Source organism: Micromonospora sp. NPDC007230 (genome assembly GCF_042869115.1).
GTDB lineage: Bacteria > Actinomycetota > Actinomycetes > Mycobacteriales > Micromonosporaceae > Micromonospora.
The window spans coordinates 1-57671 of the sequence record NZ_JBIAFE010000017.1 but is presented as its reverse complement, the minus strand read 5'-3'; the positions used below and the strand labels follow the sequence as shown (position 1 = coordinate 57671).

Genomic DNA, 57671 nt, shown 5'->3' with positions numbered 1-57671 from the left:
AGCTGGAGCGGGGGAACAAACGATGACGAAGATTGACGACGTCGCCCGCCTGGCCGGGGTCTCCACGGCCACCGTCTCCCGGGCGCTGCGCGGCCTTCCGACGGTCTCGGCCGCGACGCGGCGCCGGGTCCTCGCCGCCGCCGAGCAGCTCCAGTACGCGGTCTCGCCGAGCGCCTCCCGGCTGGCCGGCGGGAAGACCGGCACGGTCGGCGTCGTGGTTCCCCGGATCACCCGCTGGTTCTTCGGGACGGTCGTGGAGGCCGTCGAGGATTTCCTCCACCAGAACGGGTACGACCTGCTCCTCTACAACCTCGGTGGCCGCGAGCAGACCCGGCAGCGGGTGCTGCGGACCGCCAGCCTGGACAAGCGGATGGACGCGATCATCCTGGTCGCCACCCCGCTGCGGCCGGCGGACGTGACCGCGCTGACCAGGCTGGCCCTGCCGGGGGTGACCATCAGCTCCGGCAGCGGCGTGCCCGGCTGGCCCCGGGTACGCATCGACGACGTGGCCGCCGGACGGACCGCCACCCGGCACCTGCTCGACCTCGGCCACACCCGGATCGCGCACATCTCCGGCGATCCGGACGACGAGTTGGCCTTCACCACGCATCTGGACCGGCGCCGCGGCTACCAGGACGCGCTGCGCGCGGCCGGGATCCGGCCCGACCCGAGCCTGGACGTCGAGTCGCAGTTCACCATCGACGGCGGCATCCGGGCCACCGCCGAGCTGCTGGCCCGGGGCGAGCCGCCCACCGCGATCTTCGCCGCCTGCGACGAGATGGCCATGGGCGCGATGACGGCACTACGCGACGCCGGGCTGCGGGTGCCGCACGACGTCAGCGTGATCGGCATCGACGACCACGACCTGGCCGGCGTGCTCGGGTTGAGCACCGTCGCCCAACCCGCCGCGGAGCAGGGGCTGCTCGCCGCCCGGATGCTGCTCGACCCGCTGGGGGTGCGCGCCGCCGACCCGTACCTGGGGGTGGTGCCGCGACCACGCCTCGGGGACGCCGACGGCGAGCCACCGACGCGGTCGGTGATCCTGCCCACTCGACTGGTGGTGCGTGAATCGACCGCGCCACCACGGGCAAACTGAACGGATTCGGCCGTCCGGGTGACGGCCGCGGGAATGACCGACCGGCCGGCGGACGGCCACCGCTCGACACAGGGGAGAAGGCTCTGAACACCGACGCGACGCAGCAGGAACCGGCCGGCGGCCCGGCCACCGGCTGGTGGACCGAGGCCGTCATCTACCAGATCTACCCGCGCTCGTTCGCCGACGCGAACGGCGACGGGATCGGCGACCTCCCCGGCATCACCGCCCGCCTCGGTCACCTGACCGAGCTGGGGGTCGACGCGGTCTGGCTGTCCCCCTTCTACCCGTCACCGCAGGCCGACGCCGGGTACGACGTGGCCGACTACCGGGACGTCGACCCACTCTTCGGCACCCTCGCCGACGCCGACACGATGATCGCCGAGGCGAAGTCGCGCGGGCTACGGGTGATCGTCGATCTGGTGCCCAACCACACCTCGTCCGCGCACCGCTGGTTCCAGGAGGCGCTGGCCGCCGGTTCGGGCAGCTCGGAGCGGCGGCGCTACATCTTCCGGGACGGCCGCGGCCCGCAGGGCGCCGAGCCGCCGAACGACTGGCAGAGCGTCTTCGGCGGTCCGGCGTGGACCCGGGTGCCCGACGGGCAGTGGTACCTGCACCTCTTCGACCCCGGCCAGCCCGACCTGAACTGGGGCAACCCGGAGGTCCGCGCCGAGTTCCTGGACATCCTCCGGTTCTGGCTGGACCGGGGTGTCGACGGCTTCCGGGTGGACGTGGCGCACGGCCTGATCAAGCAGGCCGACCTGGCCGACTGGCAGGAGCCGCAGGAGATCCTCTCCGGCCCCGAGGTGGACAAGCCCCGCCCGCCGATGTGGGACCAGGACGGGGTGCACGAGATCTACCGGGACTGGCGGCGGCTGCTCGACTCGTGCGGCGGGGAGCGCATCCTGGTCGCCGAGGCCTGGGTGGAGCCGGCCGAGCGGCTGGCCCGCTACGTCCGGCCCGACGAGATGCACCAGGCGTTCAACTTCGAGTACCTGCTCGCCGCCTGGACCGCCCCGGCCCAGTACGCGGTCGTCACCCGCTCGCTGGAGGCCACCGACGCGGTCGGCGCGCCCACCACCTGGGTGCTGTCCAATCACGACGTGGTCCGGCACGCCTCCCGGCTGGGCCTGCCGATCGGCATTCCCCGGCCGAACGGGATCGGCATCGGCGATCCGCAGCCCGACGCCGCGCTCGGCCTGCGCCGGGCCCGGGCGGCCACCCTGCTGATGCTGGCCCTGCCCGGCTCCGCGTACCTCTACCAGGGCGAGGAGCTGGGGCTGCCGGAGCACACCACGCTGCCGGACGAGGTGCGGCAGGACCCGACCTGGGAGCGTAGCCAGCACACCGAGCGGGGCCGGGACGGCTGCCGGGTGCCGATCCCGTGGGAGGCCGACGCCCCGTCGTACGGCTTCGGGCCGACCGACGCGAGCTGGCTCCCCCAGCCCCCGATCTGGGCCGAGTACGCGCTCGACCGGCAGCGCGGGGTGCCCGGCTCGACGTACGAGCTGTACCGGACCGCGCTGCGGCTGCGCCGCGAGCACGGGCTGGGCGCCGGGGCGCTGCGCTGGCTCTCCTCCGGCGACGAGGTGCTCACCTTCACCAACGCCGGGCTCGCCGTGCTGACCAACTTCGGCCCGGCGCCGGTGCCCCTGCCGGCCGGTGCCGAGGTGCTGGTGGCCAGCGCACCGCTGGAGGACAACGCCGTCCCCACCGACGTCACGGTCTGGTACCGCGCCTGACGGTGATCCGCCCGCCCGCCGGTCCCACCGTCTGCCGGGGCCGGCGGTCGGCGCGCCCCACGAAGCGCAGGTGCGCGAGACGTCAGAGGCGGCCGGCGCGGGTGTGCAGGAGGTCGTGGACCTGCGCGATGTCGCGCGGCGAGGTACGGGCGGCGAGCCAGTACATCAGACCGGTCGGGATGAAGAAGAGCTGGAACACAGCCAGGCCGACCGCGTAGTTCAGCGGCGGCGGGAAGGCCGCCCGCAGCGCGTGGAAGGCCACCCCGACCAGCCCGTTGCCGGCCGCCCGGCCGACCCCGTTGACCAGGTTGCCCAGGCTGTAGACGGTGCCCCGGTGCTCGGGCGGGTTGACGTCGGCGATCAGCGCGAACCAGTTCGGCGAGTTGGCGGAGGTGAGCGCGAGCGCCAGCACCGCGGTCAGCAGGCTCAGCCCGACCGTGGGCTCGGTGACCACGCTGGCCAGCACCGCGGCGATCACCGCGCCGGAGCTGCCGCCGTTCGGCACGTCGATCCGGATCGGCACCAGGAAGAGCACCAGGTAGAACGGCACGGCCGCGAGGATGCCCACCGCCGCGACGAGGGCCCGGCCGCTGGGCGTACGCCGCTGCAGCGCGTCGCCGGCCAGGCCACCCACGATGGACAGCACCCCGCCCAGCTGGAACAGGGTGGCGAACACGCTGCCCACCACCACGGCGGTGGCGGGCGAATAACCCTGCGCCTCGGCACGCTGGGCGAACAGCACCGGCAGCCACACCAGGGACCCGAACGCCGCCTGCGCGGTCAGTCCCTGCAGGATCAGCCAGCGGTTGGTCCGCCGGCCCAGGATCCGGGGCAGGTCGGCCCGGCTGATCCGGTAGTCGTACTCGGCGCCGGCGTCGAGGACCGCGGCCAGCTCCGGCTCGCTCTGCCCGCGCCGGATGTCGTACGTGAACAGGTAGGCGACGGTGGCGGCCAGGCCGACCACGGTGAGCAGCAGGAACGGCCGTCGCCAGTCGGTGGCGCCGAGGATGCCGCCGACGAGCGTCCCGGCGAGGGTGCCGACGCCCTGCGACAGCCCCCAGAAGCTCATCACCAGGCCCCGGCGGCGGGGGGAGATCAGGTCGGTGACCACCGAGAAGCCGACCGAGCCGACGGCACCCAACCCGACCGCGGCGACGAGTTGGGCGACCAGGAACGTCGGGTAGTGCTGGGCGAGGGCGCTGCCGCCGGTGCCGGCCGCCCAGATCAGCGTGCCGACCATCAGCAGCGGCTTGCGGTTGGTCCGGTCGCCCACGTACGCCCAGCCGACCGCGGCGACCGCGCTGACCAGGAAGCTCACCGCGGTGACCAGACCGAGGAGCCGCTGCGGCACTCCCAGCGCGCCGGAGATCGGCCCGTACAGCGGCGGGACCAGGCCGATCGCCACGTTGTCCAGCGAGGCGAGCACCACGAACACGAGCACGCTGTAGAACCGGTGGGCCGCGCTGCCACGCCGGGGGATCCTGGTGCCGCTCATGCCCGGCAGCCAATCAGGTGGAGATCACGGGACGGTGTCGGGGCGGTCCACGACCAGGTCCCGGGCCCGGGTGTAGCGCGCCCGGACGGCGGGTACCGGCGCCGCCTCGTACTCCTCGGTGTCGCCGACCGTCCACGCCGGTGGCGCCGCGCCGCCCAGGGCGACCCAGGCGGCCTGGCGGGCGGCGCCGTCGGCGACGTACTCGCCGGGCGGCGGCACCACCACGGGCCGGCCGAAGACCTGCGGGGCGATCCGCCGCACGGCCGCCGACCGGGCCCCGCCGCCGACCAGGCTGACCCGGCGGGCGGTGGCACCCTGCGCGGTCAACGCGTCCAAGCCGTCGGCGAGGGCGCAGAGCATCCCCTCCACGGCGGCCCGGGCCAGATGGGCCGGGGTCGAGCTGCCCAGGGTCAGGCCGTGCAGCGACCCGGTGGCGGAGGGCCGGTCCGGGGTCCGCTCCCCCTCCAGGTAGGGCACCATGACCAGCCCGTCGGCGCCGGGCGGGGCGGCCAGGGCCAGCTCGCTCAGGTCGTCGAGGCCGACCCCGAGCAGGGTCGCGGCGGCGTCGAGCACCCGGGCCGCGTTGAGCGTGCAGACCAGCGGCAGGAAGCGGCCGGTGGCGTCGGCGAAGCCGGCCACCGCCCCGCTCGGATCGGCGGCGGCCGCGGCGGCCACCGCGAAGACCGTGCCGGAGGTGCCGATCGAGACGACCACGTCGCCCGGGCCGGCCCCGACCCCGAGCGCCGCGGCGGCGTTGTCGCCGGTGCCGGGGCCGAGCAGGACGCCACCGGTGCCGCCCCCGCCGGCGAGCGCCGCCGAATCCAGCGGCCCGGCCGGGTCCGCCGGACCGAGCACCGTGGGCACCCTGAGCTGCCGCCCGAAGGCGCGTTCCAGCAGGTCGAGACGGTAGGCGCCGGTCCGGGGCGACCAGTAGCCGGTGCCGCTGGCGTCGCCCCGGTCGGTGCGCAACGCGTCGAGCCCCGGCGCGCCGGCCAGCCGCCAGGTGAGCCAGTCGTGCGGCAGGCAGACCGCGGCCACCCGGTCGGCGTGCGCCGGCTCGTGCCGGGCCAGCCAGCGCAGCTTGGTGGCGGTGAAGCTGGCCACCGGCACGCTGCCGGTCGCCTCGGCCCAGAACCGCCGGCCGGCCTCGCCGCCGCCCGCCTCGGCGATCAGGTCCTGCGCGGCGCCGGCGGAGCGGGTGTCATTCCAGAGCAGGGCGGGGCGGACCACCTGGCCCGCCTCGTCCAGGCACACCATGCCGTGCTGCTGGCCGGCGACCGACACGGCCGCGACGTCGGCCAGCCCGCCGGCCGCGTCGACGGCCGCCAGCAGGGCCTCCCACCACGCCTGCGGGTCGACCTCGGTGCCGTCCGGGTGGGGAGCCCGGCCCTGCCGGATCAGCGTGCCGGTCTCCGCGTCGCGGACGACGACCTTGCAGGACTGGGTGGACGAGTCGACCCCGGCGACGAGCGGCATGGCGGCCCGCCTCAGCGCGCGCCGAGCAGGTGCTCGACGGCGAGCTGGTTGAGCCGGACGAAGCCGTAGCCCTGCGCCCCGGCCGCCTCCGGGTCGAACTCCTCGAACGCGGACCGGTCGGCGAGCAGGTCGGCGTAGCTCTCCCCCGGGGCCAACGTCGGCGTCGCCAGGTCGCCGACCTTGCTGGCGGCCAGCGCCTCGGCCACCTCCGGGGCGGCCCGGAACGCCGCCGCCCGCTCCTTGAGCAGGAGGTACGTGCGCATGTTCGCCTCCGCCGACGCCCACACCCCGGTCATGTCCTCGGTACGCGAGGGCTTGTAGTCGAAGTGCCGCGGCCCGTCGTACGCGGGACCGCCGTTCGGGCCGCCGTGCTCCAGCAGGTCCACCAGGGCGAACGCGTTGAGCAGGTCGCCGTGGCCGAAGACCAGGTCCTGGTCGTACTTGATGCCCCGCTGGCCGTTGAGGTCGAGGTGGAAAAGCTTGCCCTGCCAGAGCGCCTGGGCGATGCCGTGGGCGTAGTTGAGCCCGGCCATCTGCTCGTGGCCGACCTCGGGGTTGAGGCCGACCAACTCGGGGCGGGCCAGGGTGGAGATGAACGCGAGCGCGTGCCCGACGGTGGGGAGCAGGATGTCGCCGCGCGGCTCGTTCGGCTTGGGCTCGATCGCGAAACGCAGGTCGTAGCCCTGGTCGACGACGTACTGGCAGAGCAGGTCGACGGCCTCCCGGTAGCGGTCCAGCGCGGCGCGGACGTCCTTGGCCAGGTCGTACTCGGCGCCCTCGCGGCCGCCCCACATGACGAAGGTGCGGGCGCCCAGCTCGGCGGCGAGGTCGACGTTGCGCAGCACCTTGCGCAGCGCGTAGCGGCGGACGTCGCGGTCGTTGCTGGTGAAGCCGCCGTCCTTGAAGACCGGGTGGGTGAAGAGGTTGGTGGTGACCATCGGCACCACCAGGCCGGTCTCGTCGAGGGCCTTGCGGAACCGGGTCAGGTGGGCGTCCCGGGTGGCCGCGTCCGCCCCGAAGGGGACCAGGTCGTCGTCGTGGAAGGTGATCCCGTACGCCCCGAGCTCGGCGAGCTTGTGCACCGCCTCGACCGCGTCCAGGGCCGGCCGGGTGGCGTCGCCGAACGGGTCACGGGCCTGCCAGCCGACCGTCCAGAGACCGAAGGAGAACTTGTCGGCAGGGGTGGGACGGGGTGCCATGGCAGACCTCCGGTGGTGTCGTCCGCAATTTGTTCAGTGGTTGAATTAAATGGCCACTATGTGGCAGTGTCAAGGGGTGACCAGCGCCAGCACCGCCGGGGCGGTCCGGCAGGGCAGCCTCCGCGAGCTCAACCTGGCGGTGGTGCTCCGGCGGATCGCTGCCGCCGAGCGGCCCCCCTCCCGGGCCGAGATCGCCGCCGGGACCGGGCTGACCCGGGCCACCGTCTCCGCCGTCGTCGACGACCTGATCGCCGGTCGGCTGGTCGCCGAGGCGGAGCCCGCGCCACGTACCGGGGCCGGGCGGCCGGCCCGCGGCCTGGTGCTGGCCGCCGACGGCCCGGCCGGGCTCGGGCTGGAGGTCAACGTCGACTACCTGGCCGCCTGCGTGGTCGACCTGACCGGCGCGGTACGCCACCACGTGGTGCGCCGCGCCGACCTGCGACCGGTCTCCCCCGCCGACGCCCTGGACCGGCTCGCCGCGCTCGCCGCCGAGGCCCGCGCCACGGCCGTACGCGACGGGCTGACCCTGGCCGGCGCGACGCTCGCCGTGCCGGGCCTGGTCGGCGACGGTGGCCTGGTCCGGCTCGCGCCCAACCTCGGCTGGCGGGACGTGGACGTCCCCGGGCTGCTCGCCGGGCACCCGCTCGCCGAGCCGGTCGACGGGATCCCGCCGCTGGTCGTCGACAACGAGGCCAACCTCGCCGCCCTCGGCGAGTTGCACGCCGGCCCGCCCGGGTCGGCCAGCTTCCTGCACATCTCCGGTGAGATCGGCATCGGTGCCGGGATCGTGCTCGACGGGGTGCTGTACCGGGGCGCGCGCGGCTGGAGCGGCGAGCTGGGCCACATCCCGGTGCACCCGGAGGGGCGGCCCTGCCGCTGCGGCGGCCGCGGCTGCCTGGAGCGGTACGCGGGCCAGGAGGCCATCCTGGCCGCCGCCGGGCTGTCCGGCGGCGAGTTGCCCGCCGACACCGCCGCGACCCGGCTGGCGGACCTCGCGGCGGCCGGCGATCCGGCCACCCTGGCCGCCCTGGCCGACGCCGGGACAGCCCTCGGCGTGGCCGTGGCCGGCGTGGTGAACCTGCTGGACCTGGACACCGTGGTGCTCGGCGGCGGATACGCCCCGCTCGCCTCCTGGCTCGCGCCGCCGGTGGTCGCCGAGATCTCCCGGCGGGTGCTCACCGCGGCATGGTCACCGGTCACGGTGCGCCCGGCCGCGCTCGGCGCGCAGTCCGCGGCGGTCGGCGGGGCCGCCTCGGTGGCCCGCCGGATCATCGACCGCCCGGTCGGTTGGCTGGCCCGTTCCGGCTGACCCCGGCCTTCAGGCGGTACGCGCCACCGGCGGCTCGCCGGTGGACGGCTCCCCCGGCTCGGCCAGCGGGTCGCCGGTCCGCTCGCCGGAGGGCTGCAGCACCGGCCACCCCTCCGGGGCGCCGGCCTCAGCACGCCGGGCGACCGTGTCGAACTCCTGCATCCCGCGCAGCAACGCCGCGCGGCCCTCGGCGGTCATCCCGGCGAGGATCTGCTCCAGCCGGTGCCGCCGGTCGGCCCGCAGCTCGGCGAGAAGCCGGGTCGCCGCCGGGGTGAGGTGCAGGGCGATCTCCCGTCGGTCGAACCGGCCCGGCTCCCGCTCCAGCATCCCGGCCGCCACCAGCCGGTCGCAGAGCCGGCTCGCCGAGGAGAGCAGCATGTCGGTCAGCGTGGCGAGGCGGCGAAGGTTGATCCCGTCGTACTGCTCGACGACCATGACCGCGCGTAACTGGGCACCGGAGAGTCGACTCGTGGTGCGCTCCCGGGCCGCCTCCCAGACAGCCAGCAGGGTGCCCGCCGCCTCGTCCAGGGCGGCGGCCATACTCGCTTCAGGTCCGTAAGGACCGCGTTCTTCGGCCATGGTGCGCCCGAGACTACCCGCCGTACCAGGCGGCCGACCTGTGCAAAGGAGCAAAGATGAGCGGACCGGAGGATCGGGTGCGCCGGGCTCTCGGTGAGGCCCCGGCCGACCTGCTGATCGACCGGCTCGCCACCGAGCTCGCGCGGGCCTACGGGATCACCCGCACCGAGCTCTACCAGGTCGACTACCGGCTCGCGGTGCTGCTGCCGCTCGGCGACGGCGAGCCGATCACCAGCCCGGGCCATCCGGCCTGGCGCTGCTTCGACCACCAGGAGCCGGTGGTGTCGGAAGGCACCGGCTGGTTCCCGGTCGGCATGCGCGGCGAGCGGCGCGGCGTGCTCCGGCTGTCGCCGCTGCCGGCCGGCCCGGCCGCCCTCCGGGAGCTGGACGCGATGGCCACCGCGCTCGGGCACGAGCTGGCCGCCGTGACCGCCAGCACCGACGTCTACGTCACCGCCCGGCGGGACCGCAGGCTGACCCTGGCCGCCGAGATGCAGTGGGAACTGCTGCCCGGTCGCAGCCGGATCCGGCCGTCGTTCCGCCTGGCCGGACAGCTGGAGCCGGCGTACGCGGTGCGCGGCGACAGCTTCGACTGGTCGGACGACGGTCGACGGCTCTGGCTCTCGGTGATCAACGGCTCGGGTGAGGGGGTGGCCGCGTCCATGCTCACCTCGCTGGCCATTCACGCGCTGCGCAACGCCCGCCGCGCCGAGCTGACCCTGGCCGACCAGGCCGCCCTGGCCGACCAGGCGATCTACGCGCTGCACCGGGGCGAGCAGTACCTCTCCGCGCTCCTGCTGGAGCTGGACCTGGCGTCGGGAGCGATGACCGTGGTCGACGCCGGGTCGCCGCGCCTGCTGCTGCTGCGCGAGGGCGAGGTCAGCGAGCAGGTCCTGGAGAAGCAGTTCCCGCTCGGCATGTTCGAGGCCACGGACTACCGGGCGCAGCAGTTCCAGCTCCGGCGCGGGGACCGACTCTTCGTGGTCAGCGACGGGGTGGTCGACGCCACCGCCCGGCAGATCCGCTACGGCGAGACCGCGCTGGACCGCTTCCTTCGGCGTACCGGGCCGATGGAGCCGCTGGACGCGGTCCGGTCGCTGATCGGCGATCTGCGGGCCTTCGTCGCCGGCGACCTGATCGACGACGCGGTGGCGGTCTGTCTCGACTGGCTCGGCCCGCAGCCCTGACCCGGGATCCCGCCTCGGCGGGCTGCACCGGGGGCGGGGTCAGTACGCGCCGCGGCGGTGGATCACCGCGCCGAAGGTCTTCCAGAGGATGGTCAGGTCGGCGGCGAGCGACCAGTTCTCCACGTAGTAGAGATCGAGCCGGATGCCGTCCTCCCAGCTCAGGTCGGACCGGCCACTGACCTGCCAGAGGCCGGTCATGCCGGGCTTGACCAGCAGGCGGCGGGCCAGGTCACCGTCATACCGGGCCACCTCGGAGGGGAGTGGCGGGCGGGGCCCGACCAGGCTCATCTGGCCGAGCAGCACATTCGCCAGCTGGGGCAGCTCGTCCAGGGACCACTTGCGCAGCAGCCGGCCGGTCCGGGTCACCCGCGGGTCGTCGCGCATCTTGAACATCAGGCCGTCGGTCTCGTTGCGTGCGGCCAACTCGGCCAGCAGGGCGTCGGCGTTGACGACCATGGTGCGGAACTTGAAGACGCCGAACTCCTCGCCGCCCTGGCCGACCCGGACCTGGCGGAACAGCACCGGCCCCCGGCTGTCCAGCTTGATGGCGAGCGCGATCACCGCCAGCACCGGCAGCAGCAGGAGCAACGCCAGCAGTGACAGCGAGCGGTCGACCAGTCCCTTGACCAGCTTCCGGGCGCCCCGGAACTCGGGCGCCTCGACGTGGATCAGCGGCAGGCCGGCGACCGGACGGGTGTGGATGCGCGGGCCGGCGACGTCGGTCAGCGCGGGGGCGACGACCAGGTCGACCCCGGTCCCCTCGAGCTGCCAGCCGAGCCGGCGCAGCCGGGTGGCGGTGAGCGAACCGGAGGCGGTGACGGCCACGGTGTCCGCGCCGATGGCGGTGGCCGCCTCGGGGATGTCCCGGAACGAGCCGACCACCGGCACGTCGCCCAGCCGCTGCGGCACCGGGGCGAGCAGCGCGTCCGGGATGCAGGCGCCGACCACCTGGTAGCCGGCGTACGGCTCGCGGCGCAGGGTGTGCACGAGCTCCAGCACGTGCGCGGTGTCGCCCACCACGAGGACCTTGCGGGACCAGCCGGCGCCCCGGTCACGGGCCCGGTGCAACCGCTTGCGCGCACCGTACCTGGCCACCTCCAGGCCGATCGTGCCGACCGCGAAGGAGATGGCCAGAAAGCCCCGGGACACGCCGACGTCGGCGATGTACCCCGCGATCGCGATGCCGCCGGCCAACCGCAGGCTCGCCGAACTGACCCGTCGATACTCGTCGGCGCCGTAGCCGAGCACCCGGTCGTCGTAGCAGCGCATCGCCTTGAGCGAGATCAGCCAGACCAGCAGCAGGGCGGGCGCCACCACCACGTACGGAATCTCCGATCCGACCGGCTGCTCGTCGCCGAAGCGGGCCAGGTATCCGATCAGGGTGGCCGCCGCCAGCACGGTGGTGTCCAGCACCACCAGGACTCCGATGTAGGCCCGTTCCGCGGCCCGCGTCGGGCCGGGACGGTCGCCGCCCGGTCGCGACGATGTCCTGGCAGGGGTCAGCAGCGTCGCCGAGATCACCCGCCCTCCCCACTTCGCTCAGGACCATCCCGTACCGCGTGACGGCTCTGGCGGGCCGGCTCGGAGCACCAGGACATCCTGCCTCGACAACCATGGGCACCGATTGCTTCGGACGGATTACCGTCAGTTGCCTTGCGGTCGAGGAGCGCCGGGAAGTGGCTCGCCGTACCGGATTCCGGTACGGCGGCCCGCTGAGTGGCGGATCAGCGCGGCGCGGGCGGGCGCAGCGCGATCGCCTGCAGGAAGATCTCGCCGATCTTCGTCGGGTCGGCGGTGACGAAGGCACCACCACCGGTCACGTCGGTGATCGACTTGAGTTCGGCCTGGCTGACCTCGCTCCCGATGCCGATGATGATCACCTGCACCGGCTGCTCCGCGTCGCGGAGCTTGCGAAGCTGGGCCAGCAGCTCCTTCCGGGAGATGCCGTTGTCGTCCTCGTTCTTGCCGTCGGTGAACAGCACGATCGAGTTGACCTTCCCGGGCTCCCAGTCCTGCTGGACGGTCCTGTAGGCCGCCAGCAGGGTGTCGTAGAGGCCGGTGTCGCCGTTCGACGGCTTGACCGTGGCCAGGCCGCGCTGGATCGCGCCCCGATTGCTCGACAGCGGCCTGATCGGGACCACCTCCCGGTAGTCCTGCGACCCCCTCAGCTTGGTGGAGAAGGTCCACAGCCCGATCGACCAGGAGTCGTCGAAGAGGTTCAGGCCCTGGGTCGCCGCGGCAACGGTGACCTGCTCCCGGGTGGCGCCACCGGCGGTCTCCACCTTCTTCTTCATCGAGCCCGAAACGTCGATGACGCAGAGCATGCGGCCGGACAGCGTGACCGCCGACCAGGTGCTGGTGGCCTTCTGGATGGCCGTCGGGTCGAGCCCGCCCGCGGCGCCCTGACCGGCCGGCGCGGCGGTGTTCCCGCCCGCCGGGCTCGGGGCACCGGGCAGCGCCTTGAAGCCCTCGCTCCAGTTGCCGTCGGGCGCGCGCAGCGACTGGGCGGCCAGCCGGCTCTTGAAGCCGCGGGCGGTCAGCACCTCGAAGAGCACCTTCGCGGCGGACGCCTTCGCCGGCTCGATACCGGGCAGCACCGCGAACGGATAGTCCAGGGGAGCCGGCGGCGGGTCCAGGTAGAGGGCGGCCAGCGGGATGGGCGGCTTGGTGGCGTTGTACGCCATCACGTCCTCTTCGGACAGCGCGGCGGCTCCGAGGCCGTTGGCGACCGCCGTCGGTTCGGACGAGCGCGGAAAGCGCGCGAGGAGATCCTGCCGCAGCCGGGAACTGTTGGTGGCCAGTGCCCGCAACGCCCCGATCGTCGCCTCCCGCGCCTGCGGGGAGCCGGTGCCGCCGGCGGAGCTGGCGGCGGCGGTCAGCGAGAGCAGGCCGGACAGACCAGCCGCGTCCTGGGTCGGCTCGACGATGCCGGCGTGCAGCGGTTTGCTGCTGTTGACCTGCGCCAACAGGTCGGTCCAGGTGAACTTCTTGTCCGGCCAGCCGAGCCGGGTGGCCACCGGTTCGGGCATCGCGACCACCACCGGGCTGCGGGCGATCGAGGCGCCGTTCGCCGGGGCAAAGGCGGTGGCCCCGCCGGCCTTGAGCCGCAGCAGCCAGGTGGACGAGTCCGGCACCCAGACGTCGGGTGTCACCGCGGTGCCGCTCGCCTGCCCCACACCGGCCAAGGTGGCGCCGTGCTTGCTGGCCACCGTGGCGGCCACCTCGACCGACTCGGCGGGGGTCACGTTCACCGCGATGCAGGTGTCGCCGACCGCCGCGCCGTCCTTGACCCACTGGTCGGCCGCTCCCTTGACGGCGGGCGCGATCTCCGGGGTGGCCGCGACGGAGAGCTGGATCTGCCCCGAGCAGGACGGCCCCGCCAGCTGCTGGTAGCCGAACCAGGTCCCGGCTACGACGGCGACGAGGGCGGTGGCCGCAGCGGCGGCGCCTACCCCACGGAGGTTCGAACGCATGCGATGGCGGCCAGACACGGTGACCATCTTGCGTATCTCGTGGGGTTAGTGCCACAACCGTTCGGACGAAAGTTACGCAGCAGAAACCGTTGACCAGCAAAACCTCTACGTTGAGTGACTGATCAGTCATCAGAGGTGACGCCGGTCCATGATGGACGCTGCGCGCGGCAACGCTCCGTCACGGCCGGACGCAGGTCGGGCTGGCCACCGGCACCGGCTCCCCGACCGGCTCCGGCACCCCGGTGACCGGGTCCACCCGGAAGACCCTGATCATGTCGGCCCGCTCGTCGGCCACGTACAGGTGCTCGCCCGCCCGGGCGAAGTGCCGCGGCCACTCGCCGCCGGTGTCGACCTCGGCCACCAACTCCGGCGCCTCACCGGCCAGCGCGAAGACGGCCACCGTGCCGACTCCCCGGTTGGCCACGTAGAGGAACCGGCCGTCCGGTCCGACCGCGACCTCGGAGGGCTGCACGTGCCCGACCCGCCCGCTCGCGTCGACCCGGACCCGCTGGTGCAGCCCGTCGGCCGTCAGGTCATACGCGGTGACCGTCCCGTCCAGCTCGCCGACCAGCCAGCAGCGCCGCCCGTCCGGGTGCCGGGCCAGGTGCCGGGGGCCGCTGCCGGCCGGCGTACGCAGCCGCGGAGCGCGCGGCACCAGCCGACCGGAGGCGGCGTCGAGGTCGTACCGGTAGACCGAGTCGGTGCCCAGGTCGACGGCGAGCAGCGGCCCACCGCCCGGATCGGGCGAGACCATGTGGCAGTGCGCCGCCTCCTGCCGCTGCGGGTCGGCGCCGTGCCCCTCGTGCCGGACCAGATCGGAGCGCTCCCCCGGTACGCCGTCCAGGTCGAGCGGGAACGCCGCCACACTGCCGCCGCCGTAGTTGGCCACGAAGAGGTGCCGGCCGTCCGGGGCGACCGCCACGTGGCAGGGCTCGGCCCCGCCGGTCGGGCGGACGCCGAGCAGGGCGAGATCGCCGTCCGGGGCGACCCGGAACGCGCTGATCTGACCCTCGGACAGCTCGTTGACCGCGTACAGCACGGGCCGGGCCGGGTGCCGGACGAGGAACGACGGCGACGAGGTCACCGCCACCGTGCCGAGCGGGGTCAGCTCCCCCGACACGGGATCCCGCCGGACCGCGACGATGCCCTCGGCCCGGCCGCCCATCTCCGCCGTGTAACCACCGACGTGGACGATCGCGTGCTGCGCGGTCACCGATCCCACCTTCCGCCGATTCCTCCGTCGATCCAACCAGAGGCCCTCCGGGTCGGCCGGGCCGTTGGCCGTCTTCCCGGAACCAGTTTCGGCGCTCGGCCGCACGCCCGCGACCCGTCGCGACCCGGTCAGCCCACCGGCACCGGCTCGCCCCGCTGCCGGGCGACGTGCTCGACCAGCGAGATCAGCACCAGCTTCCCGGACTGCCGCTCCCGGACGTCGCAGAGCACCAGCGGCACGTCCGGGTCCAGGTCCAGCGCGTCGCGTACCGCCTCCAGGCTGAACCGCCGGGCCCCGTCGAAGCAGTTCACCCCCACCACGAACGGGATGCCGCGCTGCTCGAAGTAGTCGATCGAGGGGAAGCAGTCGGCCAGCCGGCGGGTGTCGGCGAGCACCACCGCGCCGAGGGCGCCGAAGGCCAACTCGTCCCAGAGGAACCAGAAGCGGTCCTGGCCCGGGGTGCCGAAGAGATAGACCTGGAGATCGTCGGTGATGGTGATCCGGCCGAAGTCCATGGCCACCGTGGTGGTGGACTTCTCCTCCACCCCGGAGACGTCGTCGGTGCCCACGCCGGCGCCGGTCAGGACCTCCTCGGTCTGCAGCGGCCGGACCTCGCTCAGCGCGCTCACCAGCGTGGTCTTGCCGGCGCCGAAGCCGCCGGCGATGAGGATCTTCAGGGCCAGCGGAACCCGCGGCGCGGCCGTCCCCGGTTCAGAGCGCACGAAGTCCACTGACCACCGCCTTGAGGATGTTGTCGTCGGGCAGGTGGGCGGCGGTCGGCGGCTGGTGCACCGCCACGAGCCCACGGTCGAGGAGATCGCCGAGCAGCACCCGGACCACGCCGACGGCGAGGTCCAGGTCCGCGGCGAGGTCGGCCACGGCCACCGGTCGCCGGGCCAGCTCGACCAGGCGCCGGTGCTCCGGCTGCAGGCCCGGCAGGCCGGCCGGGTCGGCCGCCGGCGGGGCCAGCACGAAGGCCACCAGGTCGAAGCCGGCTCCGGGCGGCCGCACCCGGCCGCCGGTCAGGGTGTACGGACGGACGACCGGACCCGCGGCGTCGTCCAGCCACTCGTGCTGCGGCCCCGGTGACTCAGTCCGCATCGACGGCACCCGCCGTACGGGCCGGGACGCTCAGGTTCTCGCCGACCCGGATGACCAGCATCGCCATCTCGTACGCCACCAGGCCGATGTCGGCGTCGGCGTCGCTCACCACCGCCAGGCAGCCGCCCGGCCCGGCCGCGGTGACGAACAGGTACGCGGACTCCATCTCCACCACGGTCTGCCGGACCGCGCCGCCGGCCAGGTGCCGGGTGGTCCCCTTGGCCAGGCTGGAGAAGCCGGAGGCGATGGCGGCGAGGTGCTCCGCGTCGGTACGGCTCAGCTCGGCCGAGGCGCCGAGCAGGAGCCCGTCCGCCGACAGCACCACCGCCTGGCGGGCGGCCGGCACCCGCTCCACCAGGTCGTCGAGCAGCCAGTCGAGATCGGCGTTCTGCCGCGTCGTGTACACCACTAGGCGTCCCTCTCAGTCGCGGTCGGAGGTTCCGGGGCCGGCGCCGGCTCCGGAGGGGAGGGCTCGGCGTCCCGGGCCGCGTCGGTGGACGGGCCACCCCGGAGCCGGGCAGCGGAGTCGACGGGTTGGCCGGCCGGACGGACGACACCCCGGGCGGCCGTACCGGTGGGGCCGGCGGCGGCGCGGGCCACCCCGTCCCGGCGGCCCCGGGCGGTGCCGGCCTGGAGGGCGGACATGGCGCGCCGGGCCTCCTCCGGCGGGCGGTACGCCGGGGTGTCCGCGGCGGCCGGCCGGGGTCCCGTCGCCGGCCCGCGCCGGCGGACCCGGCGGGGCAGGCCGTCGCCGTCCGCGGGTGCCTCGACCGAGGACGTACGGCCGACGGAGAGCGGCACCACGGCCGAGTCGGGGCGTTCCCGGCCGGGCCGGGCGGTACGCGGCCGGGGCAGCGTGGACAGCCGGGTCACCTTGGCCATCCGCCGGTCACCGGCGCCCGCTGTCCCGGCGTCCGGGCCGGGGCCCACCGACGGCTCGTCGGTGACCAGATCGGCCGGGACCAGCACCAGCGCCGTGCTGCCGGTCGGGGTGGCCGGCCGCAGCTCGACCCGGACGCCGTGCCGGGCGGCCAGCCGGGCGACCACGAAGTGACCCAGCCGGGCGCTGTCGGCCGGGTCGAACTCCGGGGAGCGGGACAGCTTGCGGTTGGCGTCCGCCAGGGCCTGCGGCGACATGCCGAGCCCGTGGTCGGTGATCTCGATGGCGTACCCGCCCGGTGACGTCCGCCCGGTGACGTCGACCCGGGTGCCCGGCGGAGAGAAGGCGAGGGCATTCTCGACCAACTCGGCGAGCAGGTGGATGACGTCGCCGACGGCCCGGCCGAGCACCCCGGCCGGCTGCACCTCGCCGATGTCGACCCGGTCGTACTGCTCCACCTCGGAAATGGCGCCGCGCACCACGTCGACCGCGGCGACCGGGTTCCGCCAGCCCCGGCCCGGGGCCGCGCCGGCGAGGATGACCAGGTCCTCGGCGTGCCGCCGGAGCCGGGCGGCGAGGTGATCGACCTGGAACAGCCCGGCCAGCTCGTCCGGGTCCTCGGTCTGCCGCTCCAGCCGGTCCAGCAGCGCCAACTGCCGGTGCACCAGCCCCTGGCTGCGCCGGGCGATGTTGAGGAACACCTCGTTGAGCCCCCGGCGCAGGGTGACCTCGTCGACGGCGGCCTGCACGGCGGTCCGGCGTACCTCGTTGAAGGCCCGCCCCACCTGGCCGATCTCGTCGCCGCCGTGGTCCAGCTCGGGCGCCTCCCGGGCGACGTCGACCTGCTCGCCGCGGCGCAGCCGGGCGACCACGTCCGGCAGCCGGTGCTCGGCCATCTCCAGCGCGGCGGTGCGCACCCCGGTCAGCCGTCCGGCCAGCGACCGGCCGACCCGCAGCGCCACCAGCACGCAGATCACCACGGCGAGCAGGCCGAGCACCCCGGCGGCGGCGAGCCGGCTCAGGATGCCCACCGCCATCGGCACGGACCGTTCGGCCAGCCCGTCGGCGCCGCGCAGCTCGAAGTCCCGCAGGCCCTGCCAGACCGCGGTCTGGCTGGACTCCCAGGCGCGTACGTCGAACTGGGCCGGCAGGTCGCGGGCGCGGATCAGGGTGTCCTGGAGGCCGTGCAGCCGGACGAACGCGTCCCCCTCGGTGAGCCGCTGGTACGCCGTGCGCTCCCCCGGCGGCAGGTCGGCCACCGCCGTCTCGGCCAGGAAGCGCTGGTTGTCGATGGTGCGGACGAGCTGTTCGTGCTCGCCGTCGGCGTACCCGCCGGCGGTGACCGCGCCGGCGAGCAGCGCGTCCGCCTGGCCGAGCAGCTCCCGGGACCGGCCCAGCGCGGTGAGCGCCAGCGCCTCCCGGTTGAGTTGGTTGTCGGGGAAGGCGGCCATCGCGGAGAACGCCTGGAAGGCGGAGCTGATCATCCCGCTGTAGAGGCCGATCGCCCCGGCCCGGTCCACCTTCCGGCCGTCGATGAAGCCCCGGCCGGCGGGCAGCGCATCGAGCGCGGAGACCAGCTGATCCAGCCGGGCGTCGAGCAGCTCGTCGGCGGCGTCGCGCAGCTCCTTCCCGTCGACCCGGCGGCGCAGCTCGGCGATCGCCCGGTCGGTGCGGGTCCGCTGCTCGGTCAGCGCCGGCAGGGTGCTGTCGCCGGCGAGCTGGACGACCGAGATCCGCCGTTCCTGTTGCAGTTCGGCGACCACGGCCTCACCCGGCCGGCCCAGGTCATAGAGGAAGGTACGCGCCGCGAGCAGGTCGAGGGCGGGTCCGAAGGTCAGCGTGGTGGCGAAGATCCAGAGCGCCAGCAGCGCGGTCACCGGACCGACGACCAGCGCGGTCAGCTTGGCGCGGATCGGCCAGTCACGGGTGTTCATCAGACCTCGCCCGGAAGGTGTCGCAGGGGTGGCGCCGGCACCGGCCGGAAGGTCTCCGACCGTGACGCCGAGCCCAGCCCGGGCGCCTTGGGCAGGATACGTAATCCCGGGCCGATGCACTACCGGCCGTCTCGCTCGTCGCTACCGTCCGGGATGTTCCGTTGTGGACACCAACGGAGTGGGCGCCCCGCCGGAAGGGACCGGCGGGGCACCGGTCGCAGCGGCGCTCCGCACCCACGCCACCTCGCAGCGCCTTCTGGAATGACTCAAGTTTCAGCGGTACGTACGACCTGTCGGTCGCACCCAGGTCCCGCGAGGTTTCGGTCGGGAAATCCCAGGAAAAGTGCCCCGGACCGGGATTGGCGATCAGTGCGCGGAGGGAATACCAGCGGGCGAAGGAGGAGCCATGTCGCCCACGCAGGTAGTCGTCACAGTCATCGTGCTGGTGGTGCTCGCGGCGCTGGCCGCGGTCGCCGTACGCGCCGGCCGCCGGCGCGCCCTCAGGCAGCGGTTCGGCCCGGAGTACGACCGGGTCGTCGCCGAGCAGGACAGCCGGGGCGCCGCCGAGCGGGAGCTGCGGGAGCGGGAACGCCGGCACGCCGAGCTGCAGCTCAGCCCGCTCGCCCCCGAGTCCCGGGCCCGGTACGCCGCCGCCTGGGAGGACCTCCAGGTCCGCTTCGTCGACTCCCCGGGCGAGACCGTCGGCGACGCCGACGAACTGGTCACCCGGCTCATCGCCGACCGTGGGTATCCGACCGGGGACTTCGACGACCAGATCGCCCAGCTCTCCGTCGAGCACGCCCGCACCCTGGCCCACTACCGGGACGCCCACGAGATCCGGCTGCGCCACGAGCGCGGCGAGGCGAGCACCGAGGAACTCCGGCAGGCGCTCGTGCACTACCGGGCGCTCTTCGCCGATCTGCTCGGCGCGGACCCGGTCGGGCACCAGCCGCCGGAGCAGCGCCAACCCGACCACGAGCACGACGTCTCGAGCCGCTGAGGAGGCCGCCGCGATGCGCCAGGAGAAGCAGCAGGTCACGCACGAGCACCCGGAGACCGTCCGGTCCACGCCGGTGCCGGTCCCGCCGGCCGGCGCGCCCGCCGATGGCGACGGACCCCGGCCCGACCGGTCCGCCCGGGTCGACGTACCCGAGGACGCGCTGGACGACCGGGGCACCTTCGACGAGCCGGGGATGGCCGGCGAGCGCGCCGACGACCGGCGGGACGCGGAGCCGGACCAGACCCGGGCGTACGACGCACGGGACATCCGGGACGCCGAGGCCGCCGACGTCGACGAACGGCCGGAGTACCACGATCCGGCGCCGCTGCCCTCGGTGTTCGGCGCGACCTCGGTGGGCGACGCGGTGGCCGCCTCGGCGATGGCCAGCGGGCGGCCCGAGGACGAGCGGGATCCGCGCGGCGAGGACACCGCCCAGCCGGGCGACGGGGCGCCGGGGCGGACCGACGCGTTCGACGACGAGCGGGCCGACCCGACGGCCGGCGACCGGCTGCACAGCCCCGAGCGCGCGGCCGGGCGCTCCGCCGGGCCGCGGGACGACGCGCCGGCGGCCGGTGCGACCGGCTACGGCAGCGCCGAGCCGGCCATGGTCGACCCGGACACCAGCACCGCCGCGGCCGGCGCGGCCCTGGCCGGGGCGGCCCGGCCGACCCCCGGCGCCGTGCCGTCGGACGCCGCCACGCTCTTCGCCCCGGACATCGCGCAGGGTTTCCGGGACCGCTGGCGGGACGTCCAGCTCCGCTTCGTGGACGACCCGCAGGCCGCGGTCGGCGCGGCGCAGTCGCTGGTCGAGGAGGCGATCGAGGCGCTGTCGGCCGCGCTGCGCGAGCAGAAGGCCCGGCTCGGCGGCTGGCAGGCGTCCGGCTCGACCGACACCGAGCAGCTCCGGGTGGCCGTCCGCGACTACCGGGACTTCCTGGACCGGGTCCTCGGGCGCTGAGGCGGCATGGCCCGGCCCCCGCGGGGTACGCCAGGGGGATCACGGAACGGGACAGGAGGGCAGCAGCATGACGGATCGTGACCGCGGCGAGCGGCCGCTGGAGGAGACCCCCGAGGTGGCCGCGGCGGTGGACGACGACAGCACGGTGCCGCAGCTGCGCAGCGGCGGCGGCGCCGACCGGGACAACCCGACCTTCACCGAGCCCGACGGCGCGGTGCCCGACACCGGGTCACCGGACATCCTCGGCGACCCGTACGCGGCCGGCACCGGGCCGACCGGCACCGGGACCGGGGCCACCGGCACCGGCACCGAGGGGGCCGGGCGCAACATCCGGACGGGCGCCGAGCAGCCGTGGGACCCGGAGGACCTGGTGCTGGCCCGGGGCCAGGATCTCACCCGGGAGAACATCGAACGGGCCCGCCGTGACCTGGCCGAGCTGGGCCGGGCGGCGATCGAGAAGACGGTTCCCTGACGGTCGTACGCCGAGAGGGCCCGGGCCCCTGGTCGACCGAGTGTCGACCAGGGGCCCGGGGGAACCCGCGCGGCGGCGCCTCACTCCGCTGCGGCGGGTCGGCCGGCCGCCGGTTCAGGAGAGCGGCGGGTAGGCGTTGCGCATGAGCTCCTGGAACTGGGCGGCGAACCAGTGGCCCGAGACTGGGGCGTTGGGCAGGGCGCCGCTCGGGTTGTTGCCGTTGCGGGCGTTACCGGTGTACGTCGGGTCGCACATCCGGTCGAAGCCCTTGCCCTCGTCGTTCGGGATGGCGCTGCTGGAACCGTCCGACTCGCCCGGGGGCTTGATCCAGACGTAGGCGTCGATGCCCGCCTCGGGCGCGGCCTTCGGCCGCTCGCCGAGGCCCGCGCCGGCCTGGTTGCACCAGTTGCCGGCGTGGATCCGGCGGTCGATGCGGCCACCGTTGACATAGGTGTCGACGTTCGTCGTCGCGCCCGGCCCGGTGGGCCGCGCCGAGCCGCCCCAGCCGTTGCGGGAGGTGTCGATCAGCATGCCGATGCCGCTGTCGAAGCCCACGGAGACCAGCTTCTGCCGAAACGCCTGGGCGAACGACAGCTCATCGACGTACTGGTTCCAGTCGATCCACTTGGACTGGCGGACGGACGTGCCGTTCACCGAGTCAGTGATCTTGACGTACGGCTCGCGCAGGGCCGAGTAGTTCGCCGTGTTGACGATGAAGCCGTGCACGTTGCGTACCGTGCTGCCGGAGGCGACGGCCGCGCTCTTCAGCATGTCCGCGGTCGGGCCGAAGTTGCTGTCCCAGCCGATCCAGCCGTGGTGCGCGGCGTCGATGTAGTTGTAGACGTTGCCGATCGCGCCCAGCTTGGCCAGGGCGTAGCCGACGCCGTTCACGTACGCGCCGTTGGCCTTGACGGTGTCGCACATCGCGGTGCCGCCCGCCTGCCCGGAGGTGTTGGTCACCAGGTTGGGCAGCGAGTCGATCTCGATGATGTTGATGATCCGCAGGTTGGCGTACTTCGGGTCGGCCTGGATCGCCGCGATCGGGTCGATGTACTCGGCCTTGTACCGGGGCAGATCGTTCGGGCCGAGCTCACCGTTGGAGGCCAGCGCGGCGCAGTCCCGGCCGGGCAGGTTGTAGATCACGAACTGGATGTAGCCGGCGCCCTGCCGCAGCGCCTCGTCGAGGTGGGCGCGCATGCCCCGGGCCCCCGGGGTGCCGTTGATGGCGGCGATCCGGTCCATCCACACGCCCGTCGGGTTGTTCGAGACCCGGCTGCCGCCCGGCTCGGCGTCCGCCTTGGCCTTCCAGTCCGGGTTCACGTAGCCCTTGGCCCCGACGTACGGGTTGTCCACCTTCTGCCCCGGCGGCGGGCTGGACGGCGGCGGGCTCGAGGGCGGCGGGCTGGACGGCGGCGGGGTGGTGGTGGGCGGCGTGCCGCCGGTGCAGACCGTGCCGTTCAGGGTGAACTGGGAGGGCTTCGGGTTGGCGCCGCTCCAGGCGCCGTTGAACCCGATGGTGGTACTGGCGCCGGTGGCCAGCGAGCCGTTGTACGATTCGTTCTGCGCGGTGACGTTCTGACCGCTTTGCGACCATCGCGCTGACCAGCCGTTGACGACCGACTGCGAACTGTTCGGGAAGGTGAAACCAAGCGTCCAGGCGCTGAGCGGGTCACCGAGGTTCTTGATGGTCACGGTGGCAGTGAAGCCACCCGGCCAGTCGTTGGTGGTGTAGTCCACACCGCACTGGGTCGCGGCCTGCGCCGCGGTGACCGGGAGGGTCACCAGCCCGCCGGCGACCAGGACGCCCGCACCGGTCAGTGCGAGTGCCCGACTCCGGCCGGACAGCCTTCTCCACAGATTCATGCCACTGATCTCCTTGGGCGAGGCCGGATCCGCGTACGGCCCGGCGAATGGCCCTCGGGACGTCCGGCTGGGACGGCCGTCGGCGCCACGGGTGTCTTCGGGGATGCCCGACCCGGACGGGCGATGGTGGTGATCGACCGGCCGGCACCCGCCGGCCGAGGAGTCGGACGCCGCCCGATCGACCCGGGTGCCCTCGACGTCTGGACTCGCGGTGTGGCTCCCCCAACCGCGTGCAGCGATTCTTGCATGGGAGCGCTTCCATGGCAATGCCTCGATATGAGTTCCCGGTCGGCAAAGGGGAGAACAGCCCAGGCGGTATCGGCACGGCCGGTTGCCGGCAGACGGGCCCGAGCCGGTGGAACACGGGAGGGCAGCGCCGCAGCGGGGCGTGCGGCACAGGTACGTCCAGGTGGGCTGCGGCACTGCGGAACCCGCCGAAGAGCCTCGGCAATGCCACATAAGGCTCCTAGCACCTCTATCCCCCTAAGAGCCAACAAACTCTTAAACACGAATCTTTCCCCGGATAGCTCGCGAAAAGGTCTAACGTCGGGCGTAGCTCGACCGCCGTCGGGCTCAGGACAAACAGGGATGGAGTGACGCAGGTCATGGGAAAGAAGATGCTCGGGAAGGTCGTTGCGGGTGCCGCTCTCGGCGGCGCGTCCCTGCTGCTGTTCTCGCCCGGGATGGCGAACGCGGCCGGCCCCGGCACGTACGCGGGCGACGTCGCCGCCAAGCCGCAGGTCAGCCTTCTTGAGACCTGCCCGGGGGGGCACGGGGACTGGGACCGCAAGGACTTCGACCGCAAGGACTTCGACCGCAAGGACGAGGACCGCAAGGACTTCGACTTCAAGGACCACGGCTTCAAGGACGAGGACCGCAAGGACCACGACCGCAAGGACCACGACTTCAAGGACGAGGACCACAAGAAGCCCGACTTCAAGGACGAGAACAACAAGAAGCCCGACTTCAAGGACGAGAACAACAAGAAGCCCGACTTCAAGGACGAGCAGGGCAAGGAAGAGAACAAGAAGCCCGACTTCAAGGACGAGCAGGGCAAGGAAGAGAACAAGAAGGACGAGCAGGGCAAGGACTGGCAGGGCAACGACAGCTGGCAGCCCGGAGCCGGCCAGGGCGGCGGCATGGTCGACGACCAGTCGGACAAGGACCGCAAGGACCAGGACCGCAAGGACCACGAAGCCAAGGACGAGGACCGGAACGACCAGGACAACAAGGACCACGACCGCAAGGACCGGGACATGAAGGACCGGGACATGAAGGACGAGGACCGCAAGGACCACGACTTCAAGGACCGGGACATGAAGAAGGACGAGGACCGGGACCACTGCTTCCCGAAGGGCCACGTTGACGGTGGTGACGGTGGCATGACCACCACCAGCATGGACCGCGGCATGGCCGCCAGCGGGGTGGGCGTGATCGGCGCCGCCGCACTGGGCGGGATGGTCCTGCTGCGCCGGCGTCGGGCCAATGACCTCGTCTGACCGGACGGCGACTCGGGCCGGCGGCCGTCACGGGAGACCGTGGCGCGCCGCCGGCGTGGTCGTCGTCGTCCTGATCGCCATGCTGGGCGCCGGCCTGATCGGGGCCTCCGTCCGGACCGTGCCGCCTCCCCGGCCACCCCAGCCGCTCGCCCAGGCCGGCGCCGCCGGGACGGCCTCGACCCCCACCTCGCCAACCCTCCCGGGCCCCTCCGACGACAGCGGCACGGTGACCGCCGACCAGGCGTCCGCCGACGACACGGCGACGCCGAACCCGGATCTCGCCCCCGCCGCGCTGCCCCGGTCGGCCCCGGCGACCATCTCGATCCCTCGGATCGGGGTGAAGGCCGAGATCATGCGCCTTGGTCTGAACGCGGACGGCACCGTCCAGGTGCCCCCGCTGGAGCAGGCCATGAAGGCGGGCTGGTACGCCCCCGGGGCCAGCCCCGGAGAGGTCGGCAACGCGGTGATCATCGGGCACGTCGACTCGGCCAAGCTCGGGCCGGCGGTCTTCTTCAACCTCGGCTCGCTCAAGGCGGGCGACACCATCAGCGTCGCCCGGGAGGACGGCTCGACCGCCACGTTCACGGTCAACGAGGTGAAGTCGTACCCGAAGACCGCTTTCCCCACCGAGCTGGTCTACGGCCCCAGCGACAAGCCCAGCCTCCGGGTGGTCACCTGCGGCGGGCAGTTCGACCAGGGGTCCGGCAGCTACCTCAACAACGTCATCGCCTTCGCCACCATGACCCGGTGAGGCGGTGCGGAACGGGCGCGGCCCGGTGGTCGGTCACCCGACCACCGGGCCGCGCCGGCGTCCGTGCGGGTCAGGCCGCCGCCGAGGTCCGCACCAGGGTACGGATCTGCCGCAGCAGCACCGACAGCGCGGAGAGGTCGGCGCGGGACTCGTCGAACTCCCCCATCGCCCGGTGCGCCCGGTGGATCGAGGTGGCGTTCGCCTGCTCCCACTCCTGCACCCGGTCGGCCGGCGACACGCTGTCCGGGGTGGAGCCGAGGACCTCCGCGGTGAGCGCGGCCAGCGCGGCGTACAGGTCGTAGCGCAGCGCCATCCGGGCCAGCGTCTGCCAGCGGTCCTCGCGCGGCAGCAGGGAGATCTTCGACAGCAGGGCGTCCACCCGGAACCGGTCGGAGAGGACGAAGTAGACCGAGGCCACCTCGCTCACGTCCCGGCCGGTCGACTGGGCCGTCTCCACCACGTCGAGCAGGCCGAAGCTGTACATCAGCCGGGTCGCCTGCGCGGCCAGCTCCCGGGGCAGCCCCTTCCCGGTCAGCGAGTCGATGTGGGCGGCGATCGCCTCCCGCTCGCTGCCGTAGAACAGGTTCTCCAGGTCGGGCAGGAGTCGGGCCACCCCGTCCCGCAGCCGAGCGATCTCCCCCGGCACGTCGATCGGCGAGCGCCGGTTGGTCACCAGCCAGCGCACCGCGCGGTCGAGCAGCCGGCGGGTGTCCAGGAAGACGGCGGTCTGCAACTCGGGCGAGACCTTGTTGTCCAGCGCCTCGATCGCGTTCCAGAGGTCGCGGAGCCCGAACACCTCGCGCACCACCACGTACGCCCGCAGCACGTCCGCGGCCGACGCGGCCGTCTCCTCGACCGTCCGGAAGACGAACGAGATGCCGCCCCGGTTGATCGCCTCGTTGACCAGCACGGTGGTGACGATGTCCCGGCGCAGCCGGTGCTGGCCCATCCGGCCGGCGAACCGCTCGCGCAGCGGAGTGGGGAAGTAGTTGACCAGAATGTCGGTCGTCCACTCCTCGTCGGCCAGTCCTTCGGCGACGATCTCCCGCTCCAGCACGATCTTGACGTACGCCAGCAGCACCGCGAACTCCGGCGCGGTCAGCCCGTTCTCGGTCCGGACCGCGAGTTCCTCGTCCGGCGGAAGTGCCTCCAGGGCCCGGTCCAGCGCCCCGGAACGCTCCAGCTCGTTGATCATCCGGCGGTGCACCGGGAGCAGCGAGGCGGCCTGTGCCTGGGCGTTGTTGATCGCGCGGGCCTGCTCGTAGTTGTCCCGCAGCACCAGCTCGGCGACCTCGTCGGTCATCTCGGCCAGCAGCTCGTCGCGCGCGGGCCGGTCCAGCTCGCCGTCGGCGACCGCCGTGTTGAGCAGGATCTTGATGTTCACCTCGTGGTCGGAGCAGTCCACTCCGGCCGCGTTGTCGATGAAGTCGGTGTAGATCCGCCCACCGTTCTGCGCGTACTCGATCCGGCCGAGCTGGGTCCAGCCCAGGTTGCCGCCCTCGCCGGCCACCCGGCAGCGCAGGGTCTTGCCGTCCACCCGGATGGCGTCGTTGGACTTGTCCCCGACCTCGGCGTTGGTCTGCGTCGACCCCTTCACGTAGGTGCCGATGCCGCCGTTCCAGAACAGGTCCACCGGCGCGGTCAGGATGGCCTTCATCAGCTCCTGCGGGCTGAGCTGCGTCGCGTCCTCGTCGAGGCCGAGCACCGCACGCACCTGCGGCGAGATCGGCACCGACTTGGCGGTACGCGGGTACACCCCGCCGCCCTCGGAGATCAGCTCCTGGTTGTAGTCCTCCCAGGACGACCGGGACAGCTCGAACAGCCGCTTCCGCTCGGCGTACGAGGTGGCCGCGTCCGGGTCCGGGTCCAGGAAGATGTGCCGGTGGTCGAAGGCGGCCACCAGCCGGATGTGCTCGGAGAGCAGCATCCCGTTGCCGAACACGTCGCCGGACATGTCGCCGACACCGACCACGGTGAAATCCTGGGTCTGAGTGTCGTGCCCCAACTCCCGGAAGTGCCGCTTCACCGACTCCCAGGCGCCCCGGGCGGTGATGCCCATCTTCTTGTGGTCGTAGCCCGCCGAACCGCCCGAGGCGAAGGCGTCGCCCAGCCAGAAGTTGTGCGCGGCCGAGATCTCGTTGGCGATGTCGGAGAACGTCGCGGTGCCCTTGTCCGCCGCCACCACCAGGTACGGGTCGTCGCCGTCGTGCCGGACCACGTCCTCCGGCGGCACGATCTCCCCGCTGGCGATGTTGTCGGTGACGTCCAGCATCGCCCCGACGAACTCCTTGTAGCAGGCCACCGCCTCGTCCCGGTCGCCCGGCTTCTGCTTCAGCACGAAGCCGCCCTTGGCGCCCACCGGCACGATCACGGCGTTTTTCACCATCTGCGCCTTGACCAGGCCGAGCACCTCGGTGCGGAAGTCCTCCCGCCGGTCGGACCAGCGCAGGCCGCCCCGGGCCACCGGCCCGTACCGCAGGTGCACCGCCTCGAACCGGGGCGAGTAGACGAAGATCTCGAACTTCGGCCGCGGCGCCGGCAGGTCCGGGATCGCCTGCGGGTCCAGTTTGAACGCGACGTACGACTTGGGCCGCCCGCCGACCGGCTTCTGGTAGAAGCTGGTCCGCAGGGTGGCCTGGATCAACGTCAGGTACGACCGCAGGATGCGGTCCTGGTCGAGGCTGACCACGTCGTCCAGCGCCGCGCCGATCGCGCCGACCAGCTCGCCGCTGCGCTGCCGCCGCTCGTCCATGCTGGTGGCGCCCGGGGCGAACCGGGTCTCGAAGAGCTCCACCAGCAGCGACGCGATCGCCGGGTACGCGATGAAGGTCTGCTCCATGTACTCCTGGGAGAAGACCGTGCCGGCCTGCCGCAGGTACTTCGCGTACGCCCGGAGCACCACCACCTGCCGCCAGGTGAGCCCGGCCCGGAGCACCAGCTCGTTGAAGCCGTCCACCTCGGCCTCGCCCCGCCAGGCGGCGGCGAAGGCGTTCTCCACGTGCGGGCGCACCTCGGCCAGGTCCTGGTGCACCTCGGGCAGTCGCAGGCCGAAGTCGTACAGCCAGATCCGGCCGTCGACCCGCTCCACCTCGTACGGGTGCTCGTCGACCACCCGGACGCCGAGCGAGTGCAGCACCGGCAGCACGGCGGAGAGCATCATCGGCTCGCCGTACCGGTAGACCTTGAACCGGACGTCCATCGTCTCGTCGACGTCCGCGCCCCGGCCGCCGCCGTTCACCCGCGGTGCGAGCTGCTTGCGGAACAGGTGCATCTCGAGCTGGCCGGACTCCTCCAGCAGCTCCAGCTTGGCCAGGTCCTTCATCGCCTCGTACGGCGTGTGCCCGTCCTTGTAGCCCTCCGGGAACGCGTCGGCGTACCTGCTGAACAGGTGCTTGGCCTGCTCGTCGCCGAGCTTGCGCTCGAGCACCAGCCGGTAGTCGTCGTCCCAGAGCCGGGTGGCGTCGGCCAGCTCCTCGGCGAGCAGGTCGGCGTCGATCTCCCCGGGCGGGTTGTTCGGGTCGGTCCGGACGATGAAGTGCACCCGGGCCAGCATCGACTCGGTGACCCGGGTGGTGTAGTCGACCCCGACGCCGTTCAGCTCGCGCAGCAGGATGTCCTGCATGCGCAGCCGGTTCTGGGTGGTGAACCGGTCCCGGGGCAGGTAGATCAGGCAGGAGATGAACCGCCCGTACCCGTCCCGGCGCAGGAACACCCGCAGCTGGCGGCGGCCCGCCATGCGCAGTACGCCGATCACCGCGTGGTAGAGGTCGTCGGTCTTGATCTGGAACAGCTCGTCGCGCGGGTAGGTCTCCAGGATCTGCAGCAGGTCCTTGCCGGAGTGGCTGCGCAGGCTCAGTCCGGAGCGGTCCAGCACCTCGGCGACCTTGCGGCGGACCACCGGGAGCTCCTGGACACTGGTCCGGTAGGCCGCGGTGGAGAACAGGCCCAGGAACCGGCGCTCGCCGACCACCTCGCCGGCGTCGTTGAAGATCTTGAAGCCGATGTAGTCGAGGTAGGCCGAGCGGTGCACGGTGGCCCGCGAGTTGGCCTTGGTGATGATCAGCAACCGCTTCTCGAGCACCTTCTCGTGCGCCTCGGGGGTCATCGAGGACAGCGCCCGGGCCTCCGGCGAGTCGGAGCGCAGGATGCCCAGCCCGGTGCCGAGGACGGCTTCGAGAGCCTGGCCGCCGTCCGCGCCGTCGGTGTCGACCAGCCGGTACTCGCGGTAGCCGAGGAAGGTGAAGTGGTCGTGCGCCAGCCAGCGCAACAACTCCACCGAGTCGGTGATGTCCTTCTCCGGCACCGGCGGCCGGCTGTCCGAGGTACGCGCGGCGGCCAGCTCGTCGGCCAGGGCCAGGGCGCGCTGGCGCATCTTGGGCCAGTCCTCGACGGCCTCCCGGACGTCGGTGAGCACCCGCTGCAGCTCCTTGCGCAGCTTCTCCCGCTCGGCCGGGTCCCGGACCGGGTCGATCTCGATGTGCATCCAACTCTCGACCAGGTCACCGGCGATCGCGTCGTCCGGCTCCACGTCGGCGGAGACCTCGGTGAGCCGGCCCAGCGGCTCGCGGCGGACCACGACCAGCGGGTGCACCAGCAGGTGCACGTCGATGTGATGCGAGTTGAGCAGCGCGGTCACCGAATCGACCAGGAAGGGCATGTCGTCGGTGACGATTTCGATGACGGTGTGGTGCTGGTCGGCGTCCGGCTCGTGGATACGCAGCTTCAGCTCGCCCGGCACCCGCTGCTGAGCCAGGTCCCGGTGCGCCCGGGCGGCGTCGAGCATCTCCTCGGCGGTGAAGCCGATCAGCTCCTCGTCCGGCGCGAACCGCCAGAAGCGGCTGACCAGGGTCGCCGCGTCGTGGTCGTCGCCGGCCAGCGCGACCGCCTGGGCCACCAGGCGCTCCGCGTTGGGTACCGGCTCGTCCAGTTCGGCGTCGTCCGACTCCTCGGCCAGCGCCTGCGTGGGCAGGCCCAGGTCGTAGAGCGTGTCGACGCTCGAACCGGTCATCCCGGTCGCTCCTGTGTCGAGACGGCCGAAACCGTCCCCGTCGGTCGCCGAATCGAAGCTGTCATCGTCCCGACTGGTATCAACCTGCCGGAGGTCGGGTCCCGGTTTGATCGCCGGACGCCGGTCCATCGGTGCCACTCCCCTCGACCCACCGCGTTGTGGGTCACTCTCCCGCCCAGCCTAGGCCCTACCGGTCTGCCCGTTTGTCGGCGGACCACTGGCCGGACGTCCGGATCGGGACTCTGTCCTTTCACCCGTTGCGGTTCCGTGGTCGGCCCGGTCGCGGAGTACCCGGACTGGCGATGTTCATCACACTGCCCCGCTGCGCTCTTTGCCTGCTCGCGGGGCGGTGGAGAAGGGCCCGGCGTACTAGCGTGCAGGGCAGTTTCCTACCGGAGGACTGCTGCATGCCCACGTCGTACCCCGTTCGCCACCGCCTCTCCCCTCGCCGGCCGGTCCGTGCGGCGCTGGCCGCCGCCGTGCTCGTCGGGGGCGGGTTGGTCGGCTGCTCCGGCGCGGACGGGCCGGAGCAGAGCGTCGCCGCGTTCCTGACGGGCTGGCGCTCCGGCGATCTGCAGGCGGTGGGCTTCATCGACCCCACCGGGGCGCGCGTCCCGGCCGCCGAGGTGGCCAAGGAGCTCAAGGCGCTCTCCGGCGACCTGGCCGGCACCCCGCCCGAGCTGACGGCCGCCGGCGAGCCGAAGATCACCGCCGACATCGCCACCGCGCGGGTCCAGGTCACCTGGACGCTGCCCGGCCAGACCCGCTGGAGCTACGAGACCCCGGTACGCCTCCGGCAGGGCGACGACCAGTGGCAGGTGATCTGGGAGCCCGCCGTGGTGCACGAGAAGCTGGAGCAGGGCGACCGGCTCGCGCTGCGCCGCGACCGCGCGCCCCGGGCCGGGGTGCTGGACGCCGCGGGCAACCCGATCGTCGCGCCCCGCCCGGTGGTCCGGGTCGGCGTGCACCCCGCCGAGGTCAAGGACGTCCCGGCGCTGGTCCGCCAGCTGGACACCGCGTTCAAGGCGATCCGGCCCCCGCTCACCCCGCCGGTCGACCTCTCCGACCTGCCGAAGCGCCTCAAGGAGGCCGACCAGGGGGCACTCGTCGAGGTGGTGACCCTGCGGGAGGAGGCGTACCGCCAGATCAAGCCCAGGATCTACGACCTGCCCGGCACGAGGTTCCCCACCGACCAGCTCGACCTGGCACCGACCCGGGAGTTCGCCCGCGCCGTGCTCGGCTCGGTCGACCCGGCGCAGGCCGACGACCTCAAGGCCCACCCCGACCGCTACGTCGCCGGTGACCTGGTCGGGCACGGCGGCCTCCAGGGCCGGTACGACGAGCGGCTGCGCGGCGTCCCCGGGCTGACCGTGGTCACCGAGCGTCCCGGGTCCGAGGGCACGACCACCCCCACCGGCATCGAGGTCTTCCGCAGCGAGCCGAAGCCGGGCCAGCCGCTGAAGACGACCCTCGACGTGGCCACCCAGAACGCCGCCGACGCGGCGCTGCGCGGGCAGGCCCGGCGCTCCGCCCTGGTGGCCGTACGGATCAGCGACGGCGCCGTGCTCGCCGCCGCCAACGGACCCGGCCCGGCCGGCGAGAACCTCGCCTTCACCGCCCAGGTGCCGCCCGGGTCGACGTTCAAGATGGTCAGCGCGCTCGCCCTGCTGAACAAGGGGGCGGTGACTCCGGACGCCCGGGTCGACTGCCCGAAGACCCTGGACGTGGACGGCCGCTCGTTCAAGAACTCCGACAACTTCGAGCTGGGGTCGGTCCCGTTCACCACCGACTTCGCGAAGTCCTGCAACACAGCCTTCGCCTCCCTGGCGCCGCAGCTCGGGCCGGACGGGCTCGCGGTCACCGGCCGCACCCTCGGCCTGGAGGCGAAGTGGGACCTCGGCGTGGACGCGTTCACCGGCAAGGTCTCGACGAACGGCGGCCCCACCGAGCAGGCCGCCGCGGCGATCGGCCAGGGCACCACGGTGGTCAGCCCGCTCGCCATGGCGGCCGCCACCGCCGCCGTCGCGCGGGGCCACTGGGAGCAGCCGAAGCTGCTGCTCGATCCCGCCCCGCAGCAGCCCGCCCCGGCCGGCCCGGACCTGAAGCCCGAGTCGGTGGCGGCGCTGAAGACGATGATGCGCGCGGTGGTCACCGGCGGCACCGGCAGTGCCCTCGCCGGCGTCCCCGGCGGGCCGGTGTACGGCAAGACCGGCACCGCCGAGTACGACAACAACCCGGCGCACACGCACGCCTGGTTCGTCGGCTGGCAGGGCGACATCGCCTTCGCGGTCTTCGTGGAGCAGGGCGGGTCGAGCACGGCCAGCGCGGTCCCGATCGCCGGGCGCTTCCTCCGCGCCCTCCCCACCCGCTGACCCGCCCGCGTCGCCTGCTTGCGGGTCCCGGGCCCCTCACGATCACGCCCGATCCTGGATGTAGTGGCCTCGCCGACGATCCGATGCCACTACATCCAGGCTTGAGCACGCTCATCGAGAGGTGCGCAGGGGCCGAACAGTGGCGAGACGTTACCCGTGAGACCACGCGCGACCACGCCCCCACATCACGGGCGGACGCCGGCGGAGGTCAGGCGATGTCGACGCCCGGTCGCGACGGGGCGGTGTCGCCGGCCGACGCGGTCGGGCCTTCCTCGGCGACGGGCACCCGCCGGAGCAGGCCCGGCCCCGCCGACGCGGGCGGCCCGACCGGCTCGGGCGTCTCGTCCCGCGCCGCCACCCGCCGCAGCAGGCCCGCCCCCGGACCGACCGGCTCGGGTCCGTCGCCCTCGTCCGCCCCCGCCCGTCGCAACAGGCCCGGCCCGGCAGTCCCGGCGGACGGCGCCTCGTCGCTGTCCACGTCGGTGGCCAGGGAGACAGCGGGGTCGCCGTCGGCGGGCTCGCTCGGCGTCGGTGCGGGGCCGATCGGCTCCACGGCGACCGCGGGGGCCGGGGTCGTCACCGGGGAGGGCAGGACGGGCCGGTTCGCGGGAGGGCCGTTGCCCGGCCGGGGGGCGGGCGCGACCGGGCCGGACGGCAGCAGCCGCGGCGGCGTCGCGCTGGGCGCGGAGACCGGCGCGAGCCCGGCCACCACGGTGTTGACGATCTCGGCGGCGTACGACCCGTCGGGGTCGTAGTCGGGGTCGAAGACGGTCAGCTCGACCCCGAGGCAGTGCGGGGTGTCCACCAGCCCGGTGAGCAGGATCTCCAGCTCGGCGAAGGCGATCCCGCCCGGGTCGGGGGCGTCGACGGCCGGCATCACCGCCGGGTCGAGCACGTCCACGTCGATGTGCACCCAGTAGCCGGCGCAGTCCGCCAGCTGCTCGTGCGTCCACTGGGCGGTACGGGCGGCGCCCTCGGCGCGCAGCGCCGGCACCGGCCGGGTGGTGATGCCGGCGGCCTGCAGGTCGAGCCGGTACTCGTCCTGCGCCCGGATGCCGAGGACCACCACGTCGATGTCGCGGAAGTAGGGGCGTCGCCCCTCGATGGCGGCCAGGTCGGCCTGCCCCCGGCCGGTGACCAGGGCCAGGTCCTCCCCCGCCGCCGCACCCACGTACGAGGCGTTGCCGGGGTGCCGAAAGTCGGAGTGGCCGTCGACGAAGACCAGCCCGATCCGGCCGCCGACCGCCTCGCCGAGCCGGTGCATGGCCAGCGCCGAGCCGAGCAGCACCGAGCAGTCCCCGCCGAGCACCAGCGGGAACTCCCCCCGGTCGATGATCGCGCCGATCCGGTCGGCCAGTGCCGCCGAGTACGCGGCGATCTCCGGGGCGTGGCAGACCCCGTCGCCGGGGCGCCAGTCGCCCGGGTCGTACCGCGGTGGGGTGAGGCAGCCCGCGTCGCGGGCCCGCAGCCGGGCGAGCAGGTCGTGGTCACGCAGCGCGCCCGGGGCCTTGGCGCAGCCCGGAACCGAACTGGCCGTGGGTGGGCGCAAGCCGAGGTTGGTCGGCGCGTCGAGGACGGCGATCCGGCGCATCATGGGCTCCCGTCCTCGATGATCGGGGCGGGCCGGCCGGTACGCCGGCCCGCGCTGGCGTGCTACGTGCTCAGAACAGGGCGCTCGCCAGGGCCCGGCGGGCCGAGGCGACCGCGGGATCCTCCGGACCGGCGATGGTGAACAGGCCGACCAGGTGCTGGCGTACCTTCTCGCGGTCGTCACCGGCGGTGCGGCGGACCAGACCGACCAGGCGCTGGTAGGCCTGCTCGGCCAGGCCGCTGAGCACCTCGATGTCCGCGGCCAGCAGTTGGGCGTCGACGTCGTCGGGGTTGGCCTGCGCGGCGACGAGCGCGGCCTGCGGGTCGGCGCCGGCCACCCGGCGGGCCAGTCCGACCTGGGCCAGCCCCGCCTCCGCCGCCGCGTCCGCCGGGGACTCCGCGAGGATCTTCCGGTACGCCCGCTCGGCCGCGTCGAGGTCGCCGGTCATCAGGGCGTCGTCGGCCTCGTCGAGGCGCGGGTCCTCGGGTGCGGCGACGCTGACCCCGCCGGCCTTCAGCACGGCCTGGATCCACTGGCGCAGCTGGGCCTCCGGCACCACCCCGGAGAAGGCGTCGATCGGCTGCCCGCCGACGATCGCGTAGACCATCGGGATGCCCTGCACCCGGAACATCTGGGCGATCCGCGGGTTGGCGTCCACGTCCACCTTGGCGAGCACCCACGCGCCGGCGCCCTCCACGGCCAGCCGTTCCAGCACCGGGGAGAGCTGCTTGCACGGCTCGCACCACTCGGCCCAGAAGTCCACAATCACCGGGGTGGTCAGCGAGCGTTCGAGGACCTCGGACTGGAAGGTCGCCTCGGTGACGTCGATGACGCTGACCCCACCGACCGCGCCGCCGGGCGCGCCGGCGGGGGGACCGGACTTGACTGGGGCGGGGTTGGGGGCGGTGCTGCGCAGGGCGCTGAGGTCGACCGCGCCGCGGGTGAAGATCGACGAGGTGATCCGTGGGTCGCTCATGGTTATCTAGTCTCGCACGTGTCCCGCTGAACTCAGATCAACCGCGACGGCGACAGTTGCAACTCTCACGCCAGGTGGGCGCCGGTACCGGGCGTCCCGGCACCGGCGCGGCCACTCAGAAGCGGGCGGGCTCGCGGTAGACGCCCCACTCGGCGCGCAGCGCGTCGCAGATCTCGCCGAGGGTGGCCTCGGCGCGGACCGCGTCCAGCATGGCGGGGATCATGTTCTCCCCGGTCCGGCTGACCTCGACCATGCGCTGCACGGCGGCCTTGACCGCGGCGTCGTCGCGGGCGGCCTTGCGCTCGGCGAGCACCCGGCGCTGCTCCAGCTCCACCTCGTGCGAGATGCGCAGGATCTCCAGCTCCTTGGCGACGGTGCCGGTGTGGCAGTTGACGCCGACGATCTTCTTGTCGCCCTTCTCCAGCGCCTGCTGGTAGACGAAGGCCGACTCGGCGATGTGCCCGGTGAACCAGCCGTCCTCGATGCCGCGCAGGATGCCCGAGGTCATCGGGCCGATCTTGTGCGGGCCGTCGCCGGCGAGCTGCTTGATCCGGGCGAAGATCTCCTCCGCCTCGGCCTCGATCCGGTCGGTGAGCGCCTCGACATACCAGGAGCCGCCGAGCGGGTCGGCCACGTTGGTCACCCCGGTCTCCTCCATCAGCACCTGCTGGGTACGCAGGGCGATCTCGGCCGACTCGTCGGTGGGCAGGGCCAGGGTCTCGTCGAGGGCGTTGGTGTGCAGCGAGTTGGTGCCGCCGAGCACCGCCGCGAGGGCCTCCACCGCGGTACGCACCACGTTGTTGACCGGCTGCTGGGCGGTCAGCGACACCCCGGCGGTCTGGGTGTGGAACTTCAGCCAGAGGGCCTTCTCGCTGGTGGCGCCATAGACGTCGCGCAGCCAGCGGGCCCAGATCCGGCGGGCGGCCCGGAACTTGGCGATCTCCTCGAAGAAGTCCACGTGGGAGTCGAAGAAGAAGCTCAGCCCCGGGGCGAAGACGTTGACGTCCAGCCCGCGCGAGAGCCCCAGCTCGACGTAGCCAAACCCGTCGGCCAGGGTGTACGCCAGCTCCTGCGCGGCGGTCGCGCCGGCCTCGCGGATGTGGTAGCCGGAGACCGACAGCGGCTTGTACTTCGGGATCTCCCGGGCGCAGTACTCCATCAGGTCGCCGATCAGGCGCAGGTGCGGCTCCGGGTCGAAGAGCCACTCCTTCTGCGCGATGTACTCCTTGAAGATGTCCGTCTGGAGCGTGCCGTCCAGCCGGGACAGGTCGGCGCCCTGCCGCTCGGCGGCGACCAGATACATGCAGAAGACCGGCACGGCCGGGCCGGAGATGGTCATCGAGGTGGTCACGCCGGCCAGGTCGATGCCGTTGAACAGCACCTCCATGTCGGCGGCCGAGTCGATGGCCACGCCGCAGTGGCCGACCTCACCGAGCGACTGCGGGTCGTCGGAGTCGCGGCCCATCAGCGTCGGCATGTCGAAGGCGACGGAGAGCCCACCGCCGCCGGCGCCGAGGATCATCTGGTAGCGCTCGTTGGTCTGCTGGGCGTTGCCGAAGCCGGCGAACTGCCGGATGGTCCAGGTCCGCCCGCGGTAGCCGGTCGGGTAGAGCCCCCGGGTGTACGGGAACTCGCCCGGCCAGCCGATCCGCTCGAATCCGGGGTAGGGCACGCCCTCCGGCGGGCCGTACACCGGGTCCACGGTCATGCCGGAGAGCGTGGTGAAGTCCGCGTCCCGCTTGCGGGCGGCGTCGTAGCGGGCCTGCCAGCGGGCCCGACCGGCGGCGATCTCGTCGGCGTCCATGCGCGGAGCTCCTCCTCGAGTCCTCGACTGAAGACCGAGTGTAGAACGGTCGCCTGAACGATCGCTAAGGATCTGGGTACCAGCCGGTAACCTGGCTCAGGCCGAGGGCGCCGCGGGGCCACCCAGGGCCACGTCGTCGACCCGGATGTTGATCTCGTCGACCCGCAGCCCGTACGCCTCCACCGCCGAGGTCACCGCCGAACGGACCGCGTCGGTCACCTCGGGGACCGGCCGGCCGCCGTCGATCACGATGACCAGGTTGACCAGCGCCGCGCCGTTGGTGACGTGCGCCGAGCAACCCCGCCGCGCGTCGCCGACCTGGTCCAGCCCGACCCGGTCCAGCACCGCGTTGAAGAACCGCGCCACGTCGCCACCGAGCTCGGCCACCCCGGGCACGGACTTCGCGGCGGCCACCGCGATCTTCTCCACCACCTCGTCGGAGACGTGCGTCGCGCCGCCCGCCACCGCGTCCGGCGTCACCGACAGCTCCTGGGTCGCCTCGTCAGCCATGCTCCACCCGCCCCCTCGTCCAACCCCACGACCGCCATGAGGCGGTGCGAGCGTACTAGTTGGGCCCGGTCCGCAGTGGACCGCTCAGGTCCCCAGCTGGGCCAGCAGGTCGGCGGCGGCGGCGTACGGGTCGATCGCGCCCTCGGCCACCTTGGCGGCGAGCGTCGGCAGTTGCGTACCGTCGCGCAGCGAACCCATCCGGGCCCGGAGGGTGCCGAGCGCGATCGCCTCGATCTCGGCGGCGGCCCGCGCCTCCCGGCGGCGGCGCAGCTCGCCGTGCCGCTCCAGCCAGTCCCGGTGCTTGTCGATCGCGGCGGCGATGTCGTCGATCCCCTCGCCGCGGGCGGCGATCGCCCGGACCACCTGCGGCCGCCACTCCCCCGGCCCGCGCTCGCCCAGCGCGATCATGCCCTGGATGTCGCGGACGGTGGCGTCGGCGCCGTCCCGGTCGGCCTTGTTGACCACGAAGACGTCGGCGATCTCCAGGATGCCGGCCTTGACCGCCTGGATGGCGTCGCCCATGCCCGGGGCGAGCAGCACCAGCGTGGTGTCGGCCAGCGAGGCCACCTCGACCTCGGCCTGCCCGACGCCCACGGTCTCCACCAGCACCACGTCGCAGCCGGCGCCCTCCAGCACCCGGACCGCCTGCGGCGTCGCCGCGGAGAGCCCGCCGAGGTGCCCCCGGCTGGACATCGAGCGGATGTAGACGCCGGGGTCGGTGGCGTGGTCCTGCATCCGGACCCGGTCGCCGAGGATCGCCCCGCCGGTGAACGGGCTGGACGGGTCGATGGCCAGCACCCCGACCCGGTGACCGCGCGCCCGCAGCGCCCGGACCAGCTCGTTGGTCGTGGTCGACTTGCCCACCCCGGGCGACCCGGTCAGCCCGACCACCTGGGCGTGCCCGGCGTACGGCGCGAGGGCCGCCGCGACCTGCGGCAGCACCTCGTCGCCGGACTCGACCAGGGTGATCAGCCGGGCCACCGCGCGGGGGTCACCCGCGCGGGCCCGCTCCACCAGCATCGGTACGTCCCGGCTGCGGCGCACCGACGGCTCACTCCGCACGCTCACTGGTCAGCGGCACCCGAGGGCACGTGGATGATCAGCGCGTCGCCCTGGCCGCCGCCGCCGCAGAGCGCGGCCGCGCCGGTGCCACCGCCCCGGCGCTTGAGCTCCAGCGCCAGGGTGAGCACCAGCCGGGCGCCGGACATGCCGATCGGGTGGCCGAGCGCGATGGCACCGCCGTTGACGTTGACCTTCTCCGGGCTGACGGCCAGGTCCCGGGTGGACTGGATGCCGACCGCGGCGAAGGCCTCGTTGATCTCGATGAGGTCGAGGTCGGAGACGGCCAGGCCGGCCTTCTTCAGGGCGTGGTTGATGGCGTTGGACGGCTGCGAGTGCAGGGAGTTGTCCGGGCCGGCCACGTTGCCGTGCGCGCCGATCTCGGCCAGCCAGGTCAGCCCCAGCTCCCTGGCCTTGGCCTTGCTCATCACCACCACGGCGGCGGCGCCGTCGGAGATCGGCGAGGAGCTGCCGGCGGTGATGGTGCCGTCGGAGGTGAACGCCGGGCGCAGCTTGGCCAGCGACTCGGCCGTGGTGTCCGGACGGATGCCCTCGTCCTCGCTGATCACCAGCGGGTCGCCCTTGCGCTGCGGGATGACCACCGGGGTGATCTCCTCGGCGAAGTGGCCGTTCTTCTGGGCGGCCGCGGCGCGCTGGTGGCTGGCCGCCGCGAAGGCGTCCTGCTCCGCGCGGGTGATGCCGTGCTTCGCCCCGAGCCGCTCGGTCGACTCGCCCATCGAGCAGCAGTCCCAGGCGTCGGTGAGGCCGTCCAGGGCCATGTGGTCCTTGATCGTGACGTCGCCGTACTTGTAGCCGCTGCGCTGGCCGAGCAGCAGGTGCGGGGCGTTGGTCATCGACTCCATGCCGCCGGCCACCACGATGTCGAACTCGCCGGCCCGGATGAGCTGGTCGGCCAGCGCGATGGCGTCCAGGCCGGAGAGGCAGACCTTGTTGATGGTCAGCGCCGGGGTGCTCATCGGGATGCCCGCCTCGACGGCCGCCTGGCGGGCCGGGATCTGGCCCGCGCCGGCCTGGAGCACCTGCCCCATGATCACGTACTGCACCTGGTCGGGGGTCACGCCGGCGCGCTCCAGCGCCGACTTGATCGCGATGCCACCGAGCTTTGTCGCCGGGAGGTCCTTGAGGTTGCCCAGCAGTCGCCCCATCGGGGTCCGCGCGCCGCTGACGATCACCGAAGCCATGCCTGCCTCCGAGGGGGTGCCGACCTGTACGCCTTAACGATTGTTCGGTCAGACTAGCGCCATGGCTGAGAACTCCCCCGTCGAGCCCGCTGCCGACTATGTCACAGACATCGGCCTGCGCCGCATCGACCACGTCGGGATCGCCGTGGCGGACCTGGACGCCGCGATTGACTTCTACCAGCGCACCTTCGGGATGCGCTGCGTGCACACCGAGACGAACGCCGAGCAGGGCGTACGCGAGGCGATGCTGGCCGTCGGGCCGACCACCGAGGGTGGCTGCTTGCAGCTGCTCGCCCCGCTGTCGCCGGAGTCGACGATCGCGAAGTTCCTGGACCGCAACGGGCCGGGCGTGCAGCAGGTCGCGTACACGGTGACCGACATCGACGCGGCCTGCGCGGCGCTGCGCGAGCGGGGCGTACGGCTGCTCTACGAGGCCCCGAAGCGGGGCACCGCCGACTCCCGGATCAACTTCGTGCATCCGAAGGATGCCGGCGGCGTCCTGGTCGAGCTGGTCGAGCCGGCCACCCGGTGAGCCGCGGGGGAGGGTCGAGCGGCCCTCCCCCACCCGCGGGAACGCGCGGCGGTGCGGGGTTCAGCGGTCCCACGGACGCCTCCACGCATCGGCGGATGCAGTTTTTCACAGGAGACTTCCGGCCCTAGCTACCGTTCAGTAACATCCGGCCCCACAGGAGTGCGACCGGTGCCGGATGTGTCGATTGCCGACATGGCGGACCCGTCGCACCGGCGCCGACGATGGCAGCACCCCTGCCCCGGTGTGGGCGCGGACGAACGGGAGGTCACCGTGCAGGACATCCTCGATGCGATCATGGCGGCGGAGAGCTCCGCGCAGCCGGAGCGGGAACTCGCCGGCCTCGCCGGCCTGCCGGTACCGGAGAGCTACCGGGGCGTGGTCGTCCGCGCCGAGGACACCCGGATGTTCGACGGCATGGCCACCCGGGACAAGGACCCGCGCAAGGCGCTGCACCTCCAGGAGGTGCCCACCCCGGAGCTCGGCCCGGGTGAGGCGCTGGTCGCGGTGATGGCCAGCGCGATCAACTACAACACGGTCTGGACCAGCATCTTCGAGCCGCTGCCCACCTTCAGGTTCCTCCAGCGCTACGGCCGGGTCTCGGACCTGGCCCGCCGGCACGACCTGCCCTACCACGTGGTGGGGTCGGACGCGGCCGGCGTGGTGCTGCGGACCGGACCCGGGGTGACCCGGTGGAAGGTCGGCGACGAGGTGGTCGCGCACTGCCTCTCGGTGGAACTGGAGGACGCGGCCGGCCACGACGACACCATGCTCGACCCGCAGCAGCGGATCTGGGGCTTCGAGACCAACTTCGGCGGCCTGGCCGAGCTGGCCGTGGTCAAGGCCAACCAGCTCATGCCGAAACCGCGCCACCTGAGCTGGGAGGAGGCGGCCAGTCCCGGCCTGGTCAACTCCACCGCGTACCGGCAGCTCGTCTCCCACCACGGGGCGAACATGAAGCAGGGGGACGTGGTGCTGATCTGGGGCGCCTCCGGCGGCCTGGGCAGTTACGCCACCCAGATGGCACTGGGTGGCGGGGCGATCCCGGTCTGCGTGGTCTCCTCGCCGGAGAAGGCCGAGCTGTGCCGGCGGATGGGCGCCGAGCTGGTCATCGACCGGGCCGCGGAGGGCTTCCGGTTCTGGCGGGACGAAGAGACCCAGGACCCGGACGAGTGGCGCCGCTTCGGCGAGCGGATCCGCGAACTGACCGGCGGCGAGGACCCGGACATCGTCTTCGAGCACCCCGGCCGGGAGACCTTCGGCGCCAGCGTCTACGTCGCCAAGCGCGGCGGCACCATCGTCACCTGCGCCTCCACCAGCGGCTTCCAGCACCAGTACGACAACCGCTACCTCTGGATGCACCTCAAGCGGATCGTCGGCAGCCACTTCGCCAACTACCACGAGGCCTGGCAGGCCAACCGGCTCGTCGCGCTCGGCAAGGTCCACCCGACGGTCTCGCGGACCTACCCGTTGGCGCAGACCGGCCAGGCCGCGTACGAGGTGCACCGCAACGCACACCAGGGCAAGGTGGGTGTGCGCTGCCTCGCCCCGACCGACGGCCTCGGTGTCCGGGACACCGAGCTGCGCGCCCGGCACGAAACGGCGATCAACCGGTTCCGCGGGCACTGACCCGTCCGGGTGGTCCGGGCACCATCCGCATGGTGGAGGCATTGCGCTTTCCATTGCGCCGTGCGCGATTCGGCGATGCTCGACAAAGGGCCGCGGGCCACCGACCCACGGCCCTTTCCGCGCGCGCCTCGCGTCCCGCCCGGCGCGCCTGGGACCTGCCAAGATCGCCGGTTCGGTCCGGTCCCAACCGGCTCCCGAAGTTGACCATGTAAACAGGACACGAAAGCTTCGGACCGCTCTTGCGAAGCACCCTGGGGCGTCTGCCAGTATGTCCCAATGCCCCAGCAGCAGTCCTCCCCTCTTGCGTTCTTCGATAACGCGAACACGCAGCCAGATTTCACCGTTGGCCTGCGCGGATACAACACCAACCAGGTCGACGACTTCATCGGCCGGTTGAGCGCCGCGCTGAGCCAGTCCGAGCAGGCCCGGGCCGAGGCCGAGCAGCGGATGAACGACGCCCAGCGTCGGCTCCGCCAGGCCGAGCAGCGCCAGGGCGCGTTGGAGCAGAAGCTCGCCGACACCAACAAGCAGCTCGAGGAGAACAACCGGCCGACCCTCTCCGGCCTGGGCACCCGCGTCGAGCAGATCCTCCGGCTGGCCGAGGAGCAGGCCAACGACCACCGCAACGAGGCGAAGCGCGAGTCGGAGGGCATCCTCTCCGCGGCCCGCCTCGAGGCACGCGAGATCACCGACAAGGCACGCGCCGAGGCGGCCGCCATGAAGGCCACCGCCGAGCGGGAGGCCGGCAGCGTCCGTACCGCCGCCGAGCGGGAGGCGGCAGAGGTCCGGGTGCAGGCCCGCCGCGAGGCGGACACCCTGCGCGCCGACGCCGAGCGGGAGACCAAGCAGCTGCGTACGGTCACCGCCCACGAGGTGGCCGAGCTGAAGTCCACCGTCGAGCGTGAGGTCGCCACCCTGCGCGCCACCGCCGAGCGGGAGATCACCCAGCAGCGGGCCAAGGCCGCTCGGGAGGCCGAGGAGAAGCGCGCCGAGGCGACCAAGCTGCTGACCGACGCGCGGGACAAGCGCGACAAGGACCTCCAGGCCCTGGAGCTCCAGCTCGCCGAGCGGCGGGAGAAGGCCGAGCGCGAGGAGTCCGAGCGGCACGCCGCCCAGGTCGCGCAGACCCAGAAGCTGGTCAGCGAGGCCGAGCAGCGGGCCCGGGCCGCCCAGGAGCGGGCCAAGGAGATCGAGCAGCGGGCCGAGGCCCGCCGGGTCGAGTCCGAGCGCACCGCCAACGAGACGGTGGACAAGGCCAAGGCGCTGGCCGACAAGACCCTGAACGAGGCGAAGGCCGAGGCGCAGCGCCTGCTCAGCGAGGCCCGCACCGAGGCTGAACTGACCACCCAGGCGGCCCGCCGCGAGGTCGAGGACCTCACCCGGCAGAAGGACGCCGTCACCTCGCAGCTCGGGCAGATGCTCTCCGGCCTCGCCGGAATCGTGCCTGGCGTGCCGGGCGGCGGCGCCAAGCCGGCGGCCAAGTCCGGTGACGCCGAGGAGAAGGTGACCGCCGAGTCGGCCAGCTGAGACACCCGCACCGGGGCATGAGCCACGGCGCGGGGTGACACCGGGTAACCGGTGCCACCCCGCGCCGTCATGCATTTCCCGCCCGTTTCGACCTGTCAGTGAAGTAGGTCCCAGCAGGGGCGTCCGTATCGCCCCAGCAGAGCCGGATGCGTGTGAGGATGGGAGCATGTCGCACGGCGAGGAACTGTTTGCTCTCGGCGGGGACGTGACCACGGAGCCCAGCTTCGAGTCCGCGCTGCGGGGGTACGACAAACGACAGGTCGACCGATACGTCGCTCGTGCGGAGCACGAGATCACGGCGCTGACGGCCGAGCGGGAGCAGGCGTACACCCAGATCCACAAGCTGGCCGGCCAGGTCGAGGTGCTGCAACGCGACCTCGCCCAGGTGCGCAAGCAGGTGGGCGTGGTGGACCGGGCCTCGTTCCGGCACCTCGGCCCCCGGGTCGAGCAGATCCTCCTGATGGCCGAGGAGCAGGCGGACGAGATCGTCGCCGCGGCCAACGAGGAGATCGAGGCCCGTCGTGCGGCCGCCGAGCACATCATCGAGGAGGCCCGGGAGCAGTCCGCCCAGGCCCTCAAGGACTTCGAGATCGCCCTCGCCGCCCGGCGGGCCGAGGAGGAGCGACTCACCGCCGCGCGCAAGGCCGAGGCGGAGGCCACCCTGACGGCGGCCAAGGAGGAGGCCACCAAGCTCCGCAAGGACGCCACCGAGGAGACCACCAAGCTTCGCAAGGACGCCGCCGAGGAGACCACCAAGCTCCGTCGGGACGCGAACGACGAGGCCACCAGGCTGCGCCGGACGGCCCAGACGGCGCTGGCCACGGCCCAGCAGGAGGCGACCCAGCTCCGGGACACCGCCAAGGAGATCCACAGCCGCGCCCAGCAGGAGGCGGCCCGACTGCGCGAGGCCGCCAAGGAGGCGCTGGCCAAGGCCCAGCAGGAGGCGACCCAGCTCCGCGAGGCGGCCAAGGAGGTGCACGGCAAGGCGCAGCAGGAGGCCAAGCGCCTCACCGAATCCGCGGCCGAGGCCGGCCGGGCCACCCATGCCAAGGCGCTCGCCGAGGCCAAGAAGATCGTCGAAGACGCGGAGGAGGCGGCGAAGGCCACCCGGGGCCAGGCCCGCACCGAGGCCAGCCGGCTCACCGCCGAGGCTGCCGACGCCGGCAAGCGCAACCGCGCCGAGATCGACGCGTACGTCCAGCGGATGCGCACCGAGACCGAGGCGTACGTCCAGCAGGCCCGCGCCCAGACGCAGCAGGAACTGGGCGCCTGGCGGGCCGGGGTGGAGAAGGAGGTCAACGCCCGGCGGGACGCGGCCGACAAGCAGTTCGCCCAGCGCCGCGCGACCGCCGAGCAGGAGTACGCCAAGCGCCGCGACGAGCTCGACAAGCAGCACAAGAAGCGGCAGGACGAGCTGGAGAAGGCGTACGCCACCCGCCGCCAGGAGGTCGAGCAGGGCGCCGTCAAGATCCGAAAGGCGGCCGAGCAGGACGCGCTCAACATGCGCCGGCAGGCCGAGGAGGAGGGTGCCGAGCTGCTGCGCCGGGCCGAGGTCGACGCCGCCGACAAGCGCCGCAAGGCCGACGAGCACGTCGCCGCTTCGCGCCGCCAGTTCGAGGAGTACGCGGCCACCACCCAGCAGCACCTGGCCACCACCCAGCAGCACCTCGCCGCCACCCAGCAGGAGGTGGCCGCCGGCCGGCAGCAGCTCGCCCAGGTGATGCTGGAGATCGCCCACGCCCAGCAGGAGCTGGCGGACCTGCGGACGGAGACGTGGAAGTCCCGCCAGGAGTCCGACGACCTCCAGCGCAAGCTCGCCGAGGTGCGGTTGTCGGCGAGCAGCGCCGGCCTGGCCACCACCCCGGTGGACCCGGACGAGCTGGCCGCAACGCCCGGGGGTGACTCCGGCGCGACCGCGCCGACGGCCGATCCGGACACCACGCCGGTCACCGGCAAGGGCACCACGCCGGCGGCCGGCAAGGCCACCACGCCGGGGGCCAGCAAGGCCACCACGCCGGCGGCCGGCAAGGGCACCACGCCGGCGGCCGGCAAGGAGACCGCGCCGGTGACCTCCGGGAAGGAGACGGCGCCGGTGACCGGCAAGGACACCGCGCCAGCGACGCCCGACACGGCCACGGCGCCAGCCACCGGCAGGGACACCGCGCCGGTCAGCGCGAAGAGCACGGCGACGGTCTCCCCCGAGGGCGCCGATTCCGCGCCGGCGGCGACCGGGGAGCCGGCGACGGCCCCGGAGCCGGCGGCGGACGGCAGCCCGGCCCGCCCGGTCGCCGAACCGGTGACCACCGTGGACGGAGGCGCCGCCACCGTTGGCGTGGACGGCGAGCCGACCGTGGCCGCCGTACCCGGCGAGGGCGGCCGGGGCGCCACTCCCACGAAGATCACCAGCACCGGCGAGAACGGCAAGCGCCCGACCAAGCCCACCACCGACGAGCGAAGCGCCAAGCCGAGCGCCGTGAAGGTCGAGTCCGACTGACGCAGGCGACATCCCGCCGAACGGCCCGCCCGCCAGGTCGGCGGCCTTGCCGCGGGTAGCCCACCGGGCTCCACAGTTCGGCGACCTCGCGGTATCCAACCCGCCCGAACCCCGCCGGATCGGCGACGTGGTCACGGCCCCACGCCCGGCATCCGCCCGATCAGCCGCACCGCCGCCGCCCCGCCCGGCACCGCCGACCCCGGCACCCCGCCGACCCCGGCGGCCGACTGGCCGCGGCGGTGGCCGGCGGTGGCCGGCGGTGGCCGGCGGTGGCCGGCGGTGGCCGGCGGTGGCCGGCGGTGGCCGGCGGTGGCCGGCGGTGGCCGGACCGTTGCCACTGGGACGCTATGGAACTGATGGCGTAAACGATTCAGGCGGGACGTGCCCCGGCCAACCAATAAAATGCTGCATCCGGCGGTGAATCGTCTGTGCCATCAGGTCGATAGGCGGGAGGAGGCGACGCGGCGGGCGGACGAGCCGCGCATCCTGGCAGGTACCTAGCGGCAACCCACCAGCGCCGCCGGCCAAGCAGCGGTAGGCCGCAGCCGCCGCCGGGAAAGCAGCGGTGGGCCGCCGGCGCCCGGGGGGATGGCCGACTGTGGACGGGGCAGGGCTGGCCGAGAAAAGCCGGGCCGGATAACCTGCCGAGCAGCGGGCTGCCGCATGGACGGCGACGCCCGGCTGGCCGATCCCGGTCACCCGGCCGGCCCGGCGAGCTGGACTCCGATCGCGTACGACGGAGCGGGATGCGGGGAGGTCAGGTGGCGCAGGACGGGCGGCCGGGCGACGCCCGACCGGAGGACGAGGACCCGCTGGGCGCGCTCCGCCCCGAGGACGGCGCGACCGACGAGTCCGGGCGGCGCACCGTAGAGCAGGCGACCGAACCGACCGAGTTTGAGCCGAGCGGGCGGTTCGGCGTGCCGGGCAAGCCGCTGCGCCGCAGCGCCTTCCTGGTCGGTTTCACCGGGGCGCTCGGCGTGCTGCTGGCGTACGCGGTCTTCCTGGGCATCCGCAACGCCGCCGGCATCCTGGTGCTGGTGGTCATCGCGCTGTTCCTCGCGGTGGGTCTGCACCCGGCGGTGGTCCGGTTGCGCCGCTGGGGGCTGCCGCACGGGCTGGCCGTCGCGGTGGTGACCCTGACCGTACTGCTGCTGATCATCGGTGGGCTGCTGGCGTTGGTGCCCCCGGTGGTGACCCAGTCCGGGCAGTTCATCACGCACCTGCCCGGCTACGTCGAGGAACTGCGCCGCAACCCCACCGTCAACGATCTCATCGAGCGGTACGACGTGATGGAACGGGTCCGCGCGGCGGCGAACGCGGACACCATCAGCCGGGCCCTCGGCGGCGTGCTGGGCGGCGCTCAGCTGATCTTCGGCACCATCCTCCGGGTGCTGACCGTGCTGGTGCTGACGATCTACTTCCTGGCGTACTTCGACCGGCTACGTGACCTCGGTTATGCGCTGGTGCCCCGCACCCGCCGGGAACGCGTCCGGCTGATCGGCGACGAGATCCTCACCCGGGTCGGCGCGTACATGGTGGGCGCGCTCGCCATCGCGGTGCTGGCCGGGGCGAGCAGCTTCGTCTTCGCGCTGGCGGTCGGGCTGCCGTACCCGTTCGCGCTGGCCGTGGTGGTCGCGGTGACCGACCTGATCCCGCAGATCGGGGCGACCCTGGGCGCGGTGGTGGTGTCCCTGGTGGGTTTCGCCACCGACCTGCCCGTCGGCGTCGCCTGCCTGGTCTTCTTCCTGGTCTACCAGCAGGTGGAGAACTACCTGATCTATCCGAAGATCATGCGCCGGGCGGTCTCGGTCAACGAGGTGGCGGCGCTGCTCGGCGCGTTGCTCGGGGTGTCGCTGCTGGGCGTGGTCGGCGCGCTGATCGCCATCCCGATGGTGGCCGCCCTCCAGCTCATCCTCCGGGAGGTGGTCCTGCCCCGGCAGGACTCCCGCTGACCGGCCCGGGGTCAGCCCGCCTGCCGCTGCTGCGGGCCGGGGACCGGGGTGTCGGCAAACGCGGCCACCGTCCGGTCGGCGTACGCGCTGACGTCGCCGGTCTCCATCGGCCCGTCCCAGGTGGTCGGCAGCGGCACCGCCACGGCCGGGTTGACCCGCCGGACGATCTCGTCGAGCACGGTCTCCGCGTCGCCGACCCACAGGTGCTTGGCGCCGGGCACCCCGACCACCTCGGCCTGCGGCACGGCCGCGAACCGCTGCCGGGCCTCCTCGGGGCGCAGGTAGTCGTCGAACTCGGGCACCAGGGCGGTGAGCGGGCGGCCCGACTCGGCCCAGACGGCGAGGTCCGCCGGCTCGGAGAAACGCAGCGGCGGGGAGAGCAGGATCGCCCCGGCCACCGCCGGGTCGCAGCCGTACTTGAGCGCCAGATCGGTGCCGAAGGACCAGCCGACCAGCCAGATGTTCGGCAGCTCGTGGAACTCGGCGTACTCGATGGCGGCGGCGACGTCGAAGCGCTCGCCGACGGCACCGTCGAAGGCTCCCTCGCTGGTCCCCCGGACGCTGCTGGTGCCCCGGGTGTTGAACCGCAGCACGGCCAGGTCGGCCAGCGCGGGCAGCCGCCACGCCGCCTTCCGGAAGACGTGGCTGTCCATCATCCCGCCGTGGGTGGGCAGCGGGTGCAGGCAGACCAGCGTGCCGGCCGGTGCCCGGTCCAGCGGTCGGGCCAGCTCACCGACCAGCGTCAGCCCGTCGGCGGTGTGCAGCTCGATGTCCTCCCGGTGACCGGGCAGGATCGACGACGCACGGATCGGGGTGCTCACCGTCCCAGTCTCGCGCGCCGCCGTCCCCGCCGCCTGCCCGGGCGGAAACAGGGTGACGCAGATCGCTCAGCCGTATCGGGGGGTGCCGCGTCCGCGCTGGAGGTTCGGCCCGCGCCGGTCCCGGGCCCGCCAGCAGCCGCTGTGCCAGTGCCGCCGATCGGTGAGGTCGCCCCGGTCGTCGGCCGGCCAGGCCACCACGTGCGCCACCCCCGGACGGATCTCCTGGTCGCAGCCGGGACAGCGGTACGTCTTGACGGACGCCCCGCCGGTGATCCCGCGTACCTGCCAGTCGCCGTCGCGCCACTGCTGGACGGTGGGCACGCCCTGGCGGGCCCGCTCGGCGTCCAGGTGGGTGGTCTCGTCCCGGCGGGGACGGTTGCGACGGGGGCTCACGGTCAACAAGCGTACGTTCCGCCGGCCGGACCGGCCCGGATCGGGCGGCCCGGCCGGCGCCGGTCACTTCCAGGTCTCCGGGTCGGTCAGATCCTTCGCCACCTGCGCCCCGGCCAGTACGGTCGTCGCGTCGGCCTCCGTGAATCCCCGGTGGCCCTTGGGGGGGGCGTCTGGCCACGGCCAACCGAACTCGGCGGTCAGGTGCGCTCTCGGAATGCCGAGCAGCTCCAGCTTCATACCGTCCGGGTAGAGGTAGGCGGGACGGCCACCCACCGCGCGGTTGCTCTCGGTGGTGTTTCCGGCAATCTGCGCCCCGTACAGCAGCTGCACCCCCATGGTCCCCGACGGCTCCCTGTTCAGGATGAGGTCGACCTTGAGACCCCCCGGGAAGGCGGTGACGTCGACGGAGCAGCCGCTCACCGTCGCGTCCTGCGGCAACGTGGTCAGCCGCAGCGGCGCCGCGCACCGTCGGGCCTCATCAAAGCGGATGGCATCCACGGCCTTGACCAGCGCGCTCCGGTCGCCGCCGAGCATGCTCGCCCGGGCGTAGAGGCCGGGGACGGGCTGCCAGGCCTTGACCAGGCCGCCCGCCGTGCCGCCCACCTGCCGGATCGCACCGTCGAAGGTCGGCTGCCCCGGAACCGCCTGGATCGGGAAACCTTCGATTCCAACGTCCGTGAATTGCTGCGCGGACCGGCCCACCTCGACCAGGACGGGCTGCCCGGCCCCAATGCTGAACCGGATCGACTCGACCTGCGCCGACCTGTAGACTGCCCAGCGCAGGTAGCGGGCCTGGCTGGTGTCGACGCCCAGGTGCAGCACCTGCGGGTCGCTGCCGACCAGGTCGGGCCGCTGGGCGGCACCCGGCACTCCGTCGGCGCGGGGCGGCACCGGCGCGGCGACGGTCGGCGTGGCCGCCGTCCACGGCAGCCGGCCGCGCAGCCCGCCGAGGTCGGTGCCGGTCACCCCGACGAAGCCGAGGACGCCGACCAGGGCGAGGGTGGTACCCGTCGCGGCGCGGCGGCGCAGTTGGCGGCGGCGGCCCCGGGCCCGCGAGGCCCGCAGCAGCCGGCCGGTGTCGATCTCTCCCTCGGCGCGCTCCCGCAGCGCCGAGGTGATCCGCTCGTCGAGGTCGGTCACGGCCGGCTCCCGTTGGTCGTCGGGACGCCGCAGCGCTCCCGGAGGTGGGCGAGCGCCCGCATCGCGTGGGTACGGACGGTGACCGGGGAGCAGTCGAGGATCTGGGCGATCGTGGCGTCGTCCAGGTCCTCGTAGTAGCGCAGCACCAGCACGGCGCGCTGGCGGTCGGGCAAGGCCCGGATCAGCCGCCACATCTCGTCCCGGTCAGCCGCCTCCCCACCGAGGTCGCCCCGGTGGGCCTGCTCGGCGAAGGTGTCCACGGCCAGCTCCCGGCTGGACCGCCGGCGCCACCACGAGTGATTGGCGTTGACCAGCATCCGCCGCACGTACACGTCGGGCCGGTCGGCGCCGGCGATCTTCCGCCAGTGCACGTACGCCCGGGCCAGGACGTCCTGGGTCAGGTCCTCGGCGCGATGCTCGTCGCCGGTCAGTAGCCGGGCCAGGCGCAACAGGGCCGGGCCCCGGCTGCCGACGTACTCCTCGAAGGTCACACCCTCAAGACGCCGTCACCGGCCTCCTTTGTTGACCAGGATCAGAGGTGCGTGTGGTCGCGGAAACCGCGCCCGCTCTTGCGACCGAGGTAGCCGGCGGTGACCAGGTGCTCCAGCAGCGGCGCGGGGGCGAAGCCCGGCTCGCGCAGCTCCAGGTAGAGCTCGCGCTGGATGGCCAGCGCGACGTCCAGGCCGACCACGTCGAGCAGTTCGAACGGGCCCATCGGGTAGCCGCAGCCCAGCTTCATGGCGTGGTCGATGTCGTCGGCGGTCGAGTAGCTGGCCTCCAGCATCTTCACCGCGTCGTTCAGATACGGGAAGAGCAGCGCGTTGACGATGAAGCCGGAGCGGTCACCGCAGACCACGCCGGTCTTGCCGAGCACCGCGCAGACGGCACGGGCGGTGGCGGCGGTCTCCGCCGAGGTGCGGATGGTCCGCACGATCTCCACCAGCGGCATGATCGGCGCCGGGTTGAAGAAGTGCAGGCCGATCACGTCCGCCGGGCGCTGGGTGGCCATCGCCACGTCGATCACCGGCAGGGAGGAGGTGGTGGTGGCGAGCACCACGCCCGGCTTGCAGATCTCGTCGAGGCTGGCGAAGAGGGCCTTCTTGACGCTCAGCTCCTCGACCACCGCCTCGACCACGAGGTCGACGTCGGCGAGGTGGTCGAGGGTGGCCGACCAGGTGACCCGGCCCAGCGCGGCGTCCCGGTCGGTCTCGCTGAGCTTGCCCCGGACCACGCCCTTGTTGAGCGAGGTCTTGACCGCCTCGCAGACCTTCGCGGACTTCTCCGCGCCCCGGGTCACCGAGATGACCTCGTACCCGGCCTTGGCGAAGACCTCGATGATGCCGGTGGCCATGGTGCCGGAGCCGACGATGCCGACCTTGGCGATGGCCCGCGCGCCGTCGGCAAGCGAGGACTTCGTCGCCACCGGCGTCTGCTCGTCCGGTACGACCTTCGGCGAGCCCGGCCGCTCGTAGGTGTAGAAGCCCCGGCCGGACTTCCGCCCGAGCAGCCCGGCGGTGACCATCTGCTTGATCAGCGGCACCGGGGCGTGCCGGCGGTCCCGGCCGCCGCGCCGGTACATGGTGTCCAGGATCTCGTACGCGGTGTCCAGGCCGATCAGGTCCATCAGCGCGAGCGGGCCCATCGGCAGGCCGCAGCCGAGCTTCATGGCGGCGTCGATGTCCTCGCGGCTCGCGTACCGCGCCTCGAACAGGCTCACGGCGTGGTTCAGGTAGCCGAAGAGCAGCGCGTTGGCGATGAAGCCGGCCCGGTCGTTGATGGTCACGTCGACCTTGCCGAGCCGCGTGCAGAGCGCCTCCACGTCGGCCACCACGTCGGCGGAGGTGACCACGGTGCGGACCACCTCGACCAGCTTCATGATCGGGGCCGGGTTGAAGAAGTGGATGCCGATGACCTGGTTGGGCCGGGTGGTGGCGACCGAGATCTCGGTGACGCTCAGCGAGGAGGTGTTGGTGGCCAGGATGGCCTCGGGCTTGCAGACCCGGTCCAGCTCGGCGAAGATCCGCTGCTTCAGGTCCAGGTGCTCGGGCACCGCCTCGATCACCAGGTCCACCGAGTGCAGCGCACCCAGCCCGACCTGGAAGTCGACCCGGCTCAGCAGGGCGTCCCGGTCGGCCTCGGCGAGCTTGCCCTTGGCCACGGCGCGGTCGGTCGACCCGGTGAGGGTGGCCCGGCCACGCTCCAGGGCGGCCGCCGAGATCTCCACGGCCACCACGTCGATGCCGTTGCGGGCGAACACCTCGACGATGCCGGCACCCATGGTGCCCAGACCCACCACACCCACCCTGGTGAACTCGCGCGCCACGACCGGCCTCCCCTTGGTTGACTCCGCGTTGCCGACATGAACGGCCGCTAAGGTTATGCGCCGGAGTCTGCCACGTGACTCTACGTTGTCGAGACGCCGTGGGGTATTTCACGACGTCCGTCACTCTCCGCCCGGGGCACGGCCGGCCCGGAGGTGCGCCGCCATCGCAGGCCGGGCACCGACGCCCGCCGGCGCCGCCGGGTCCGGCCTCCGCCGGCGCCGCCGGGTCCGGCCTCCGCCGGCGTTGCCGGGTCAGGCCTCTGCGGGCGCCCCGACCAGTGACAGCAGCTCCGCGACGAACTCGGCCGGCCGTTCCAGGTGCGGGCTGTGACCGCAACCGGGCAGCACCACCTCCCGGTACGTCCCGCCGGCGGCCGCGTACCGGTCCAGCACCGCCCGGGTCTGGCCCACCATCGGCTGGGGCGGGCAGTCCGCCGCTCCCGGCCAGCCCGGCACCACGCCCAGCGACCCCAGATAGGCCAGGTCGAACAGCGAGGTGTCCGAGACGATCACGTCGGCGTCGCCGCGTACCCAGGTCACCGGCGGCTTGGCCGAGACCCCGATCAGCTCGTCGGCGACCCGGAACCAGGCGGGGGCCAACGCGTTCAGCACCCCGCGCTCGCCGGCCGCCGTTCCCGGCCAGTGCGCGGAGGTGACCGCCGTGCCCGGGTAGTTGTCGTCCCCGGCCGCGGTGGTGAGCATGCTGTCCAGCAGCAGGTCCTCGTCCTCGCCCAGCGACGCCGGGTCAGCCACGTACGCCGCGCGCAGCACGTTCCGCGGGCTGGTCGGGCCCTCCTCGCCCCGGTCCTGCGCGGCGAGCCGGGCGACGAAGTCGGGGTTGGCGGTGCCGCCGCCGGTGCCCGCAAAGTCGGGCGTGGTCGGGGCGCCGTCGAGGTCCCGGGTCCCGCCGAACCCGTACGGGGAGACCGGCGCCTCCAGCAGCAGCCCGGCCACCCGCTCGGGGTGGTCGACCAGCAGCCGCATCGCCACCCCGCCGCCCAGCGAGTGCCCGACCACCACCGGCCGTGCGCCGGGGGCGAACAGCCCGGGGGCATCGAGCAGGGCGGCCACGTCGTCGGCGAAGTCGGCGAGGCCCCGGGTCGCGTCGACCGGGGCGGTGGCGGTGTCGCCGTACCCGCGCAGGTCGGGCGCGACCACGCGGAGCGTCTCCGGCAGCCGCCGCAGCAGCGGCTCCCAGAACGTCGACGACGAGACGTTGCCGTGGACCAGCAGCACCGGTACGCCGTCCGGCGGACCGGCCACCCGCACCGACTGGGTGATGCCGTTGGCCTGGACGGTGTGCCGTGTGCTCCGCATCCGCGCATGCTGGCACACCGGCCCGACCCGGTCCATGTGCCCGCTCCCCATCCCGGGCCGCTCCCCGATGTGGACGGGCCCGGTGGTCAGGAGTGCGCGTCGACCGGGAGCGACCGGGCCTCGCGCGGCACGGGCACCCGTGGGGCCGACGGCCGGGGCAGCGGCACGGTCGGCCGGTGGCTCGGGGCCGGGAGGCCGAAGCTCATCCCGACCGGGTCGGTCCGGGCCACGCCCGGGTCGAAGTAGCGCAGGTCGGTACGGCCGAGCCGGACCACGTCACCGTCGGAGAGCGGCACGCTACCGCTGATCCGCTGGTCGTTGAGCCAGGTGCCGTTGGTCGAGCCGAGGTCGGTCAGCCAGGCCCCCTCGGGGGTCAGCTGCACCGTGGCGTGCCGCCGGCTCAGATGCGGGTCGGCGAGCACGATATGTGCGCTCGGCGCCCGGCCGATCACCAGTGGGTCCCGACCGACGCGGAAGCTGAGTCCGCGCATCGCCCCACCCGACACCGTCAAAAGCGGCATCAGCTCCGGATGTTCCTCCATTGACAGTCGCCCCTCCGGTCGCCCTGCGGCGTCAGCCTGCCAGCTCACCGTAATCGCCGTCACCACCGGGTGGTCACCCCCACGACCCCGGCCGGTCAACTTCTGTTCGCCGTTTCGGGTTCATTCACCAGTCACGTCCGTCGATTCCTCGGACTTCCGGCGGCACCGCCAGGGCAGGTCACGCGGGACGCCGGACCTACCGGCGAGTAACGTTCGGGTCTAGACTTCGACCATGACGGCTGTGCATGTCCCGGGGACCCCGATCATCGAGGACGGTCGGCTGGTGTCCACCAGCCCGGCCACCGGCGCCGAGGCCGGACGGCTCCCGGTGGCGACCGCGGCGGACGTACGGGACGCGGTCGAACAGGCGCGCGCCGCCGGTCAGTGGTGGGCCGGGCTGGGCTTCACCGGCCGCCGGCAGCGGCTGCTGCGCTGGCGCGGCGTCCTCGCCGGACGGATCGAGGAACTGGCCGAGCTGGTGCACGCCGAGGGCGGCAAGCCGGTCGGCGACGCGGTCGTCGAAATCCTCACCGCGCTGGAGCACATCGACTGGGCCGCCCGCAACGCCCGCCGGGTGCTCGGGCCACGCCGGGTGCGCACCCGGCTGATCCTCGCCGAGTTCGCCGGACACCTCGAATACCAGCCGTACGGGGTGGTCGGGGTGATCGGCCCGTGGAACTACCCCGTCTTCACCCCGATCGGCTCCGCCGCGTACGCCCTCGCCGCCGGCAACGCGGTGGTGTTCAAGCCGAGCGAGTACACCCCGGCCGTCGGGCAGTGGCTGGTGGACCGCTTCGCCGAGGTGGTGCCGGAGCAGCCCGTCCTCACCGCCGTGCACGGGCTCGGCGACGTGGGCGCCGCGCTGTGCCGCTCCGGGGTCGGCAAGCTCGCCTTCACCGGCTCCACCGCCACCGCCAAGAAGGTGATGGCGGCCTGCGCCGAGACCCTCACCCCGGTGCTGCTCGAGGCGGGCGGCAAGGACGCGATGATCGTGGACGTCGACGCCGACCTGGACGCCGCCGCCGAGGCCTGCGTCTGGGGCGCGCTGACCAACGCCGGCCAGACCTGCATCGGCATCGAGCGGGTCTACGCCGTCGACCCGGTCTACGACGCCTTCCTCGACAAGGTGGTGGCGAAGGCCGGCCGGCTCACCGTCGGCCCGGAGGGTGCCGACATCGGCCCGATCACCATGCCCGCCCAGCTCGACATCATTCGCCGGCACATCGACGACGCGGTCGCCCGCGGCGGCCGGGCGGTGCTCGGCGGCCCCGAGGCGGTGCGACCGCCGTACGTGCACCCGACCGTGCTGGTGGACGTACCGGAGGACTCGGCCGCCGTCCGCGAGGAGACCTTCGGCCCGACCCTGACGGTCAACCGGGTCCGCGACGTCGACGAGGCCGTCGAGCGGGCCAACGCCCTCTCGTACGGTCTCGGGGGTTCGGTCTTCGGCCGGAAGCGGGCGGTGGCGGTCGCGCGGCGGCTGCGCTCCGGGATGGCCGCGATCAACTCGACGCTCACCTTCGCCGGCATGTCCACCCTGCCGTTCGGCGGGGTCGGCGACTCCGGCTTCGGCCGGATCCATGGTGAGGACGGGCTGCGCGAGTTCGGCCGGGCCAAGGCGATCACCCGCCGCCGCGGGCCCTCCCTGCTGCCGTCGATGACCTTCGAACGCACCCCGGCCGACGTCGCCCGCCTGGTCAAGGCCGCCAAATTGATGTACGGCCGGGGCCGCTGACAGTCGGCGGACCCGGAATCAGAACAGGGTCAGCTCGTCGCGCTCGATGCCGCGCAGCTTGTCGTAGTCGACCACCACGCAGCGGATCCCCCGGTCGGTGGCGAGCACCCGAGCCTGCGGCTTGATCTCCTGGGCGGCGAACACACCGGTGACCGGGGCCAGCAGCGGATCGCGGTTCATCAGCTCCAGGTAGCGGGTGAGCTGCTCCACGCCGTCGATCTCGCCGCGCCGCTTCACCTCGACCGCGACCGCACCCTGATTGGCGTCCCGGCAGAGCAGGTCGACCGGGCCGATCGCGGTCATGTACTCCCGCCGGACCAGCGTGAAGCCCTCGCCCAGGGTCTCCGGGTTGGCGGCCAGCAGCTCCTGCAGGTGGGCCTCCACACCGTCCTTACGCAGGCCCGGGTCGACACCCAGCTCGTACGAGGTGTCCTGGAAGATCTCCTCCAGGGTGATGCGCAGCTCCTCGCCGGCCTTGTTGACCACCCGCCAGACGCCGGGGGCCTCCTCCAACCGGCACGGCGGGCTCATCCAGTTCAACGGCTTGTACGCCCGGTCGTCCGCGTGGATCGACACCGAGCCGTCCGCCTTCACCATGAGCAGCCGGGTGGCCGGCGGCAGGTGTGCCGAGAGCCGTCCGACGTAGTCCACCGAGCACTTCGCAATCACCAACCGCACCCGACGAGGGTAGCCGAGCACCCGGCGCCCGCCGGCGAGCGCCACTGGCGTACCGGTGCGATATTGAGATCGTGCTCGAAGTCCTCACCGGTTCCGGCCTCGCCGCCTCGGCCGGCCTGAACGCCTACATCCCGCTCCTCCTCATGGGTCTGCTGGCGCGCTACACCGACCTGATCGACCTGCCCGGCGGGTGGCAGTGGCTGGGCAACGGCTGGGTCATCCTGATCCTCGCCGTGCTGCTCACCATCGAGGTGGTCGCCGACAAGGTGCCGGTGGTCGACCACGTCAACGACGTGGTGCAGACGGTGGTCCGGCCGACCGCCGGCGGCCTGGCCTTCGGCGCCGGCTCCAGCTCGGAGACCGTCACGGTCAGCGACCCGGACACCTTCTTCTCCTCGCACCAGTGGGTGCCGGTGGTGGTCGGCGTCCTCATCGCGCTCGGCGTGCACCTGCTCAAGTCGGCGGCCCGCCCGGTCATCAACGCGACCACCGCTGGCTTCGGCGCCCCGGTCGCCAGCACCGCCGAGGACGCCACGAGCGCGGTGATGTCGGTGGTGGCGATCCTGCTGCCGGTGCTGGTGCTGGCGTTCCTGCTCGGGTTCGTGCTGTTCTTCGGCTGGTTCCTGCGGCGGCGCAACGACCGGCGTCGGGAACGCGCGGCAGCCCGCGCGGCTGGGTTCCGGGTCTGATGTAAGTGGTTGCTCTTGGGGCTGCTTCTGGTTGTGGGCTGGGGCGAGGGTGAGCGGCTTCAGGGTTTGATCCCTGCTTTCCGGTTGGGGGCTGGGGGCGACCGTGCCCGGCTCCGGGCGGTCAGGCTTGATCCCTGCGCCGGGCACGGTCGCCCC

The 57671-nt window shown here is 73.2% G+C and carries 44 protein-coding genes and 1 pseudogene; 17 read left to right on the top strand and 28 right to left on the bottom strand.

Annotation, left to right across the window (positions count from 1 at the left end; translation table 11 throughout):
• Positions 1-22 precede the first annotated feature (22 nt).
• Together ACFYML_RS23055 and ACFYML_RS23050 are read left to right on the top strand one after the other, a co-directional pair.
• Entirely contained in the window at positions 23-1096 is a 1074-nt protein-coding gene (locus ACFYML_RS23055) for a LacI family DNA-binding transcriptional regulator (RefSeq protein ID WP_387422619.1), read from the top strand.
• Between the two features lie 83 nt (positions 1097-1179).
• A complete protein-coding gene (locus tag ACFYML_RS23050) occupies positions 1180-2835 on the top strand; it encodes a glycoside hydrolase family 13 protein (protein ID WP_387422698.1) in 1656 nt (551 codons plus the stop codon).
• An 82-nt stretch (positions 2836-2917) separates the two neighbouring features.
• Here ACFYML_RS23050 and ACFYML_RS23045 read toward each other — a convergent pair whose 3' ends face one another.
• The 3 genes from ACFYML_RS23045 to xylA are packed head-to-tail and all read right to left on the bottom strand — an operon-like array spanning position 2918 to position 7005.
• Positions 2918-4330 carry an MFS transporter gene (locus ACFYML_RS23045; RefSeq protein WP_387422618.1) on the bottom strand — a complete coding sequence of 471 codons (1413 nt, stop codon included), beginning with the start codon at positions 4328-4330 and terminating at the stop codon, positions 2918-2920.
• 24 nt (positions 4331-4354) lie between these two features.
• A complete protein-coding gene (xylB, locus tag ACFYML_RS23040) occupies positions 4355-5806 on the bottom strand; it encodes a xylulokinase (RefSeq protein ID WP_387422617.1) in 1452 nt (483 codons plus the stop codon).
• A gap of 11 nt (positions 5807-5817) precedes the next feature.
• Entirely contained in the window at positions 5818-7005 is a 1188-nt protein-coding gene (gene xylA, locus ACFYML_RS23035) for a xylose isomerase (protein ID WP_387422616.1), read from the bottom strand.
• A 49-nt stretch (positions 7006-7054) separates the two neighbouring features.
• Between xylA and ACFYML_RS23030 the strand changes: the two genes are divergently transcribed.
• Positions 7055-8314 carry an ROK family protein gene (locus ACFYML_RS23030; protein ID WP_387422615.1) on the top strand — a complete coding sequence of 420 codons (1260 nt, stop codon included), beginning with the start codon at positions 7055-7057 and terminating at the stop codon, positions 8312-8314.
• Positions 8315-8323: 9 nt separating this feature from the next.
• Here the strand turns inward: ACFYML_RS23030 and ACFYML_RS23025 are convergent, their stop codons facing one another.
• The gene (locus tag ACFYML_RS23025; RefSeq protein WP_387422614.1) at positions 8324-8854 is read right to left on the bottom strand and encodes a MarR family winged helix-turn-helix transcriptional regulator; all 531 of its coding nucleotides are present in this window, start codon (positions 8852-8854) and stop codon (positions 8324-8326) included.
• Between the two features lie 95 nt (positions 8855-8949).
• Here ACFYML_RS23025 and ACFYML_RS23020 point away from each other — a divergent pair, with 95 nt between their 5' ends.
• Positions 8950-10080, top strand: coding sequence for a PP2C family protein-serine/threonine phosphatase (locus ACFYML_RS23020; RefSeq protein WP_387422613.1), 1131 nt, complete (start codon positions 8950-8952; stop codon positions 10078-10080).
• A 39-nt stretch (positions 10081-10119) separates the two neighbouring features.
• On the opposite strand, the gene ACFYML_RS23015 is transcribed toward ACFYML_RS23020, so the two are convergent.
• The 7 genes from ACFYML_RS23015 to ACFYML_RS22985 form a co-directional block, all read right to left on the bottom strand.
• The gene (locus ACFYML_RS23015) at positions 10120-11601 is read right to left on the bottom strand and encodes a sugar transferase (protein ID WP_387422612.1); all 1482 of its coding nucleotides are present in this window, start codon (positions 11599-11601) and stop codon (positions 10120-10122) included.
• A 203-nt stretch (positions 11602-11804) separates the two neighbouring features.
• Positions 11805-13553, bottom strand: coding sequence for a VWA domain-containing protein (locus ACFYML_RS23010; RefSeq protein ID WP_387422611.1), 1749 nt, complete (start codon positions 13551-13553; stop codon positions 11805-11807).
• Between the two features lie 178 nt (positions 13554-13731).
• Positions 13732-14766: a lactonase family protein gene (locus ACFYML_RS23005; RefSeq protein WP_387422610.1), complete on the bottom strand. Its 1035-nt coding sequence runs from the start codon at positions 14764-14766 to the stop codon at positions 13732-13734.
• A 128-nt stretch (positions 14767-14894) separates the two neighbouring features.
• Entirely contained in the window at positions 14895-15497 is a 603-nt protein-coding gene (locus ACFYML_RS23000; protein ID WP_387422609.1) for an ATP/GTP-binding protein, read from the bottom strand.
• The gene (locus tag ACFYML_RS22995; protein ID WP_387422608.1) at positions 15478-15867 is read right to left on the bottom strand and encodes a DUF742 domain-containing protein; all 390 of its coding nucleotides are present in this window, start codon (positions 15865-15867) and stop codon (positions 15478-15480) included. Before ACFYML_RS22995 ends, ACFYML_RS23000 begins: the two co-directional genes overlap by 20 nt.
• Complete coding sequence (locus ACFYML_RS22990) at positions 15857-16276, bottom strand: roadblock/LC7 domain-containing protein (RefSeq protein WP_073835966.1); 420 nt, start codon at positions 16274-16276, stop codon at positions 15857-15859. The genes ACFYML_RS22995 and ACFYML_RS22990 overlap by 11 nt, the downstream gene beginning before the upstream one ends.
• Positions 16276-18681: a nitrate- and nitrite sensing domain-containing protein gene (locus ACFYML_RS22985; RefSeq protein ID WP_387422607.1), complete on the bottom strand. Its 2406-nt coding sequence runs from the start codon at positions 18679-18681 to the stop codon at positions 16276-16278. Before ACFYML_RS22985 ends, ACFYML_RS22990 begins: the two co-directional genes overlap by 1 nt.
• 406 nt (positions 18682-19087) lie before the next feature.
• On the opposite strand from ACFYML_RS22985, the gene ACFYML_RS22980 reads away from it, so the two are divergent.
• From ACFYML_RS22980 to ACFYML_RS22970, 3 genes are all read left to right on the top strand, one after another.
• On the top strand, positions 19088-19681 hold the full coding sequence (locus ACFYML_RS22980; protein ID WP_387422606.1) for a hypothetical protein: 594 nt from the start codon (positions 19088-19090) through the stop codon (positions 19679-19681).
• Positions 19682-19694: 13 nt separating this feature from the next.
• Positions 19695-20639, top strand: a complete 945-nt coding sequence (locus tag ACFYML_RS22975; RefSeq protein ID WP_387422605.1) for a hypothetical protein — start codon at positions 19695-19697, stop codon at positions 20637-20639.
• 67 nt (positions 20640-20706) lie between these two features.
• Positions 20707-21111 (top strand): hypothetical protein, encoded by a 405-nt coding sequence (locus ACFYML_RS22970; protein WP_073835962.1) that lies wholly within the window; start codon positions 20707-20709, stop codon positions 21109-21111.
• Between the two features lie 114 nt (positions 21112-21225).
• Here ACFYML_RS22970 and ACFYML_RS22965 read toward each other — a convergent pair whose 3' ends face one another.
• A complete protein-coding gene (locus tag ACFYML_RS22965; RefSeq protein WP_387422604.1) occupies positions 21226-22974 on the bottom strand; it encodes a glycoside hydrolase family 6 protein in 1749 nt (582 codons plus the stop codon).
• A 605-nt stretch (positions 22975-23579) separates the two neighbouring features.
• Here ACFYML_RS22965 and ACFYML_RS22960 point away from each other — a divergent pair.
• Entirely contained in the window at positions 23580-24473 is an 894-nt protein-coding gene (locus ACFYML_RS22960) for a hypothetical protein (protein ID WP_387422603.1), read from the top strand.
• Positions 24460-25224, top strand: a complete 765-nt coding sequence (locus ACFYML_RS22955) for a class F sortase (RefSeq protein WP_387422602.1) — start codon at positions 24460-24462, stop codon at positions 25222-25224. Before ACFYML_RS22960 ends, ACFYML_RS22955 begins: the two co-directional genes overlap by 14 nt.
• 70 nt (positions 25225-25294) lie before the next feature.
• On the opposite strand, the gene ACFYML_RS22950 is transcribed toward ACFYML_RS22955, so the two are convergent.
• On the bottom strand, positions 25295-30361 hold the full coding sequence (locus ACFYML_RS22950) for an NAD-glutamate dehydrogenase (protein ID WP_387422601.1): 5067 nt from the start codon (positions 30359-30361) through the stop codon (positions 25295-25297).
• Positions 30362-30639: 278 nt separating this feature from the next.
• On the opposite strand from ACFYML_RS22950, the gene ACFYML_RS22945 reads away from it, so the two are divergent.
• Complete coding sequence (locus ACFYML_RS22945) at positions 30640-32604, top strand: penicillin-binding transpeptidase domain-containing protein (protein ID WP_387422600.1); 1965 nt, start codon at positions 30640-30642, stop codon at positions 32602-32604.
• Between the two features lie 436 nt (positions 32605-33040).
• On the opposite strand, the pseudogene ACFYML_RS22940 reads toward ACFYML_RS22945, so the two are convergent.
• The 6 genes and pseudogenes from ACFYML_RS22940 to ACFYML_RS22915 form a co-directional block, all read right to left on the bottom strand.
• A pseudogene (locus ACFYML_RS22940) lies at positions 33041-34198 on the bottom strand (arginase family protein); the annotation flags it as partial.
• 67 nt (positions 34199-34265) lie between these two features.
• Positions 34266-35171, bottom strand: coding sequence for a tetratricopeptide repeat protein (locus tag ACFYML_RS22935; RefSeq protein ID WP_387422599.1), 906 nt, complete (start codon positions 35169-35171; stop codon positions 34266-34268).
• Positions 35172-35286: 115 nt separating this feature from the next.
• The gene (locus tag ACFYML_RS22930) at positions 35287-36975 is read right to left on the bottom strand and encodes a methylmalonyl-CoA mutase (protein ID WP_387422598.1); all 1689 of its coding nucleotides are present in this window, start codon (positions 36973-36975) and stop codon (positions 35287-35289) included.
• A gap of 96 nt (positions 36976-37071) precedes the next feature.
• Entirely contained in the window at positions 37072-37485 is a 414-nt protein-coding gene (locus tag ACFYML_RS22925; protein ID WP_357440780.1) for an Asp23/Gls24 family envelope stress response protein, read from the bottom strand.
• Between the two features lie 84 nt (positions 37486-37569).
• Complete coding sequence (gene meaB / locus ACFYML_RS22920; protein ID WP_387422697.1) at positions 37570-38505, bottom strand: methylmalonyl Co-A mutase-associated GTPase MeaB; 936 nt, start codon at positions 38503-38505, stop codon at positions 37570-37572.
• A gap of 44 nt (positions 38506-38549) precedes the next feature.
• A complete protein-coding gene (locus tag ACFYML_RS22915; RefSeq protein ID WP_387422597.1) occupies positions 38550-39746 on the bottom strand; it encodes an acetyl-CoA C-acetyltransferase in 1197 nt (398 codons plus the stop codon).
• Positions 39747-39807: 61 nt separating this feature from the next.
• Here ACFYML_RS22915 and mce point away from each other — a divergent pair, with 61 nt between their 5' ends.
• The 4 genes from mce to ACFYML_RS22895 all read left to right on the top strand — a co-directional run bounded on the left by mce (position 39808) and on the right by ACFYML_RS22895 (position 45925).
• Positions 39808-40278, top strand: coding sequence for a methylmalonyl-CoA epimerase (mce, locus tag ACFYML_RS22910; protein WP_387422595.1), 471 nt, complete (start codon positions 39808-39810; stop codon positions 40276-40278).
• A gap of 270 nt (positions 40279-40548) precedes the next feature.
• Positions 40549-41904 (top strand): crotonyl-CoA carboxylase/reductase, encoded by a 1356-nt coding sequence (gene ccrA, locus ACFYML_RS22905; protein WP_387422696.1) that lies wholly within the window; start codon positions 40549-40551, stop codon positions 41902-41904.
• A gap of 276 nt (positions 41905-42180) precedes the next feature.
• Positions 42181-43431, top strand: a complete 1251-nt coding sequence (locus ACFYML_RS22900; protein WP_387422594.1) for a DivIVA domain-containing protein — start codon at positions 42181-42183, stop codon at positions 43429-43431.
• Positions 43432-43597: 166 nt separating this feature from the next.
• Positions 43598-45925 carry a hypothetical protein gene (locus tag ACFYML_RS22895; RefSeq protein ID WP_387422593.1) on the top strand — a complete coding sequence of 776 codons (2328 nt, stop codon included), beginning with the start codon at positions 43598-43600 and terminating at the stop codon, positions 45923-45925.
• 131 nt (positions 45926-46056) lie between these two features.
• Here the strand turns inward: ACFYML_RS22895 and ACFYML_RS22890 are convergent, their stop codons facing one another.
• Positions 46057-46263, bottom strand: a complete 207-nt coding sequence (locus ACFYML_RS22890; protein WP_387422592.1) for a hypothetical protein — start codon at positions 46261-46263, stop codon at positions 46057-46059.
• 408 nt (positions 46264-46671) lie between these two features.
• Here ACFYML_RS22890 and ACFYML_RS22885 point away from each other — a divergent pair, with 408 nt between their 5' ends.
• Complete coding sequence (locus ACFYML_RS22885; protein WP_387422591.1) at positions 46672-47877, top strand: AI-2E family transporter; 1206 nt, start codon at positions 46672-46674, stop codon at positions 47875-47877.
• An 11-nt stretch (positions 47878-47888) separates the two neighbouring features.
• Here ACFYML_RS22885 and ACFYML_RS22880 read toward each other — a convergent pair whose 3' ends face one another.
• The 7 genes from ACFYML_RS22880 to ACFYML_RS22850 form a co-directional block, all read right to left on the bottom strand.
• Positions 47889-48698, bottom strand: a complete 810-nt coding sequence (locus ACFYML_RS22880; protein WP_387422590.1) for an alpha/beta hydrolase — start codon at positions 48696-48698, stop codon at positions 47889-47891.
• 66 nt (positions 48699-48764) lie between these two features.
• Positions 48765-49097, bottom strand: a complete 333-nt coding sequence (locus ACFYML_RS22875) for a hypothetical protein (protein ID WP_387422588.1) — start codon at positions 49095-49097, stop codon at positions 48765-48767.
• A 57-nt stretch (positions 49098-49154) separates the two neighbouring features.
• The gene (locus ACFYML_RS22870; protein ID WP_387422587.1) at positions 49155-50231 is read right to left on the bottom strand and encodes a hypothetical protein; all 1077 of its coding nucleotides are present in this window, start codon (positions 50229-50231) and stop codon (positions 49155-49157) included.
• Positions 50228-50722, bottom strand: coding sequence for a SigE family RNA polymerase sigma factor (locus ACFYML_RS22865; RefSeq protein ID WP_387422586.1), 495 nt, complete (start codon positions 50720-50722; stop codon positions 50228-50230). Before ACFYML_RS22865 ends, ACFYML_RS22870 begins: the two co-directional genes overlap by 4 nt.
• A 41-nt stretch (positions 50723-50763) precedes the next feature.
• A complete protein-coding gene (locus ACFYML_RS22860) occupies positions 50764-52554 on the bottom strand; it encodes a 3-hydroxyacyl-CoA dehydrogenase family protein (RefSeq protein WP_387422585.1) in 1791 nt (596 codons plus the stop codon).
• A gap of 252 nt (positions 52555-52806) precedes the next feature.
• Complete coding sequence (locus ACFYML_RS22855) at positions 52807-53871, bottom strand: alpha/beta hydrolase (protein WP_387422584.1); 1065 nt, start codon at positions 53869-53871, stop codon at positions 52807-52809.
• A gap of 86 nt (positions 53872-53957) precedes the next feature.
• Positions 53958-54362, bottom strand: a complete 405-nt coding sequence (locus ACFYML_RS22850; protein WP_387422583.1) for an FHA domain-containing protein — start codon at positions 54360-54362, stop codon at positions 53958-53960.
• 283 nt (positions 54363-54645) lie between these two features.
• Here ACFYML_RS22850 and ACFYML_RS22845 point away from each other — a divergent pair, with 283 nt between their 5' ends.
• Positions 54646-56148, top strand: a complete 1503-nt coding sequence (locus tag ACFYML_RS22845; protein WP_387422582.1) for an aldehyde dehydrogenase family protein — start codon at positions 54646-54648, stop codon at positions 56146-56148.
• Between the two features lie 18 nt (positions 56149-56166).
• Here the strand turns inward: ACFYML_RS22845 and nucS are convergent, their stop codons facing one another.
• Positions 56167-56826 carry an endonuclease NucS gene (gene nucS / locus ACFYML_RS22840; protein WP_073836014.1) on the bottom strand — a complete coding sequence of 220 codons (660 nt, stop codon included), beginning with the start codon at positions 56824-56826 and terminating at the stop codon, positions 56167-56169.
• 71 nt (positions 56827-56897) lie between these two features.
• Between nucS and ACFYML_RS22835 the strand changes: the two genes are divergently transcribed.
• Positions 56898-57515: a DUF4126 domain-containing protein gene (locus ACFYML_RS22835; protein WP_387422581.1), complete on the top strand. Its 618-nt coding sequence runs from the start codon at positions 56898-56900 to the stop codon at positions 57513-57515.
• Positions 57516-57671 lie beyond the last annotated feature (156 nt).

Excerpts from the sequence above, each read along its gene's own strand:
- ACFYML_RS22985 (WP_387422607.1), bottom strand. The coding sequence starts at position 18,681 with ATGAACACCCGTGACTGGCCGATCCGCGCCAAGCTGACCGCGCTGGTC.
- ACFYML_RS22935 (WP_387422599.1), bottom strand. The coding sequence starts at position 35,171 with ATGAGCGACCCACGGATCACCTCGTCGATCTTCACCCGCGGCGCGGTC.
- ACFYML_RS22955 (WP_387422602.1), top strand. The coding sequence starts at position 24,460 with ATGACCTCGTCTGACCGGACGGCGACTCGGGCCGGCGGCCGTCACGGG.
- xylA (WP_387422616.1), bottom strand. The coding sequence starts at position 7,005 with ATGGCACCCCGTCCCACCCCTGCCGACAAGTTCTCCTTCGGTCTCTGG.
- ACFYML_RS22855 (WP_387422584.1), bottom strand. The coding sequence starts at position 53,871 with ATGCGGAGCACACGGCACACCGTCCAGGCCAACGGCATCACCCAGTCG.
- ACFYML_RS23010 (WP_387422611.1), bottom strand. The coding sequence starts at position 13,553 with ATGCGTTCGAACCTCCGTGGGGTAGGCGCCGCCGCTGCGGCCACCGCC.
- xylB (WP_387422617.1), bottom strand. The coding sequence starts at position 5,806 with ATGCCGCTCGTCGCCGGGGTCGACTCGTCCACCCAGTCCTGCAAGGTC.
- ACFYML_RS22975 (WP_387422605.1), top strand. The coding sequence starts at position 19,695 with ATGCGCCAGGAGAAGCAGCAGGTCACGCACGAGCACCCGGAGACCGTC.
- ACFYML_RS22970 (WP_073835962.1), top strand. The coding sequence starts at position 20,707 with ATGACGGATCGTGACCGCGGCGAGCGGCCGCTGGAGGAGACCCCCGAG.
- ACFYML_RS22960 (WP_387422603.1), top strand. The coding sequence starts at position 23,580 with ATGGGAAAGAAGATGCTCGGGAAGGTCGTTGCGGGTGCCGCTCTCGGC.
- ACFYML_RS22950 (WP_387422601.1), bottom strand. The coding sequence starts at position 30,361 with ATGGACCGGCGTCCGGCGATCAAACCGGGACCCGACCTCCGGCAGGTT.
- ACFYML_RS22965 (WP_387422604.1), bottom strand. The coding sequence starts at position 22,974 with ATGAATCTGTGGAGAAGGCTGTCCGGCCGGAGTCGGGCACTCGCACTG.
- ACFYML_RS22895 (WP_387422593.1), top strand. The coding sequence starts at position 43,598 with ATGTCGCACGGCGAGGAACTGTTTGCTCTCGGCGGGGACGTGACCACG.
- ACFYML_RS22995 (WP_387422608.1), bottom strand. The coding sequence starts at position 15,867 with ATGCGGACTGAGTCACCGGGGCCGCAGCACGAGTGGCTGGACGACGCC.
- ACFYML_RS22930 (WP_387422598.1), bottom strand. The coding sequence starts at position 36,975 with ATGGACGCCGACGAGATCGCCGCCGGTCGGGCCCGCTGGCAGGCCCGC.
- ACFYML_RS23055 (WP_387422619.1), top strand. The coding sequence starts at position 23 with ATGACGAAGATTGACGACGTCGCCCGCCTGGCCGGGGTCTCCACGGCC.
- ACFYML_RS22945 (WP_387422600.1), top strand. The coding sequence starts at position 30,640 with ATGCCCACGTCGTACCCCGTTCGCCACCGCCTCTCCCCTCGCCGGCCG.
- ACFYML_RS23020 (WP_387422613.1), top strand. The coding sequence starts at position 8,950 with ATGAGCGGACCGGAGGATCGGGTGCGCCGGGCTCTCGGTGAGGCCCCG.
- ACFYML_RS22980 (WP_387422606.1), top strand. The coding sequence starts at position 19,088 with ATGTCGCCCACGCAGGTAGTCGTCACAGTCATCGTGCTGGTGGTGCTC.
- ACFYML_RS23030 (WP_387422615.1), top strand. The coding sequence starts at position 7,055 with ATGGCCACTATGTGGCAGTGTCAAGGGGTGACCAGCGCCAGCACCGCC.
- ACFYML_RS22885 (WP_387422591.1), top strand. The coding sequence starts at position 46,672 with ATGCGGGGAGGTCAGGTGGCGCAGGACGGGCGGCCGGGCGACGCCCGA.
- ACFYML_RS23045 (WP_387422618.1), bottom strand. The coding sequence starts at position 4,330 with ATGAGCGGCACCAGGATCCCCCGGCGTGGCAGCGCGGCCCACCGGTTC.
- ACFYML_RS22915 (WP_387422597.1), bottom strand. The coding sequence starts at position 39,746 with ATGGCTTCGGTGATCGTCAGCGGCGCGCGGACCCCGATGGGGCGACTG.
- ACFYML_RS23025 (WP_387422614.1), bottom strand. The coding sequence starts at position 8,854 with ATGGCCGCCGCCCTGGACGAGGCGGCGGGCACCCTGCTGGCTGTCTGG.
- meaB (WP_387422697.1), bottom strand. The coding sequence starts at position 38,505 with ATGCTGGTGGAGCGGGCCCGCGCGGGTGACCCCCGCGCGGTGGCCCGG.
- mce (WP_387422595.1), top strand. The coding sequence starts at position 39,808 with ATGGCTGAGAACTCCCCCGTCGAGCCCGCTGCCGACTATGTCACAGAC.
- ACFYML_RS22850 (WP_387422583.1), bottom strand. The coding sequence starts at position 54,362 with ATGCGCGGACTCAGCTTCCGCGTCGGTCGGGACCCACTGGTGATCGGC.
- ACFYML_RS22925 (WP_357440780.1), bottom strand. The coding sequence starts at position 37,485 with ATGGCTGACGAGGCGACCCAGGAGCTGTCGGTGACGCCGGACGCGGTG.
- ACFYML_RS22900 (WP_387422594.1), top strand. The coding sequence starts at position 42,181 with ATGCCCCAGCAGCAGTCCTCCCCTCTTGCGTTCTTCGATAACGCGAAC.
- ACFYML_RS22845 (WP_387422582.1), top strand. The coding sequence starts at position 54,646 with ATGACGGCTGTGCATGTCCCGGGGACCCCGATCATCGAGGACGGTCGG.